General features: G+C 60.5%; 54 protein-coding genes and 1 riboswitch (2 of these 55 cut by a window edge). Of the genes, 14 read left to right on the top strand and 40 right to left on the bottom strand.

Going from position 1 to position 57344, the window contains the following annotated elements:
• The 21 genes from fliH to AACY36_RS09545 all read right to left on the bottom strand — a co-directional run.
• Positions 1-236, bottom strand: partial view of a flagellar assembly protein FliH gene (gene fliH, locus AACY36_RS09645; protein WP_339427404.1) — the 5' end (the start) only. The gene continues 529 nt to the left of window position 1, outside the view; only the first 236 of its 765 coding nucleotides appear in the window; the start codon lies at positions 234-236; its stop codon lies off the left edge, out of view.
• Between the two features lie 10 nt (positions 237-246).
• Positions 247-1263, bottom strand: coding sequence for a flagellar motor switch protein FliG (fliG, locus tag AACY36_RS09640; RefSeq protein WP_032887877.1), 1017 nt, complete (start codon positions 1261-1263; stop codon positions 247-249).
• Positions 1256-3037 (bottom strand): flagellar basal-body MS-ring/collar protein FliF, encoded by a 1782-nt coding sequence (gene fliF, locus AACY36_RS09635; RefSeq protein WP_339416621.1) that lies wholly within the window; start codon positions 3035-3037, stop codon positions 1256-1258. Before fliF ends, fliG begins: the two co-directional genes overlap by 8 nt.
• Before the next feature lie 16 nt (positions 3038-3053).
• Entirely contained in the window at positions 3054-3383 is a 330-nt protein-coding gene (fliE, locus tag AACY36_RS09630; RefSeq protein WP_049712148.1) for a flagellar hook-basal body complex protein FliE, read from the bottom strand.
• A 131-nt stretch (positions 3384-3514) separates the two neighbouring features.
• Positions 3515-4891 carry a sigma-54-dependent transcriptional regulator gene (locus AACY36_RS09625; RefSeq protein ID WP_339416623.1) on the bottom strand — a complete coding sequence of 459 codons (1377 nt, stop codon included), beginning with the start codon at positions 4889-4891 and terminating at the stop codon, positions 3515-3517.
• A gap of 7 nt (positions 4892-4898) precedes the next feature.
• Positions 4899-6110 (bottom strand): sensor histidine kinase, encoded by a 1212-nt coding sequence (locus tag AACY36_RS09620; RefSeq protein ID WP_339416763.1) that lies wholly within the window; start codon positions 6108-6110, stop codon positions 4899-4901.
• Between the two features lie 270 nt (positions 6111-6380).
• Positions 6381-7856, bottom strand: a complete 1476-nt coding sequence (locus AACY36_RS09615; protein WP_339427403.1) for a sigma-54 dependent transcriptional regulator — start codon at positions 7854-7856, stop codon at positions 6381-6383.
• A gap of 168 nt (positions 7857-8024) precedes the next feature.
• On the bottom strand, positions 8025-8321 hold the full coding sequence (locus AACY36_RS09610; protein ID WP_015885198.1) for a flagellar assembly protein FliT: 297 nt from the start codon (positions 8319-8321) through the stop codon (positions 8025-8027).
• A 25-nt stretch (positions 8322-8346) separates the two neighbouring features.
• Positions 8347-8751: a flagellar export chaperone FliS gene (gene fliS / locus AACY36_RS09605; protein ID WP_339416628.1), complete on the bottom strand. Its 405-nt coding sequence runs from the start codon at positions 8749-8751 to the stop codon at positions 8347-8349.
• Positions 8752-8887: 136 nt separating this feature from the next.
• The gene (gene fliD, locus AACY36_RS09600; RefSeq protein WP_339416629.1) at positions 8888-10291 is read right to left on the bottom strand and encodes a flagellar filament capping protein FliD; all 1404 of its coding nucleotides are present in this window, start codon (positions 10289-10291) and stop codon (positions 8888-8890) included.
• Between the two features lie 80 nt (positions 10292-10371).
• Entirely contained in the window at positions 10372-10722 is a 351-nt protein-coding gene (locus AACY36_RS09595; RefSeq protein WP_339416630.1) for a flagellar protein FlaG, read from the bottom strand.
• Positions 10723-10796: 74 nt separating this feature from the next.
• Positions 10797-12221: a flagellin N-terminal helical domain-containing protein gene (locus AACY36_RS09590; RefSeq protein WP_339416631.1), complete on the bottom strand. Its 1425-nt coding sequence runs from the start codon at positions 12219-12221 to the stop codon at positions 10797-10799.
• A 265-nt stretch (positions 12222-12486) separates the two neighbouring features.
• Positions 12487-13416: a ketoacyl-ACP synthase III gene (locus AACY36_RS09585; protein WP_339416633.1), complete on the bottom strand. Its 930-nt coding sequence runs from the start codon at positions 13414-13416 to the stop codon at positions 12487-12489.
• Positions 13417-13692: 276 nt separating this feature from the next.
• Positions 13693-15321, bottom strand: coding sequence for a flagellar hook-associated protein 3 (locus tag AACY36_RS09580; protein ID WP_339416634.1), 1629 nt, complete (start codon positions 15319-15321; stop codon positions 13693-13695).
• Positions 15322-15335: 14 nt separating this feature from the next.
• Positions 15336-17384, bottom strand: coding sequence for a flagellar hook-associated protein FlgK (flgK, locus tag AACY36_RS09575; protein ID WP_339416635.1), 2049 nt, complete (start codon positions 17382-17384; stop codon positions 15336-15338).
• A gap of 10 nt (positions 17385-17394) precedes the next feature.
• On the bottom strand, positions 17395-18666 hold the full coding sequence (flgJ, locus tag AACY36_RS09570; protein ID WP_339416636.1) for a flagellar assembly peptidoglycan hydrolase FlgJ: 1272 nt from the start codon (positions 18664-18666) through the stop codon (positions 17395-17397).
• A gap of 4 nt (positions 18667-18670) precedes the next feature.
• Positions 18671-19759: a flagellar basal body P-ring protein FlgI gene (locus AACY36_RS09565; RefSeq protein WP_339416765.1), complete on the bottom strand. Its 1089-nt coding sequence runs from the start codon at positions 19757-19759 to the stop codon at positions 18671-18673.
• Between the two features lie 27 nt (positions 19760-19786).
• The gene (flgH, locus tag AACY36_RS09560) at positions 19787-20482 is read right to left on the bottom strand and encodes a flagellar basal body L-ring protein FlgH (protein WP_339416637.1); all 696 of its coding nucleotides are present in this window, start codon (positions 20480-20482) and stop codon (positions 19787-19789) included.
• A gap of 53 nt (positions 20483-20535) precedes the next feature.
• Positions 20536-21321 (bottom strand): flagellar basal-body rod protein FlgG, encoded by a 786-nt coding sequence (gene flgG, locus AACY36_RS09555; protein WP_185703632.1) that lies wholly within the window; start codon positions 21319-21321, stop codon positions 20536-20538.
• Between the two features lie 58 nt (positions 21322-21379).
• Positions 21380-22120: a flagellar basal body rod protein FlgF gene (locus tag AACY36_RS09550; RefSeq protein ID WP_065873760.1), complete on the bottom strand. Its 741-nt coding sequence runs from the start codon at positions 22118-22120 to the stop codon at positions 21380-21382.
• Positions 22121-22390: 270 nt separating this feature from the next.
• On the bottom strand, positions 22391-23953 hold the full coding sequence (locus AACY36_RS09545) for a sigma-54-dependent transcriptional regulator (protein WP_339416644.1): 1563 nt from the start codon (positions 23951-23953) through the stop codon (positions 22391-22393).
• A 258-nt stretch (positions 23954-24211) separates the two neighbouring features.
• Here AACY36_RS09545 and phhA point away from each other — a divergent pair, with 258 nt between their 5' ends.
• The 3 genes from phhA (at position 24212) to AACY36_RS09530 (ending at position 26665) form a co-directional block, all read left to right on the top strand.
• The gene (phhA, locus tag AACY36_RS09540) at positions 24212-25018 is read left to right on the top strand and encodes a phenylalanine 4-monooxygenase (protein ID WP_339438380.1); all 807 of its coding nucleotides are present in this window, start codon (positions 24212-24214) and stop codon (positions 25016-25018) included.
• Between the two features lie 97 nt (positions 25019-25115).
• Positions 25116-25472 carry a 4a-hydroxytetrahydrobiopterin dehydratase gene (locus tag AACY36_RS09535; RefSeq protein ID WP_076952964.1) on the top strand — a complete coding sequence of 119 codons (357 nt, stop codon included), beginning with the start codon at positions 25116-25118 and terminating at the stop codon, positions 25470-25472.
• A complete protein-coding gene (locus AACY36_RS09530) occupies positions 25472-26665 on the top strand; it encodes an amino acid aminotransferase (RefSeq protein WP_339497009.1) in 1194 nt (397 codons plus the stop codon). The genes AACY36_RS09535 and AACY36_RS09530 overlap by 1 nt, the downstream gene beginning before the upstream one ends.
• Positions 26666-26790: 125 nt before the next feature.
• On the opposite strand, the gene AACY36_RS09525 is transcribed toward AACY36_RS09530, so the two are convergent.
• Complete coding sequence (locus AACY36_RS09525; protein ID WP_339416648.1) at positions 26791-27600, bottom strand: UDP-2,3-diacylglucosamine diphosphatase; 810 nt, start codon at positions 27598-27600, stop codon at positions 26791-26793.
• A gap of 137 nt (positions 27601-27737) precedes the next feature.
• Here AACY36_RS09525 and AACY36_RS09520 point away from each other — a divergent pair, with 137 nt between their 5' ends.
• Entirely contained in the window at positions 27738-28487 is a 750-nt protein-coding gene (locus AACY36_RS09520; RefSeq protein ID WP_339416650.1) for an AraC family transcriptional regulator, read from the top strand.
• A 99-nt stretch (positions 28488-28586) separates the two neighbouring features.
• On the top strand, positions 28587-29471 hold the full coding sequence (locus AACY36_RS09515) for a DMT family transporter (protein WP_339416652.1): 885 nt from the start codon (positions 28587-28589) through the stop codon (positions 29469-29471).
• A 10-nt stretch (positions 29472-29481) separates the two neighbouring features.
• Here the strand turns inward: AACY36_RS09515 and AACY36_RS09510 are convergent, their stop codons facing one another.
• Positions 29482-29769, bottom strand: coding sequence for a SelT/SelW/SelH family protein (locus tag AACY36_RS09510; protein WP_065873766.1), 288 nt, complete (start codon positions 29767-29769; stop codon positions 29482-29484).
• An 84-nt stretch (positions 29770-29853) separates the two neighbouring features.
• Here AACY36_RS09510 and AACY36_RS09505 point away from each other — a divergent pair, with 84 nt between their 5' ends.
• Entirely contained in the window at positions 29854-32043 is a 2190-nt protein-coding gene (locus AACY36_RS09505) for a patatin-like phospholipase family protein (protein WP_339416767.1), read from the top strand.
• Between the two features lie 63 nt (positions 32044-32106).
• Here AACY36_RS09505 and AACY36_RS09500 read toward each other — a convergent pair whose 3' ends face one another.
• A complete protein-coding gene (locus AACY36_RS09500; protein WP_304630168.1) occupies positions 32107-32541 on the bottom strand; it encodes a MarR family transcriptional regulator in 435 nt (144 codons plus the stop codon).
• 121 nt (positions 32542-32662) lie between these two features.
• Positions 32663-34789 carry a DNA helicase RecQ gene (recQ, locus tag AACY36_RS09495; RefSeq protein WP_339416657.1) on the bottom strand — a complete coding sequence of 709 codons (2127 nt, stop codon included), beginning with the start codon at positions 34787-34789 and terminating at the stop codon, positions 32663-32665.
• Positions 34790-35064: 275 nt separating this feature from the next.
• Between recQ and AACY36_RS09490 the strand changes: the two genes are divergently transcribed.
• The 3 genes from AACY36_RS09490 (at position 35065) to AACY36_RS09480 (ending at position 39707) form a co-directional block, all read left to right on the top strand.
• Complete coding sequence (locus tag AACY36_RS09490; RefSeq protein ID WP_339416658.1) at positions 35065-35652, top strand: YecA family protein; 588 nt, start codon at positions 35065-35067, stop codon at positions 35650-35652.
• A 20-nt stretch (positions 35653-35672) separates the two neighbouring features.
• The gene (locus AACY36_RS09485; RefSeq protein ID WP_065873769.1) at positions 35673-36056 is read left to right on the top strand and encodes a YbaN family protein; all 384 of its coding nucleotides are present in this window, start codon (positions 35673-35675) and stop codon (positions 36054-36056) included.
• A 180-nt stretch (positions 36057-36236) separates the two neighbouring features.
• Positions 36237-39707 (top strand): hybrid sensor histidine kinase/response regulator, encoded by a 3471-nt coding sequence (locus tag AACY36_RS09480; protein ID WP_339416659.1) that lies wholly within the window; start codon positions 36237-36239, stop codon positions 39705-39707.
• A gap of 36 nt (positions 39708-39743) precedes the next feature.
• On the opposite strand, the gene rmuC is transcribed toward AACY36_RS09480, so the two are convergent.
• Together rmuC and AACY36_RS09470 are read right to left on the bottom strand one after the other, a co-directional pair.
• The gene (gene rmuC / locus AACY36_RS09475) at positions 39744-41108 is read right to left on the bottom strand and encodes a DNA recombination protein RmuC (RefSeq protein WP_339416769.1); all 1365 of its coding nucleotides are present in this window, start codon (positions 41106-41108) and stop codon (positions 39744-39746) included.
• A gap of 175 nt (positions 41109-41283) precedes the next feature.
• Positions 41284-41607 (bottom strand): hypothetical protein, encoded by a 324-nt coding sequence (locus tag AACY36_RS09470; protein WP_025855837.1) that lies wholly within the window; start codon positions 41605-41607, stop codon positions 41284-41286.
• A 457-nt stretch (positions 41608-42064) separates the two neighbouring features.
• On the opposite strand from AACY36_RS09470, the gene AACY36_RS09465 reads away from it, so the two are divergent.
• The 4 genes from AACY36_RS09465 to AACY36_RS09450 all read left to right on the top strand — a co-directional run bounded on the left by AACY36_RS09465 (position 42065) and on the right by AACY36_RS09450 (position 45233).
• Entirely contained in the window at positions 42065-42370 is a 306-nt protein-coding gene (locus tag AACY36_RS09465; RefSeq protein ID WP_339416660.1) for a hypothetical protein, read from the top strand.
• A gap of 443 nt (positions 42371-42813) precedes the next feature.
• A complete protein-coding gene (locus AACY36_RS09460) occupies positions 42814-43038 on the top strand; it encodes a hypothetical protein (protein ID WP_003175353.1) in 225 nt (74 codons plus the stop codon).
• Between the two features lie 277 nt (positions 43039-43315).
• A complete protein-coding gene (locus AACY36_RS09455) occupies positions 43316-43798 on the top strand; it encodes a hypothetical protein (RefSeq protein WP_339427401.1) in 483 nt (160 codons plus the stop codon).
• 145 nt (positions 43799-43943) lie between these two features.
• The gene (locus AACY36_RS09450; RefSeq protein ID WP_339416662.1) at positions 43944-45233 is read left to right on the top strand and encodes an OmpP1/FadL family transporter; all 1290 of its coding nucleotides are present in this window, start codon (positions 43944-43946) and stop codon (positions 45231-45233) included.
• Positions 45234-45298: 65 nt separating this feature from the next.
• On the opposite strand, the gene AACY36_RS09445 is transcribed toward AACY36_RS09450, so the two are convergent.
• The 13 genes from AACY36_RS09445 to cobO form a co-directional block, all read right to left on the bottom strand.
• Complete coding sequence (locus AACY36_RS09445) at positions 45299-45850, bottom strand: glutathione peroxidase (protein ID WP_339416663.1); 552 nt, start codon at positions 45848-45850, stop codon at positions 45299-45301.
• A gap of 150 nt (positions 45851-46000) precedes the next feature.
• A complete protein-coding gene (locus tag AACY36_RS09440) occupies positions 46001-47200 on the bottom strand; it encodes an MFS transporter (RefSeq protein ID WP_339416771.1) in 1200 nt (399 codons plus the stop codon).
• 63 nt (positions 47201-47263) lie between these two features.
• Complete coding sequence (locus AACY36_RS09435; protein WP_049712119.1) at positions 47264-47668, bottom strand: MarR family winged helix-turn-helix transcriptional regulator; 405 nt, start codon at positions 47666-47668, stop codon at positions 47264-47266.
• Between the two features lie 42 nt (positions 47669-47710).
• Positions 47711-48439: an adenosylcobinamide-GDP ribazoletransferase gene (locus AACY36_RS09430; protein ID WP_339416664.1), complete on the bottom strand. Its 729-nt coding sequence runs from the start codon at positions 48437-48439 to the stop codon at positions 47711-47713.
• A 2-nt stretch (positions 48440-48441) separates the two neighbouring features.
• Positions 48442-49017, bottom strand: a complete 576-nt coding sequence (gene cobC, locus AACY36_RS09425; protein WP_339416665.1) for an alpha-ribazole phosphatase family protein — start codon at positions 49015-49017, stop codon at positions 48442-48444.
• The gene (gene cobT, locus AACY36_RS09420; RefSeq protein WP_339416666.1) at positions 49014-50069 is read right to left on the bottom strand and encodes a nicotinate-nucleotide--dimethylbenzimidazole phosphoribosyltransferase; all 1056 of its coding nucleotides are present in this window, start codon (positions 50067-50069) and stop codon (positions 49014-49016) included. Before cobT ends, cobC begins: the two co-directional genes overlap by 4 nt.
• Positions 50066-50587, bottom strand: a complete 522-nt coding sequence (gene cobU, locus AACY36_RS09415) for a bifunctional adenosylcobinamide kinase/adenosylcobinamide-phosphate guanylyltransferase (protein WP_339427399.1) — start codon at positions 50585-50587, stop codon at positions 50066-50068. Before cobU ends, cobT begins: the two co-directional genes overlap by 4 nt.
• Before the next feature lie 139 nt (positions 50588-50726).
• Entirely contained in the window at positions 50727-52178 is a 1452-nt protein-coding gene (locus tag AACY36_RS09410) for a cobyric acid synthase (protein ID WP_339416669.1), read from the bottom strand.
• Positions 52175-53164, bottom strand: a complete 990-nt coding sequence (gene cobD / locus AACY36_RS09405; protein WP_339416671.1) for a threonine-phosphate decarboxylase CobD — start codon at positions 53162-53164, stop codon at positions 52175-52177. The genes AACY36_RS09410 and cobD overlap by 4 nt, the downstream gene beginning before the upstream one ends.
• On the bottom strand, positions 53157-54065 hold the full coding sequence (gene cbiB / locus AACY36_RS09400) for an adenosylcobinamide-phosphate synthase CbiB (protein WP_339455441.1): 909 nt from the start codon (positions 54063-54065) through the stop codon (positions 53157-53159). The genes cobD and cbiB overlap by 8 nt, the downstream gene beginning before the upstream one ends.
• Positions 54062-54712: a 5,6-dimethylbenzimidazole synthase gene (gene bluB, locus AACY36_RS09395; RefSeq protein WP_339416674.1), complete on the bottom strand. Its 651-nt coding sequence runs from the start codon at positions 54710-54712 to the stop codon at positions 54062-54064. Before bluB ends, cbiB begins: the two co-directional genes overlap by 4 nt.
• Positions 54709-56109: a cobyrinate a,c-diamide synthase gene (locus tag AACY36_RS09390; protein ID WP_339416676.1), complete on the bottom strand. Its 1401-nt coding sequence runs from the start codon at positions 56107-56109 to the stop codon at positions 54709-54711. The genes bluB and AACY36_RS09390 overlap by 4 nt, the downstream gene beginning before the upstream one ends.
• On the bottom strand, positions 56106-56717 hold the full coding sequence (gene cobO, locus AACY36_RS09385) for a cob(I)yrinic acid a,c-diamide adenosyltransferase (protein ID WP_339416677.1): 612 nt from the start codon (positions 56715-56717) through the stop codon (positions 56106-56108). Before cobO ends, AACY36_RS09390 begins: the two co-directional genes overlap by 4 nt.
• Before the next feature lie 79 nt (positions 56718-56796).
• Positions 56797-57056, bottom strand: a riboswitch (cobalamin riboswitch).
• A 98-nt stretch (positions 57057-57154) separates the two neighbouring features.
• On the opposite strand from cobO, the gene AACY36_RS09380 reads away from it, so the two are divergent.
• A protein-coding gene (locus tag AACY36_RS09380) for a PQQ-dependent sugar dehydrogenase (RefSeq protein WP_339416678.1) crosses the window boundary here: on the top strand, positions 57155-57344 show its beginning. 1124 nt of this gene lie beyond the right edge of the window; 190 of the gene's 1314 nt are visible here — the first part of the coding sequence; it begins with the start codon at positions 57155-57157; the stop codon falls past the right edge of the window.

The following is a 57344-nucleotide window of genomic DNA, read 5'->3' as shown; positions in this document are numbered from 1 at the left end:
TCACCGACGGCGAAGCCTTCGTTGTAGGCCTCCTGGCGGATGCCTTCCAACTCTTCCAGGGTCAGTGGCTGGACTTCATCCAGCGGCACTTCTTCCATTTCCACCGGAGCTTCTACAACCGGCTCCGGCTCAGGCTCCGGCACGTGCGGATCGAAGCTGGGCAACGACCAGATGTCGAACCCGCCGACATCCCGTGCGCGAATCAGATCGCTGGGTGCCTCATCTTTGTTCGACATGGAAAGCGCCTTAAATCATTTCTTCGCCGCCCTTCCCGCCGAGAACGATTTCTCCGGCTTCGGCCATACGGCGGGCAATGGTGAGGATTTCTTTCTGCGCGGTTTCCACGTCGCTGACGCGCACCGGGCCTTTGGCTTCCAGGTCGTCGCGCAACAGTTCCGAGGCGCGCTTGGACATGTTCTTGAAAATCTTTTCCTTGACCCCCTCGTCCGAGCCCTTGAGTGCGAGTACCAGCACGTCGGAGGAGACTTCGCGCAGCAACGCCTGGATGCCACGATCGTCGACATCGGAGAGGTTGTTGAACACGAACATGAGGTCTTCGATCTGGCCGGACAGGGTGTCGTCGATCTCGCGGATCGAGTCCATCAACTGGCCTTCGACCGAGCTGTCGAGGAAGTTCATGATGTCGGCCGCGCGCTTGATACCACCCAGGGTGGTACGCGAGGCATTCGAGTTGCCCGAGAACTGCTTCTCGAGAATCGTGTTGAGTTCTTTCAGGGCCGCCGGCTGCACGGTGTTCAGCGACGACACGCGCAGGATGATGTCCAGGCGCACTTTATGGTCGAAGTGGCCGAGGACTTCACCGGCCTGGTCGGGGTCGAGGTACGCCACTACGATCGCCTGGATCTGCGGGTGCTCGAAGCGGATCACGTCGGCAACGGCGCGCGGCTCCATCCATTTCAGGCTGTCGAGGCCGCTGGTGTTGCCACCCAGCAGGATGCGGTCGATCAGGCCGTTGGCTTTGTCTTCGCCCAGGGCCGAAGTGAGCATCTTGCGGATGTAACTGTCGGAGCCGACGCCCAGGCTGGTCTGGTCGCCGACGATCTCGACGAACTCGCTCATCACCTGCTCGACTTGCTCGCGGTGCACATTGCGCATTTGCGCCATGGCCACGCCGACCCGTTGAACCTCTTTGGGGCCCATGTGGCGCAGCACTTGGGCGGCGTCGGTTTCACCGAGGGACAGCAGCAAGACTGCGGCTTTATCGACCTTGGTGAGCTTGGCAACAGCGGCTCGATCACTCATCTGCGTTAATCCACTCTTTCACGACTTGGGCCACACGGCCCGGGTCTTCTGCTACCAGACTCTTGATTGCGTTCAACTGAGCGTCATAGCCTTCGCTCGGGCTTGGCAACAGAATGCTTTGCGGGCCGCCCAGGCTGACGCGGTCGTTGGCCAGTTCGCCGTCCAGGCCGCCCATGCCACCCAACTCGACATCGCTGCCACCGAAGGGAGCCAGTTGTTTCTTGCCGTTGCCGGTGATGTTGTTGAGCACCGGGCGCAGCACGCCAAACACCAGTACCAGGATAAACAACACACCCAGCACTTGCTTGACGATGTCCCAGAACCACGGCTGTGTGTAGAACGCGGCCTCGGCGATGACTTCGCCACGTTCGGCGGAGAACGGCATATTGATGACGCTGACGCTGTCACCACGGCTGGCGTCGAAACCGACCGCGTCCTGAACCAGGCGAGTGAAGCGCGCCAATTCGTCGGCGCTCCATGGGGTGCGGGTTACCGCACCGTCAGCAGCGTTGACCTTGACTTGATCATCGACCACCACCGACACCGACAGGCGATTGACGCGACCCTGTTGTTGCTTGGTGTGGCTGATGGAACGGTCAAGCTCGAAGTTCTTGGTGGACTGGTTACGCTTGTCCGCCGGGTACGGTGCGAGCATCGGCTGGCCGGTGGCCGGGTCCATGATCTGCTGGCCGTTGGCATCCAGCAATGGCTGGCCAGGCTGAATCGCACCCGCAGTAGCGGCAGCGCCACCCGTGGTTTGCGGGGCCGAGGCCGGGGCCGGTGGCTGGTTGCTCAGGGCACCCGGCACGCCTTGCGGCGGGCCATTGGCGGCGGTGCGTTGTTCACTGGTCGACTGCTCGCTGCGCAACGCCGGTTGGTCCGGGTTGAACTGCTCGGAGGTCGACTCGACGGCGCTGAAGTCGATGTCGGCGGACACTTCAGCCTTGTAGCGATCATTGCCCAGCACCGGTTGCAGGATGTTGTGCACACGCTGGGTGAGCATGCTTTCCATGCGACGGCTGTAGTCGAACTGCTTGCCGGCCTGGGTCAGCGCGGAGTTTTCGGCCATGTCGGACAGCAGGTTGCCCTTCTGGTCAACGACGGTGATCTGCGACTTGTTCAGCTCAGGAACACTGGTGGCTACCAGGTTAATGATCGCCAGGACCTGGCCAGGCTCAAGGGAGCGGCCAGAAAACAGCTCAACCAATACCGAAGCACTGGGTTTGCGCTCATCGCGCACAAACACCGAGCTCTTCGGAATGGCCAGGTGCACGCGTGCACCCTTGACGTTATTCAGGCTGGAGATGGTGCGCGCCAGTTCGCCTTCCAGGCCACGACGGTAGCGAGTGGCTTCCATGAACTGGCTGGTCCCCAGGCCCTGGTCCTTGTCGAGGATTTCAAAACCGATATTGCTGTCGGACGGGGTCACGCCGGCCGCCGCGAGCTTCATGCGCGCACGGGCCACATCGTCGGCCTTGACCAGCAGCGCCCCGGAGTTGGGCTCAACGGTGTAGGCGATGTCGGCGGCGGCCAGGGTTTCCATGATCTGCTTGGAATCCATGCCCGCCAGGCTGCCATACAGCGGGCGGTAATCAGGTTGCTGCGACCACAGCACCACGGCAAAACCAATTGCCACGCTGGCAGCCAGGCCGACCATCAGGCCCACCTGACGCAGCATGGTCATTTCAGAGAGGTTTTCCAGGAACGACAGGCCAAACAGGGGCGGCTTGCCGTCTGCCTTGGCGGGTGCGTTGTCCACGACTGCTTCTGCCATGACTTAAATCTCGTCCTTAAACCGGCATCTGCATGATGTCTTGGTAAGCCTGAACCAGCTTGTTACGCACTTGGGTCAGCGCCTGGAACGAAACGCTGGCCTTTTGCGAAGCGACCATCACGTCGGTGAGGTCCACGCCGCTTTTGCCGATCTCGAACGCATTGGCCAACTGGCTGGAGGCTTGCTGGGTGCTACTGACTTTGTTAATCGCCGAACCCAGCATGTCGGCGAAACTGCTTTGGCCCAATTCCGGCGCTGGCGCGACGGATTTCGGTTGAGCCATGGCGTCCATTTGCATGGAGCGCATATCCAACATCAACCGATTGAACTCAATACCTTGGCTCATGAACTTCTCTCTCCGACAACCCGCAGTTTTTTGACGCTACGCCGCAATTACTAGGGGAAGTAGCAACAAGGGTGCCAGCTCTGTATCAAGTCGTAAGAAAAGGCGACAAAGCTTGTCGGCCTCGATACAGATCAGGTGGCGAATAGGTACGCGTCCACGTCCATGCCGGCGTCGCGCATCTGCGCCAGCTTGTAACGCAGGGTGCGCGGGCTGATGCCCAGGCGTTCGGCGGCCTCTTTGCGGCGGCCGCGTTCAGAACGCAGGGTGTCGATGATCATCTGGAATTCGCGGCGACGCAGGTCGTCGCCCAGGGCACCGGCAGTTTCGATTTCAGCCACCACGGGCGCGGGCGCCAAGGTCGGGAGCGGCGCCACACCGCTGCCCATGGCCAAACAGAAATCCTGGGGCTGGATCAGCCCGCCCTGCTGCAGAATCAGCGCGCGCTGGATGGCATTGTCCAATTCCCGCACGTTGCCCGGCCACGGATAGCTGATCAGGCAAGCCTGGGCCTCAGCGGACAGGCGTGCCTGAGCGTGCTTCATTTTTTTGACGTGGTTGTTCAGCAGGCGTTCGGCCAGCGGGATGATGTCCGCCGGGCGCTCGCGCAACGGGCGCCAGGCCAGGGGAAATACCGACAGACGGTAGAACAGGTCTTCACGGAAGCGCCCCGCCGCCACTTCGCCCGCCAGGTCGCGGTTGGTGGTGGCGACCACGCGGATATCCAGCTGGATCGGCTTGCGTGCGCCGACACGCTCTACTTCACGTTCCTGCAGGACCCGCAGCAACTTGGCTTGCAGGCCCAGAGGCATTTCCGAAATCTCATCGAGCAGGATGGTACCGCCGTCGGCCTGTTCGAACTTGCCAGCCTGGGCCGCGATGGCGCCGGTGAACGAGCCTTTTTCGTGACCGAACAACGTGGCTTCGAGCATGTTGTCGGGAATTGCCGCGCAGTTAATCGCGATAAACGGTTGCTTGGCGCGGGTCGATTGCTGATGGATGTAACGTGCCAGCACTTCTTTGCCGGTGCCGGACTCGCCGGAGATCAACACAGTGGAATCACTGCGCGCCACGCGGGCCGCCAGTTCCAGCAACTGAGCACTGGCCGGTTCGAAGGCAATCGGGCCCTCGCCTTCGCCGGCAGAGATCACGCCGAGGGCATGCCGAGCGACCAATTCGATCAGTGCTTTAGGCTCGAATGGCTTGACCAGGTAATCCGCCGCACCCTGGCGCATCGCGTCGACCGCGCGCTCCACGGCGCCATGGGCGGTCATCAGCAACACCGGCAACTGCGGTTGACGTGCACGCAGCAGGCCGAGCAACTGGTGGCCGTCCATACCGGGCATGTTCACATCACTGACCACCAGGCTGAAGGACTCCTGCTCCACCGCCTCCAAGGCGTCCTCGGCAGAACCGACCGCTCGGTAGTCGTGACCCGCCAGCAGCAGCGTGTCAGCCAATGCTTCACGCAGGGCGCGATCGTCTTCCACCAACAGAACCTTGATAGCCATATCCTCTCTACTCCGCGCTTGCCGCGCATGAAAACAGCGGCAAGGTCATCAATGCACAAGTGCCACGCCCCAGACGGGAATGCAGCTGCAATTCCCCCTGATGAGCACGCGCCACTGCCTTGACCACGGTCAGGCCCAGGCCCGTACCGTTGGTCTTGGTGGTGAAAAAGGGTTCGCCCAAACGCTGCAAAACGGCGGGCTCGATGCCGCTACCGCTGTCACTGATGCACAGGCGCAGGGTTTGCCCACGGCTGTACAGGTGCACCTTGAGCCGCGCACCTGGACCGCTGGCCTGGGTGGCGTTTTCGATCAGGTTAAGCAGCGAACCTACAAGCGTGTCGCGGTTGCACAGCAGCTCACCGAGGTGGCTGTCGCATTGCCAGCGCACCTGGACGTCTTGAATATGGGTGGCGGCCGCCGCTTGCAGAGCCTGCATCAACTCGGCCGGCGTAATGCGATCGGTCAGCGGCAATTCACCGCGGGCAAACACCAGCATGTCACGCACCTGATGCTCCAACTCATGCAGACGCTCTTTAAGGCGCCCTGCAAAGCGCTGATGGGTGGCAGCGGGCAATTGCTCATCAGTCAAATGACTGGCGTAGATCAACGCTGCCGACAGCGGCGTGCGGATCTGGTGCGCCAGAGACGCGACCATGCGCCCCAGCGAGGACAAACGCTCGTGGCGCGCCAGCTGATCTTGCAGGTGACGGGTTTCGGTCAGGTCGTTGAGCAGCACGAGTTGGCCCGGCTCCGCGTCAAGAGATCGGGTAGCAATGGACAGGCGACGGCCGTCTTTGAGGGAGATTTCGTGGCCATCGTCTTCACGCGGCGCAAAGCAGCGGGTGATGACGTGGCGCCACAATTCACCTTCCAGCGGCAGGCCAAGCATGTCGCAGGCGGCCGGGTTGGCTTCGCGCACGCGGCCGTCTTCATCGATGACGATCACGCCACCTGGCAACAGCGACAGCAAGTTTTGCAGGCGGTTGGCCAGGCGTTCTTTCTCGGCCAGCTCTTCCATGCGCTGGGCACTGACCACGGCCAGCTCGCCTTTTAGCTCGGACACCCGGGCTTCGAGCAGGCTGTAGGAATCGGTCAGCTGGCTCGACATCTGGTTGAACTGCGAGAACGCGTGCTCAAGCCCCTGACGGGACAGCGGTTCTACAGGCGGGATCAACCCCTGGGTAACAGGGGCCGAAGATAGTTGGGCGGCGTGGGGCATCATGCTCTCTCGCTTGGCTGACCGTCAGTTAAACGGAACGTTGCGAGGGCTTTTGCAATACTTGTGCCGAAAAAAAACCAAGGTGCCCGGCCTCGCCAATACAGTTTCGTTTTTGACGAGTGGCTGTTGCCGTCAGACAAGGCGCAGCGACGACTCATAGCTGGCTATGGGGAGGAGCTGCAACGCAGTATGACGGCAACAGACGCCGTCAAAAACGGAACAGTATTGGCGAGGCCGGACACCCAAAATCAGCGGCTTGAAAAACAGGCGTCAATCATCTGCCTGTTCATCACCTTCTTTGCGGCTCATACCGTACTTACGCATTTTCTCCACCAGGGTGGTTCGACGGATGCGCAGGCGCTCGGCGGCACGGGCGACGATGCCGTTGGCGTCGTCCAGGGCTTGTTGAATCAAGCCTTGTTCCAGGTTGCCGAGGTAGTCCTTCAGGTCCAGACCTTCAGGCGGCAACATGGCGGTGGAACCGAAGTCCGGGGTATGGCCGTTGATGGCTACGCGCTCTTCCAAGTCACTACGCAGGCTGTCGACCAGTTGCTCGTCTTCGTCGTCGACGTAGCGGAATTTCTTCGGCAACTCGACCACGCCGATCACGCCATAGGGGTGCATGATCGCCATGCGCTCCACCAGGTTGGCCAGCTCGCGCACGTTACCCGGCCAGCCGTGGCGGCACAGGGACATGATTGCAGCGGAGTTGAACCGTATGGAGCCGCGCTTTTCGTGCTCCATGCGCGAGATCAGTTCGTTCATCAGCAGCGGGATGTCTTCCACGCGCTCACGCAGCGGGGCCATCTCGATCGGGAAGACGTTGAGGCGGTAGTACAGGTCTTCGCGGAAGCTGCCGACCTCGATCATGCTTTCGAGATTCTTGTGGGTGGCCGCGATGATGCGCACGTCGACGCTCTGGGTCTTGTTGCTGCCCACACGCTCGAAGGTGCGCTCCTGCAACACGCGCAGCAGCTTGACCTGCATCGGCAGCGGCATATCGCCGATTTCATCAAGGAACAAGGTGCCGCCGTTGGCCAGCTCGAAACGCCCGGCACGGCTAGTGATCGCCCCGGTAAAGGCGCCCTTCTCGTGGCCGAACAGTTCGCTTTCGAGCAACTCTGCCGGGATCGCCCCGCAGTTGACCGGCACAAAAGGCCCGTCGCGGCGCTTGGAGTGATAGTGCAGGTTGCGCGCGACCACTTCCTTGCCGGTGCCCGACTCGCCGAGAATCAGTACGCTGGCGTCGGTGTCGGCCACTTGCTGCATCATCTGGCGCACATGCTGGATGGCACGGCTGGTGCCGACCAGGCTGCGGAACAGGTTGGGTTCGCGATGGCGACCGCGCTCGCGCGCCTGATCGTACATCTCGCGATAGACCTGGGCACGGTGTAGGGAATCCAGCAGTTTGCTGTAGCTGGGCGGCATTTCCAGGGTGGAAAGCACGCGGCGGCGTTGGTCTTCTGGCAGATCGACAGAATAAATATCGCCTATTAGCAACACAGGCAGGAACTCATCCCAGGTGGACAGTGTCTTTAACAAGCCCAAAACAGCGCCAGGAGCGTTTACCGTCCCGATCAGCACGCATATGACTTCACGGCTCGACGACAATGAGCTGACCACCTGCTGCCAGTCATGGCTGCCGCAGGGCAAATTTTCTTCACCGAGAAAATTTAAAATCACCGCCAGGTCGCGGCGGCGGACGCTATCGTCATCGATCAGCAGAATTTTGGTTTCACGCCACATGCAATAGCAACTTCCCTAGTAAAACTTCCTGCCCGGTGTGAGGGCAATCAAGACGGCTGTAGGACTTCTTACTCTATAGACGTCTGAAATCTGAAAACAGCACTAGTTAAGTCAAAAATGCTGGCACAGTCAAATATATGACGCGCCGCCCGGATTAACTAAGCGCATTCACCCGAACAGATGGTAGACCTTCGACGCATTTTTCGCTTGGTTGATCTGCGACATCTCTTCGAAAATCGCCTGGCGCTCGCCAGTCGTCACCTCAAGCAATTGCTGGTAAACCGCCAACAGGCTCTCAAGCTTCTCACGCAACGCATCCTCGTCCACTGGCGCTTCACTGAGCACCTCATCGATAACGTGACGGCAGCCCAGGTCCAGTTCGCCGATGGCGTCCCAGTTACGGTCCGCCAGCGCGCCCATCAGCGCCTCACGGGTTTCATCAATGCGTTGCAGTGCTTGGCTCATAACGTGTACCTCAAGGCCGGTGGCCTTATTCTGCTGCTGCCTGTGGCGCCGCAATAGCGTCCCAGCCTTCTTTTACGGTGATCAGCAAACGCGCCACTTCGTCGATCATGTCGGCGTCGTTATGCAGGTTCGCTTCCATCAGTCGGTTGGTCATATATGCATACAAACTTTCCAACTGCTGGACGTAAGCCGGGTTATCACTTTTTTGCGCATCCAGGCCGTCACGCAGGCCGATCACGATATCAATCGCCTTGCCGAGCATCAGACCCTTGGCCGCGATGTCACCACGCGCCAGCGCACCTTTGGCTTGGGCCATGCGGTCAAGGCCGCCTTCCATCAGCATCTGCACCAGGCGATGCGGGCTGGCTTCGGAGATCTGAGCATGGGAATTGACCTTCTGGTATTGGCGAAGGGCTCTCATGGGATTCATGTTTCTACCTCGTGACAGGCGACAGCGAAAAGGAATTCAGTAACCAATATGTCGACTGGGCCGCAAAAAGCTTTAGGCCAGTCGTCAATGATAAAAAAAGGCCAGACAAGTGTCTGGCCCGTATCCACTGAAGGGATCAATTATTGGTTTTTGGGTTGTTCAATGCATTGAGCGTGGTCATGACGCTGGTGCTTTGCTGGCGCAATTGGGCGACCAGGGTGTCCATGGCATTGTATTTGGCGGAGAGGCTGCTGGTGAGCAGGGTCATGCGCTCATCGAGCGTTGCCTGGTCCTTGGACAGATCTTTCAACGTGTCCGACAAAGAAGCCGTGCGCGTAGCCAGTACGCCGGTGCTTGCCCTGGCGTAATCATCCGTGGCACTTTTCATGCGCGCCAGCATGCCGGTTTTGCCGGAAAACATGCTGCTGATGTCGGCTGCGTTGGTCTTGACCGCCGCGTCCCATTTTTTATCGTCCAACGCCAGCATGCCGGTTGTCGAACTCGTACCTACGCCGAATTGAGCCAGGGACTTGAACGTACCGGTGCCAGACAGCTTGTTGAACTCGTTGCGGATAGCGTTCTGCAGCGCACGCATGCTGGAGTCGCCCGTCAGGGCCGCCGCCGTAGTGCTGCCATCGAGGTTGGTAGTGACCTTGGTCTCGGCGGTCATCGCAGTCATCAAGGCGTTGTAAGTATCGACAAAGCCCTTGACCCCGGATTTGAGGGCCGCGTTGTTAGTGCTGACCGTAATCAGCGTAGCGTTCCTCTTCGCATCTGGGGAAACGTCACCAGCCGTCACGGTAGCCGAGACCGAGACCAGCTTGATGTTCACCCCACTCAAGGCGCCTTCGATGTTGTTGGATTTGGAAACGGAATTGACCCCATCAATGCTGTAAAGCGCGTCTTGGGGGTCATCGACCACTGTGGCGCCGACATCCAATCCCGAAGTCCCCGACAGCGTCAGGTCTGAGCCCGTCCCCATGGTGGTCGAGGTCAGGATCAACCGCGAACCATTGGCGTCGGTCTGGATGTTCGCACTCAACCCCGAAGTACCGAATTGGGTATTGATCGAATCACGCACCTGCTGCAGTGTCGCACCAGCCGGGACGCTCAGGTCGTAGCCCTTGCCCGACTGCGTGATGGTCAACGTCGTCGGCTTATCAGTGGCGTTTACCACCGCATTGGCACCCGCGGAGAACGTTGTACTGGACAACTTGGACGCCTGGGCCAGCTGAGTCACGATCAAACGGAAACTACCGTTTGACGCCGTGTTGCTCGCCGTCATGGTGGCGACCTTTTCATCCGAGGATGAGCCCGTCAAGCCGGTGAAGCTGTTGCCGGTGGACATTGTGTCCAGGGCACCACGGAACGCATCCAGCGCCGCCTGAATCTTGCCGATCGAAGACAGCGTGGTGGTCGCCTTCTGGGACGCGGTATTGATCTGCGTCTGCTTGGGCACCTTTTCGGCGTCCACCAAGGACTTCACGATCGCTTGCGTATCGATGTTCGAACCGATACCACTTACCGTTGAACCCGCCATCATCTATCTCCTGTTCGGTGGCTGCCGTTATCTTGACTTATTACACCTCAAGACACGACAGCAACAAGTTTCATGCCAGCTCAGACCTTGTCGTCAAACAACAGGTGGCTTGCGCTGGAAAGGTTCTGTGCCAGCTTCAGCGCCGTTTCCGACGGAATCTGGCGAATCACTTCACCGCTGTCGGTGGCGATCACCTTGACCACCACACGATGGGTGGAGTCATCAATGGAAAAGTCCAGCTTGCGCTCGGACGCTTGTACGAATTCGCGAATATCGGTAACTGCTTTTTCCAGGTCCGCACGCTCAGGCTCTTTGCCTGTGGCCGGGGTTTCCTGGACTTTAGTGACGCTCTTGTCGGCGGCCACCTGCACAGGTGCGCCTTGAGGGGCAACCGGCGGATAAGACTGGTTCAGCTTTACACTCATGTCCATGTCCAATCTCCTCTAAACCGAAAAAACGGAAGGGCACGTAGACGCGCCCTTCCGTTAGTTACCAAGCGCTGGTGTTACTGAAGCAGCTTCAGTACAGCGGATGGCAGCTGGTTAGCCTGCGACAGGATCGCGGTGGAAGCCGATTGCAGGGTTTGTTGCTTGGTCAGCTCGGCGGTTTCGGAAGCGAAGTCGACGTCCTGAACGGTGGAGCGTGCAGCGGTGGAGTTCTTCTGAATGTTCTGCAGGTTGTCTGCAGTAGTAGTCAGACGGTTCTGGGTAGCACCCAGGCCCGAACGAACGCCGTCGATGGTACCGATGGCTTTGTCGATTACCGCCAGGGCGTTTTGGGCCTTGGTGGCGTCGGTCACGTCGGTTTGAGCGACGGTGGTTTTGGTTGAAACAGCGTCGGTAGCAGCACCGGCAGCGAACAGACCAGCAACACCAGCACCAGCCAGGGAGTAGCCCTTGGCGGAGTCCAGCGACACTTGACCGGTAACGATCAGGGCGTCAGCCAGTGCAACTGCAGTACCGTAAGCGCCTGCGCCGTCTTTGGCAGCAACAGTTACCGAGCCAGGATCAGTCGAACCGCTGACCACGATGTTTTCACCAGTGTCGGACTTAACTTCGAGCGTTTTCTTGGTTTCGTCGTAGCTGACGCTGATACCCAGCTTAGCGGCGTTGGATTTCAGTTGGTCGGCCAGGCCGGCTTGGCTGTTCACACCTTTGAAGTCAACGGACGCGCTGCCAACAGTCAGGGTGAACGAAGCAGGTGCCAGTTTAGCGGCAGCGTCATCTACAGCAAACTTGGCTTCAGTGCTGGCAGTCGCAGTCAGGCCACCGATGATGCCGTTCAGGTTGCTGGCGATGGTTTTAGCCGAATCACCGGCAGCAGCGGTGTAAGTACCGGTTTGACCGTTACCCGTTACGTTGATCGCGCCTGCAACAGTACCGGTACCTGGAGCGATGGCAACACTTTTCAGCTGCTGGGAGCCGATGTTATTGGCCGAAACGTTTTCCAGGCTCAGGTTGATGGTTTCGTTAGCGTTGGCGCCAACCTGGATAGCTTTGGTACCGTACGAACCGTCCAGCAACTTCTGGCCACCGAAGGTGGTAGTAGTGGAGATACGGGTCAGTTCCGAAGTCAGAGCCTGGTATTCATCGTTGTTCGACTTACGGTCGTCAGCGCTGAGGGAACCAGTTGCCGAGGACAGAGCCAGGGTACGCATTTTTTGCAGGATGTCGGTCGAAGCCTGCATCGCGCCTTCAGCGGTCTGAGCGATCGAGATACCGTCGTTCACGTTCTTGACTGCTTGGCCCAGGCCATTGATTTGGCTGGTCAGGCGGTTAGCGATCTGCAGGCCGGCAGCGTCGTCTTTAGCGCTGTTGATACGCAGGCCGGAAGACAGGCGCTGCATGGAAGTGGCCAGGGCGCCGCCAGCTTTGTTCAGGTTACCCTGAGTAGTGATCGAAGCAATGTTGGTGTTTACTGTTAAAGCCATGACGAAATCCTCGTTGGATGGATACTGCGGCTTCCGGCCCTGGCAACCGCCGGGTGTGGCCTGAGAACCTACGTAATAGTTATCGTCGTGGTAGCCGGATGCTTGAGGATTTTTTTGAAATTATTTACTGGCGTCGTGCCACCCCTTGTAATTCAAGGGTTTACGCAGGCTCGAAACCCCGATTTCATTAGGTTTTCTGGCGCCAAATAAAAAACGCCGATGATCTTTCGATCATCGGCGTTTTTTTATTGAGGCGATTAAAGCATCAAGGGCGATAGAGAATCGCCGAACCCCACGACAGGCCCACACCAAAACCACTGATTGCCACGCGCTTCCAGGTGGCGTCCATCACGTGTTTTTCCAGCAGCAATGGAATGCTCGATGAAACGGTGTTGCCGGTCTCGACCATGTCCTTGATGAACTTGTCCACCGGAGCGTCTTCAAAACGACGCGCCACGGCGTCGACAATGGCCGCACTGCCCTGGTGAATGCAGAAGGCATCAATCTCGTCAGCCTTGAGGTCCGACTCGTTGAGCAGCTCGTGCAAATGCGCCGGCACTTTAAGCAGCGCGAAGTTGAACACCTGGCGGCCATTCATAAAGAACACGCCGTCGCTGACCTTAAGGTGCGGTGCGCCGGAACCGTCGGTGCCGAACTTGGCCTTGCCCAGCAGCCACGGTGCGTCTTCACCCATCCAGGTGGCGGTGGCGGCGTCGCCGAACAGCATGGTGGTGTTGCGGTCTTCCGGGTCGACGATCTTCGAGTACGGGTCGGCGGTGACCAGCAGGCCGTTTTTCAGGCCGGCGGCTTCCATGAAGCCCTTCATCGCATAGATGCCGTAGACGTAGCCCGAGCAGCCCAGGGAAATATCGAACGCCGCAACGTGAGTCGGCAGGCCGAGTTTGTCCTGGACGATGGCGGCGGTGTGGGGCAAGCCCTCTTCATCACCGTTCTGGGTCACGACGATCAGTGCGTCGATGGACTCGCGCTTCAAATCCGGGTTGTTGGCAAACAAAGCGTTGACCGCTTCGACACACAGGTCAGACGTTTCCTGCGCGGCATCCTTGCGCGGCAAAAACGCCGAACCGATCTTGCCAATGATGAACTCTTCATCCTTGGCGAATTTGGCACCCTGGGCGTAGTTATCGATCCCGTCTGCCGGCACGTAACTGGCGATGCTTTTTATGCCAATCATTGTGGCTTCCCAATACTAAATAGCTGGAGAACACCCCTGGGACTGCGCCCGGAGTGCTGACAATAAAGGGGATAACCCCATAAAAATTTCGCTGAAAGCCGCCTCGCAAGGACCCTGTGACGACTTATCCTTTTCACACGATACAGTGAAGATGCGCTTTATGACTCACAGGTCACTCAATTTTGTGTGCTTTGTGCAAAACCTTCAAACAATTAAACCCCATAAACAACAACGGCCCGCCCTGTTTCCAGAGCGGGCCGCTTGACGTTACGCCACTTACATCTTGTTGAAGAGGCTCAACTGCGAGACTTTTACAAACGCCAGCTGCGAGGCTTCCAGCATGGTCTGCTGCAGGGTCAGGTTGATCGCGGCTTCGCCCATGTCGATATTGGCCAGTGCACTCATGGTGGTGGTATTGGCCAGGCCGATACTGGCGTTTGCGTCGGATTGCACATCGAGCGCGTTTTCGCGCGCACCAATGGAGCCGATCACATTGCCCAGCTGGGTGGTCGAGTTGTTCAGGTTACTGACTGCGGCGTTCAGCGCATCCTGAAGCTTGACGCGCGCGCCCGGGATGCCATCGGCCGGCTTTTCCAGGGCTTGGCGCAGCTGGCTTAGGGTGTCGAGGGCGTTCTGGGTTTTCTGGGTGCTCGCACCGGCGGCAAACTGGTCGCCGGTCTGCGGCGTACCGCTCAACCCAAAGGTCACACCGGCCGCAGTGATGGTATTCGGCGTCGTGGCTGTGTCGATAACGCCCGAATCGATCTCTTTGCTGTCGGCGGTATACGGCTGGGCAAATACCTTGAAGGCCGTCGGGTCGGGATCACTGAACTTGATCAGCACCCCGCTATTGCCGGGAAAGGTGCTGGAATAGTCCGCCGCGCTGCTGACGTTGCCGTTGGTCAGTTGTGCGGTCGACTGATTGCTCGCGGTACGCGAGACATTGAACGCATCCGGCTTGGCAGCCAGGTTGAACTCACGCCCCTGAACGAGCGCATCGGCATTCGGCCCGGTGGCGAGGTCAGTCATGTCGACGGTGATATCGAACTTGACCCCGCGCAGATTGACACTGGCGCTGCCCTCTTTGGTGGAATCGAACGTGCCATTACCCGCAATCTCTGAGGTAATGTCATTGTTGTCCTTGTCCGTCACCTTGTACTGGGTACTACTGGTGAAGGTCAGCTTGTAAGGTTGGCCGTCGGCAAATTGCTTGGTGTAGTCGATGCCCGAGGTCACCAGGCCGGCTGAAATCGCAACCTTGTTGTCATCGACCAGCGGCGGAGAAATCGCTGGCGGCAGCGGCGCGGTCGCAGGTGCAATGTAGGTGGACTGGGTGCGACTGCTGTTGGCCGCCCCTCCCAGAATGGTTTTGCCGGTATCGCCAGTGCGCACCGTGAGCGTCTCGGAAACCTGCAGGCTCAGTTCGTTTTCGTCACCCTGGTAGCTGTAGGTGCCATCGCTGTTGCGCGAATACGGGGGGGTTTGGGTCTTGGAGCCGGAGAACAAGTAGTTGCCTGCCGCATCCTTGCTATTGAGCAAACCCAGCACCTGCTCTTCCAGGGCCCCCACTTCGACCGAGATTGACTTGCGATCAGCATCGCTGGTCACACCGCCAGCCCGCAGGGCCAGCTGCTTGCCAGCCTGCATCGCCTTGTCGAGCGCATCCAGGATGCTCTGCTCGTTGGTCAGCGAACTTTTCAGGGAGCTGATATTGCCGCTGGACTGCGCCAGCATATCTTTCTGCTGCTGCAACATCAGCAAACGCTGCGCGGCCACCGGATCATCCCCAGCGGTCTGTACACGCACGCCGGAACTCGCCTGTTCCTGGGCCTTAACCACGCTGGAATAATTGTTCTGATACTTGCTCGCACTGGTGTCGAAATACTGCTGTGTAGAAATGCGCATCGTCCCAGACTCCCTTAAAGACTATTAATCAGCGTGCTGAAGGTTTCTTGCGCAGCCTTGATGATCTGCGACGACGCTGTGTAGTACTGCTGGAACTTGATCATGTCGCCCGCCTCTTCGTCCAGGTTGACCTGGGACACGGAGTTGCGCGCATTTTTGTTAGCCGCCAGCAACGCATTGGTGGCCGTGGTGTCAGTGGTGGCCGCAGCGGCCTTGGCGCCTACAGTAGACACCAACTTACTGTTGGCCCCGACCAGGCTCGTGCCGCCGGTGCCATCTGTCGCCACGCCCACGGTGGCCTTGGTTTGCAGATTCAGCAGTTGCTGGGCATTGCGGTTGTCGGATACGCCCGTGGCGTTAAACGAAAAGGTGGTGCTGTCCCCCTCGGTCGGCGAGCCCGCAACCGTGGTGTCAAAGCCAAAGCTCTTGGCCGGCACCACCAGGGCACCGCTGGCATCACGCATCGGCACGTTGACGGTGATTTTATTGGCCTGCCCCGGAATGATGGTCCCCGAGCCGATAGGATCGCCCTTGGCGTCGTTAAGGGTATAGCTCTGAGTGCCATCAGCCGCCGGCTTGCCGAACACCATCTTCACTGGCATCGAATTTTCAATGCCAACGCGCAGTTGCGCGGTAGTCGCGCCACCCTGGATATCCAGGGGCAGGGTCAGGGTCGGCGGTGTGAAGCTACCGGTACCCTGGTTGGTTTTGCTGGCCTCCCCTTTCAGCGGCGCGGCAAACGCAATCTTGCTCGGGTCGTTGAGGACAGTACCGATATTCTGGGCGCCACTGGCGGTCGGGCTGACTTTAAAGCTGTCACCCGCCTGCATCGGTCCGTTCTTGAGTTCCAGGGTGAAACCATCGATCACCGAGGGCGGTGTAGCCGTGATATCAAACGTGCCCATGGCTTTGCCATCAGAGCGCTCGACGGTGACTTTGTTGAGATCGACAGGGTCGCTGAAGGTGACCTTGTAATCGAAGTTGGTCAGCTTGCTGGTGTCCTTGATCGTAACACCCAGGCTACCAACGCCCTGATTACCTTGAGCGGAAAGGCTACGCAGCGCGACAGACGCAGCGCTGTTGATGTCTTTGAACATCGACGAGCCGAATTCGCCGTTCAGGTCGATACCCTGGCCCAGTTGACTGTTGATCGTATCGGCAGTGACGATAGCAATGCGACCCAGGTCATTGATGGCCGGCATCAACACATCGCTGCGATAGCGCAACAAGCCACCGATGCTGCCACCACTGATCACGTTGCCCAGGTCCATCGTCGTCCCGCCAGCCGCATTCATCTGAATCGTGTACTGGCTGGTGTCGCTCTTGCTCGGTACGGCAGAAAGGGTGTTGGACCGATCGCCCAGCACCAGGGACTGGCCGGTACCGGTACTGACGCTGAACACACCGTTCTTCTCGCTGGCGTTCACGCCGATCAACTCATTGAGCGAACGTACGGCTTCGGCGCGCGCGTCCAGCAGGTTGGCCGGGGTGGTGTTCGAAGACCCCTGCACCTGAGTAATCTGTTTGTTGAGCGAAGCAATCGACGAGGTCAGCTGGTTGACCTGATCGGTCAAGGAGGTCAACTGGCTGTTAATGGTTTCTTTCTGCTGGCTCAATTGGCTGGAGATCGAGTTGAAGCGGTTGCTCAATGTCTGGGCGCTGGTCAGCAGTATCTGGCGAGCCGAGGTATCACTCGGGTTAGCCGAGGCGGTCTGAACAGCGGCAAAGAACGAACTGAGCACGGACGACATGCCCGTAGTCTTGTCCGACAACGTCTTGTCCACGGCGCTCACTTGATCCAGGTAAGCCTTGGCATCGCTGTTGAGCGAGGTGCTGTTCTGGTACGCCGTGTCCAGGTATTCGTTGTACACCCGGCGCACGTCAGCCAGGGTGGTACCGCTGCCGATAAACACGCCGCCGTACTGGTTCGACGCATTCGCGCTCTGGGTAGTCTGCTGACGCGAATAGCCCGCCGTGTTGGCGTTGGCAATGTTGTTACTCAAGACCGACAACGATCCTTGAGCAGCGTTAAGCCCCGACATCCCGATATTGAGCAAACTCATGGTTCAGACCTTATAAATGTGTGGTTGCGCCAGCGGCAGCGTAGTTCTGGTAACTGTCCATCGTTTTGGCGATCTGCGAAATCTTGCTGGCGTAGGCCGGGTCGGTTGCGTAACCGGCTTTTTGCAACTCGCGTACAAACTGTTCCGGGTTGTCGGCCGACTTCACAACTTCTTTATAGCGATCATTGCTTTGCAGCAATGTCACCAGGTCATGGAAGCTGTCCTGGTAAGAGTTGTAGGAACGGAACTGCGCCGTTTCCTTGACCATTGCGCCGTCACGGAACTCGCTGGTGATCGCACGCGCTTTCTCGCCCTGCCAACTCTGGCCGGCCTTGATGCCAAACAGGTTGTGGCTGCTGGTGCCATCCTGGGCGCGCATCACCGATTTACCCCAACCAGTTTCCAGGGCGGCCTGGGCCACCAGGTACTTCGGGTCGACACCAATGCGCGCGGCGGCCGCCTTGGCCATTGGCAACATGGTCGCGACAAATTCATCCTGCGAACTGAAGGCCTTCTTCGCCGGCGCCAACGGTGGCTGAGCCACGGCACGGCCGTAGACCCGCATGCGGTCGCCGGGCACCGCGAAAGTGCGCGCCGTGCTGTTGACCACGTTGTCATCGGCCGCGCTGTTACGCAGTGGCGCAGACTTGGCGACGGTGGTTGCATCGGTACTCGGCACGATGCCGGACAGCAGGCGATCAGTCAGCCTGCTCGGCAAGGCAATCCGACGCTGGTTCATCAATTCCATGTCATTGCTGTGCGATGCAGCAGCCCCAGCCTGTGGCTCTGCCACGCGGTAAGCCCACAGCGGACGCTGGCCATTGGAACGGCCCAACGGACCTTCGGCCTGGGTGCCGGCGGCAATTTCCGTCGGCACGTCGACTTTCTTGGCAGCCCCAGCCGCCGCAGGGCCCTGCAGGGTGGCGGCCTGGGCCTCCACCGGCTTGTTCTTTTGCATCTGACGCATCAGCACATCGGCCAGGCCGATACCCCCGCCTTCGCGGGACATCGAGACCGCCAGTTGCTGGTCGTACATTTCCTGATATTGCTTGGCGGCCGGCGTGTTCAGCGGGTTGTCCTTACCCAACGCCTCGGTGGCCGAACGCATGGACTTGAGCATCTCGCTCAAAAACAGCGACTCGAACTCCTGCGCGACCTTGCGCATGTTGCCTTCGCTGTTCTTGTCGTCGCCGACCTTGAGCTGGTTAAGCCGGTTCAAGTCGGAGTAAGACCCCGAGTCCGCCGTGCTGCTGATACCGCTCTTGCGCATGTCCATGACCATGGCCTCAGATCACTATCAGGTCGGCTTGCAAGGCGCCGGCCTGTTTCAGTGCTTCGAGAATCGCCATCAAGTCGCCGGGCGCCGCGCCCACCTGGTTCACCGCACGGACAATCTCATCCAGGGTGGTGCCGGGGCCGAACTTGAACATCGGCTTGGCTTCTTGCTGGGCGTTGACGCGTGAGCGTGGCACCACCGCCGTCTGGCCGTTGGACAAAGGCCCAGGTTGGCTGACGATCGGGTCTTCGGTGATGGTCACGGTCAGGCTGCCGTGGGTCACCGCTGCCGGCGATACCTTGACGTTCTGGCCGATCACAATGGTACCGGTACGCGAGTTGATGATGACTTTGGCGACAGCCTGGCCCGGGTCGACTTCCAGGTTTTCCAGGATCGACAGGTAGTCGACGCGCTGGCTGGGGTCCAGCGGGGCGGTCACACGGATCGAGCCGCCGTCGATCGCCTGGGCCACGCCAGGGCCGAGCATGTCGTTGATCTTATCGACCACGCGCTTGGCGGTGGTGAAGTCGGAGCGGTTGAGGTTCAGGGTCAGGCTGTTGCCCTGGTTGAAGCCGCTCGGCACAGTGCGTTCAACACTGGCACCGCCTGGGATACGACCCGCCGACGGCACGTTGACAGTGATCTTCGAGCCGTCGCGACCTTCAGCATCAAACCCGCCCACCACTAGGTTGCCCTGGGCGATGGCGTAGACGTTGCCGTCGATCCCCTTGAGCGGCGTCATCAGCAAGGTGCCGCCACGCAGGCTTTTCGAGTTACCGATCGACGCGACAGTGATGTCCACCAGTTGGCCGGGCTTGGAGAACGCCGGCAAGTCAGCACTGATCGACACCGCCGCGACGTTTTTCAGTTGCACGTTGCCCGAACCGGCCGGCACCTTGATGCCGAACTGCGAGAGCATGTTGTTGAAGGTCTGCAGGGTGAACGGGGTCTGGGTGGTCTGGTCACCCGTACCATTGAGCCCCACCACCAGGCCGTAGCCGATCAACTGGTTGGAACGCACACCGGAAATGCTCGCGATGTCCTTCAGGCGTTCGGCCTGGGCGACAGCGCTTAAGCAAAGCAGGAGCGCGGCCGCCATCAGCTGTTTGAAGTTCAAAGTGGCCACCTAGAAAGGGAACAGCGGGCTAAGGAAGAAACGGTCGAACCAGCCCGGCTGGCTCGCATCGGCAAAGGCGCCCGTGCCGGAATAAGTGATGCGTGCATCGGCAATACGCGTGGACGGCACGGTGTTGTCGGTGGTGATGTCATCGGCGCGAACCATGCCCGCAATGCGCACCAGTTCGTCACCGGTATTGAGCGTCATCCACTTTTCACCGCGTACGGCGAGGATGCCGTTGGGCAATACATCGGCTACGGTCACGGTGATCGAACCGGTCAGGCTGTTGCCCTGCCCCGCTGCGCTTTTGCCGCTGGTGGCACGGTCGCCGCTGTAGCCGGCGCTGAGGCTCAGGTCGCCATCACCCAATGGGTTGTTGACGTTGGGCACGGCGCCGAACAACGACGTCAGGCCGATGCCAGCCTTACTGGTCTTGCCGACTTGAGAGTTGGCGTTCTTGCTGGCCTGGGTGCGCTCGTTCAGGGTGATGGTGATGATGTCACCGACCCGGAACGCCTTGCGGTCGCTGTACAGGTTCTGTTCGAAGCCCGCCTGATAGATCGAGCCATTGTTGGCAGCCGCCGGCAACGGCGTGCGTGGCAACACCGGCGCGTAGTACGGGTCATTGGGTTTTGGCGTCGGGGCGACACAGCCCGCGAGCACGGCAATCCCACTCAATGCCAGAACAGAAACATAGCGATTCATGACCCTTACCTCACGGTGTTGCAGGCGACCTCAGGGGCGCCCCATAGACTTGATTACAGATTCTGCGTTACGAACGAAAGCATCTGGTCGGCGGTGGAGATCACCTTGGAGTTCATCTCGTAGGCGCGCTGGGTGGTGATCATGTTGACCATCTCCTCAACGGTGCTCACGTTGGACGTTTCCAGGGTGCTTTGCAGCGTGGTGCCAAAACCGTTCAGGCCAGGGGTGCCGATTTGCGGTGCGCCGCTGGAGGCGGTTTCCAGGAACAGGTTGTTACCCATGGCCTGCAGGCCGGCCGGGTTGATGAAGTCGGCGGTTTGCAGGTTACCGATCACTTGCGAAGCCGGGTTACCGGCGACGGTGATAGACACGGTGCCGTCGTTGCCGACAGTGAACGTCTTGGCATCAGCCGGTACGACAACGGCTGGCTCCAGGGAGAAACCGTTGGCCGTCACGATCTGGCCGTTGGAATCCAAGTGGAAAGTACCGTCACGGGTGTAGGAAGTGGTGCCGTCCGGTTGAAGGATCTGGAAGAAACCACGGCCGTTGATGGCCATGTCCAGCGGCTGGCCGGTCTGCTGCAGGTTGCCGGCGCTGAAGTTCTTCTGGGTGCCGACGATCTGCACACCGGTACCCAGTTGCAGGCCCGACGGCAGTTCGCTGTCCTGGGTCGATTGGGCGCCTGGCTGTTTCTTGATCTGATAGAGCAAGTCCTGGAACTCGGCACGGTCACGTTTGAAACCCGTGGTCGACACGTTGGCCAAGTTGTTGGAAATGGTGGTCAGGTTGGTGTCCTGGGCGGACAGACCTGTTTTGGCAACCCATAGAGCCGGAAGCATGCTGTTCTCCTTCGTGCGCCTGTTTGTTGGCGCCGCGTTGCAAATTAGTTAGGGGCTATCAGCTCATCTGCATGACGCGAGTCATGGCCTGATCGTCTTCTTTAGCGCTGTTCATCATCTTGATGTGCAGCTCGAACTGCTTAGAAAGCGCCAGCACCGCTGTCATTTCTTCTACGGCATTGACGTTGCTCGCCTGCAGAAAGCCCGAGGTCAGCGTGACCCTAGCGTCGGCTTGAGCCGGCTGGCCATCCTTGGTGTGGATGGTGCCGTCCAGGCCTTTGCTCATGTTCTTCAGGTCCGGCTGGACCAGCTTGATGCGGTCCACTTCAGCCATCACACGCGGGCCTTCACCCATGGCGCGGATGCTGATGGTGCCGTCGGCACCCACTTCGATTTTCTGCTGGGGCGGCACGGCAATCGGGCCACCGTTGCCCATGATCGGCATGCCGTTGCCGGCCCGCAGCACGCCCAATGCATCGACGTTCATGCTGGCGCTGCGCACGTAGGCCTCGCCGCCATCCGGGGTTTGCACGGCCATCCAGCCATCGCCGCTGACGGCAACGTCCAGGTCACGGCCGGTCTCAATCATCGCGCCAGGGGAGAAGTCAGTGCCTGGGCGCTCGGTCAAGGCAAACGCCCGCGCCGGAAAGCTGTCACCGAACACTGGCATCGAACGCGCCTGCTCCAGGTCACGCTGGAAACCATTGGTGGAAATGTTCGCCAGGTTGTTGGCATGGGCCTTCTGCGCCAGAGCATTCTGGCTGGCGCCGGTCATTGCCACATAAAGGTACTTGTCCACGCTCTTTCCTCTTTCTGACGGACGCTTGCCGCCCACCGCTGTACTGATAAGGCTTAAGCAATTTGCGAACCAACTTTGGAAAAGAAGGAGAAGTGCAGGCGGGACGGGGGTTTGGCGGGAGATGGGTGGATTAGGCTGCCGGCTGAGAGTCGAAAAAACGGCGGACTACTGCCGCGTGCGGCAAACACCGGTATTACAGGCGACAAAAATTCAAATGATGTGGGAGCGAGCAAGCCCGCCCCCACAGCTTGCCCCTGTTTAGCCAGTGGGTTATTTGTCGGTCTTGACGACTTCGTAATCGCGCAATTTATTGGCGATGGTGGTGTGCGATACCCCTAACCGCTTGCCCAACTGCCGACTGCTCGGGTGCTCGGCGTACAAACTTTCCAGCACCGCCTTCTCGAAGCGCCCGACAATGTCCTCCAAGCCGCCCTCCAAGGAAAAATCGCCAAGGGGCTGACGCACGCCATAGTCCGGCAGCCGAATATGCTCGGCCTTGACCATCCCGCCATCGCACAACGACACCGCCTGGAATAGCACGTTTTCCAACTGCCGTACGTTGCCTGGCCAGTGGTAGTGGCTCAGACGATCCATCGCAGCCGTCGCGAGCTTCGGCAGCGGGCAGCCGATCTGCCGGCTCGCCTGATCAAGGAAGTGATCCACCAGCGGCGCCAGGCCGTCGAGGCATTCGCGCAGCGGCGGGATATGCAGGGACAGCACATTTAGACGGTGGTAAAGGTCCTGGCGGAATTCGCCACGGGCGCACAGTTCAGACAAGTCCACCTGGGTGGCGCAGATGACCCGCACATCCAGGTACACCTCTTCATCGCTGCCTACGCGGCGGAAGCAACCGTCCTGCAAAAAGCGCAGCAACTTCACCTGCAAGCGCGCGCTCATTTCCCCCACGCCGTCGAGAAACAGCGTGCCGCCCGCCGTCAACTCCAGCAGCCCCAGCTTGCCTTCGGCGCGCGCACCTTCGAACGCGCCGGGGCCGTAGCCGAACAGCTCGGTCTCGGCCATCGACTCCGGCAAACCGGCGCAGTTAAGCGCCATCAACGGCGATTGACCACGCGGGCTGGCCAGATGACAGGCACGCGCGAGCAGTTCTTTGCCGGTGCCGGTTTCGCCTTCTATTAATAGAGGCGCATCCAGCGGCGCCATGCGTCGCGCTTCGCGAACCACGGCGGCCATGACCTTGGAACTCTGGAAAATGCTGTCAAAGCCGCGCAGCTCCTGCTTGCGCACGTTGTAGATGCGTTCACCGACGCGGTCGGCGCGGTGCAACGTCAGCACGGCGCCGGCCATGGCCTCGCTGTCATCATGTTCGGACGATTGCAGTGGCGCGATGTCCGCCAGGAACACGTCACCCTTGACCTTGACCCGCAGGCCGTTGATCCGCGATTTGCTCGCGCGCACCAGCTCCGGCAAGTCGAAGTCCTCGGCATACCGTGACAACGGAATCCCCGGCACTTCATCCACCCGCACCCCGAGCAACTGGGCCGCCGCGCGGTTGGCGGCGACGATGGAACCGCCCATGTCGATCGACAGCACCGGAAACTCCAGGGCGCCGAGCAGCGCATTGAGTTCCATGTGCCGGCGCTCGCTGGGCATCAGCCCTACCCTTTTCACCCCAAACACTCCGGCAATCGCCTCGAACTGCGGGCGCAGCGCCTGGAACTGCATGTTCACCAGGTTCGGGCAGTACAGGTAAATGGCATTGCCATGCTCACCGCCGACCTCGCCCTTGGCGACGTTGACGCCGTACTCCACCAACAGGTTGAGGATGTCCCGCAGGATGCCGATACGGTTCTGGCAGTGCACTTTGATACGCATGAAAAGGCCCGAAAGTTGGGTAAGCGCCGCGTCTTTTTTGTCGCTGGGCGCAGATAGTCGTCAAGATTATGTGACAGCTTTGGGGGTTTTCCCAGCCCAACCCAGCAGCAAACCCGGTATCCGTAACGAATACTTTACGAAAACTGGTAATTTTTCCTACTCAGAGGCGTTTTAAACAGATGGAATCCCGGCGCGCACGGGTTATCAATAGGCTCAACGCAGGACATAACAAGAACGAATGCCTAGCAGGAGAGCCGTATGAAACAGACGCAGTACGTGGCCCGCGAGCCCGATGCGCAAGGTGTTATCCATTACCCGCCAGAAGAACACGCGGTGTGGAACACCCTGATCACTCGTCAATTGAAAGTGATTGAAGGGCGCGCCTGCCAGGAATACCTGGACGGCATCGACAAGCTCGGCCTGCCCCTGGACCGAATCCCGCAATTGGGCGAGATCAACAAGGTGCTGGCCGAAACCACCGGCTGGCAAGTCGCCCGCGTGCCGGCGCTGATTCCCTTCCAGACGTTCTTCGAATTGCTCGCCAACAAGCAGTTTCCGGTGGCGACTTTTATTCGCACCCGCGAAGAACTCGACTACCTGCAAGAGCCGGACATTTTCCACGAGATCTTTGGCCATTGCCCGCTGCTGACCAACCCCTGGTTTGCCGAATTTACCCATACCTACGGCAAGCTCGGCCTGGCGGCCACCAAGGAGCAACGGGTGTACCTGGCGCGCTTGTACTGGATGACCATCGAGTTTGGCCTGGTGGATACGCCCGAAGGTCGGCGCATCTACGGTGGCGGTATTCTGTCGTCGCCCAAGGAAACGGTGTACAGCCTGTCTTCCGAGCCTGAGCACCAAGCCTTCGATCCGCTGGAAGCCATGCGCACGCCGTATCGCATCGATATCCTGCAACCGCTGTACTTCGTGCTGCCAAACCTCAAGCGCCTGTTCGAAGTCGCGCAGGAAGACATCATGGGCATGGTTGAGCGCGGGATGCAGCTGGGGCTGCGCGCCCCGCTCTTCGCCCCAAAGGCAGCCCCCCCGAAGCCCAAGGTTGCTTGAACCTTACTTCTTGAGGCCAGGTGAGTCTGTTCCCTGGCGCCGCGTTGCTTTAGGGTGACGCTACTGACCTTCAAACATTCGAATTCAGGACACCTCCATGACCACCTTGAACCAAGCCCACTGCGAAGCCTGCCGCGCCGATGCCCCGCAAGTCAGCGATGAAGAACTGCCGGTGCTGCTCAAGCAGATCCCAGACTGGAACATCGAAGTCCGCGACGGCGTGATGCAGCTGGAAAAGGTTTTCCTGTTCAAGAACTTCAAATTTGCCCTGGCGTTCACCAACGCCGTGGGTGAAATCTCCGAAGCCGAAGGCCATCACCCAGGCCTGCTCACTGAGTGGGGCAAAGTCACCGTGACTTGGTGGAGCCACTCCATCAAGGGGCTGCACCGCAACGACTTCATCATGGCCGCACGCACCGACGAAGTGGCCAAGGACGCCGAGGGCCGCAAGTAATGCACTTCGATGCCATAGTCCGCGTGCCCGGCGACCCGATCCTCGGGCTGATGGACCTGTATGCCCAGGACACCAACCCGAACAAGTTCGACCTGGGCGTGGGCGTCTACAAGGATGACCAGGGGCTCACGCCCATTCCGCACGCAGTGAAACTGGCCGAGCAGCGCCTGGTAGACACGCAGACCACCAAGACCTACATCGGCGGCCACGGTAATGGTGCGTTCGGCTCGCTGATCAGCGAACTGGTGCTCGGTGCCGATTCGGCGCTGATCCGCGAACGCCGCGCCGGCGCCACCCAGACGCCAGGCGGCACCGGCGCCCTGCGCCTGAGCGCCGACTTCATCGCCCACAATCTGCCCGGCCGTGGCGTATGGCTGAGCAACCCGACCTGGCCGATCCACGAAACTATCTTCGCCAAGGCCGGGATTAAGGTCAGCCATTACCCCTACGTGGGCGCTGACAATCGCCTGGACGTGGCGGCGATGCTGGCTACCCTGTCCAGCGTGCCAGAGGGCGACGTGGTACTGCTGCATGCCTGCTGCCACAACCCGACCGGTTTCGACTTGACCCCGGATGATTGGCGCCAGGTGCTGCAGATCGTGCGCGAGCGCCAACTGCTGCCGCTGATCGACTTCGCCTATCAGGGCTTTGGCGATGGCCTGGAGCAGGACGCCTGGGCCGTGCGCCTATTTGCGGCCGAGCTGCCGGAAGTGCTGGTGACCAGTTCCTGCTCGAAGAATTTTGGCCTGTATAGCGACCGTGTTGGCGCGTTGATCGTGTGTGCGGCGGATGCCGAGACGCTGACGGATGTGCGCAGCCAGCTTGCTAATACGGCACGCAACCTGTGGTCGACGCCGCCGGATCACGGCGCAGCCGTGGTGGCTACGATTCTGGGCGATGCCGAGCTGAAAAAGCGATGGAGCAATGAAGTCGAAGCCATGCGCTCGCGGATCGCGCACTTGCGATCCGGGCTGGTGGAGGCGTTGGCGCCCCACGGTTTATCGGAGCGGTTTGCCCATATTGGAGCGCAGCGCGGGATGTTTTCCTATACCGGCTTGAGTGCCGAGCAGGTCAAGCAACTGCGGGAGAAGCACAGCGTGTACATGGTGAGTTCGGGGCGGGCTAACGTGGCGGGTATTGATGCGACGCGGCTGGCACTTTTGGCGGAAGCCATCGCCGACGTATCCAACTGACGAAACCGGAACCAAATGTGGGAGCGGGCTTGCTCGCGAATGCGGTGTATCAGTCGATGTATAGGGTGACTGACACTCTGCATTCGCGAGCAAGCCCGCTCCCACATTTAGACCGATCAGGGCCGTCAGCCTGTTACCAGTTCAGCCTTTAGCAGTGCCTCTTTCGCCTGCGCATCCGCCAACCGATACAACTCGATACTCCCGTCCCAGTGCTCGATCAACGCCGTGCACGACTCCACCCAATCCCCACAGTTGAGGTAATCCACCTCACCCACCTTGCGAATCTCCGCATGGTGGATATGCCCGCACACCACGCCATGCAACTCGCGCTTGGTCACTTCGTGGGCGATCGCTTCTTCGAAATCGCTGATGAAACTCACCGCCGTCTTGACCTTGTGCTTGAGGTACGCCGACAGCGACCAATAGCCATAGCCATACCGCGCACGCCAATGGTTCAGCCAGCGGTTCAGCGTAAGCGTGAACTCATAGGCCGAGTCACCGAGGAACGCCAACCAACGGTGATAGCGGGTGATCACGTCGAACTGATCGCCATGGATCACCAACAGATGACGGCCATCAGCAGTCACATGCACCGCTTCATCCACCAGTTGAATATTGCCCAGGATCAGCTTGGAGTAGCGGCGCAGGAATTCATCGTGGTTCCCGGTGACGTAGATGACCTCGGTGCCGCGCTTGGCCATGGTCAGCAAGCGGCGGATCACGTTGGTGTGGGCCTGGGGCCAATACATGCCGCCGCGCATTTTCCAACCGTCAATGATGTCGCCTACCAGGTAGACCTTGTCGGCGTGGTAGCCCTTGAGGAACTGCGACAAATGTTCGGCCTGGCAATCCCGGGTGCCCAGGTGCACGTCGGAAATCCACAGGGTACGAACCCGTTGCTTACGGCTGGGTTTGACGAACTCGGCACTGGTCATGGGCATCCCTCGACGCTGTTTTCGCGAGCTTGCGCCTCGGCGGTTAATAGCCCATGACAGCTGTGCGTCAGTCTGATGACAGCGCCGGCCGACCGAGAAGCGTTGTAGACTGCCGGCTTGCAGCCCAGGAGACCGCGATGAGCCCCACTCTCACGCTACGCCATTACCTCGAAGCGCCCATCGCCCACAGCCATGATCATGCGCAGTTGGTGTTCGGCCTGTCCGGACACCTGGATTTCGAAGTGGAAGGCCGTGGCAGCCAGGTGCGCGAAAGCAGCGTGATGGTGCTGCCCTTCTCAGCCCATCATGCCTGTGGCAGTCGCGATGGCAGCCGCTGCCTGGTGCTGGACGTGCCCACCGAGCACTGGGTGCTGCAATCGTTGGGCGAACATGCCGATGCCAGTCGCCGGCTGCTCGATCAACCCACGCGACTCGCCCTGGATTCGCGGCAAAGCCAACTGGTGCAGTGGCTGGCGCAGAGCCCGGTGGATGATCCGCTGATCGTCCAGCAAGGCGCGGTGCTGTTGTTGGCCAGCCTCAATCACCCGCTGGCTCAACCGCTGCCGGGCCGGCGCCTGCCGTACGAGGCATTCAATGCGCATATCGAGCGCCACGTTGCACACCCGCTGCAGGTAGCCGACCTGGCGCGCATCGCAGACCTGTCGGTGGCGCGCTTGCACGCACGGTTCATGGCGGAATGCGGGCAGACGCCGATGGACTATATCCGCCGCCGTCGCCTGCACATGGCCTTGGACCTGCTGCGCAAAACGCCATTACCCATTGGTGAAATCGCCGATCGCGTCGGCTATACCTCGCAAAGCGCATTTGCGGCCGCGATGCTGCGTGAGTTTGGCGCCTCGCCGGGCGCATTGCGGCGCAACGCGTAGGACGAGTCTCGCGATAAAAATCGCGAGCCGGACGACAGACGCCTACGCGGCAGCCCCACTAGACTGCGTTTCTGTCACCCGCTTGATTCAAGGATCGCAATGACTCCCCGCTCAGCCCTCGGCGCCCTGCACATCGGCGCATTGATGTTTGGCCTTACCGGTGTATTCGGCAAACTGGCGGCCGCCTCGCCCGCCATCATCGTCTTTGGGCGTGCCGTGTTTGCCGTGATTGCCCTGGCGCTATTTGCACGGTTCGCGAGCAACACTGCCTGGAAAAAGCTGGAACTGCGCGACTGGCGCCGGCTGCTGGTCAGCGGCGTATTGCTGGCCGCGCATTGGGTAACGTTCTTTATTGCCGTCAAGGTGGCCGGCGTGGCCGTCGCGACCCTGGGGTTTACCGCGTTCCCGGCCTTTACCGTGATCCTCGAAGGACTGATTTTCCGCGAGCGCATTCGCGCCAATGAAGTGCTGTTGGTGGTGCTGGTCAGCATCGGCCTGGTGCTGGTCACGCCGGACTTCAATCTTGCCAGCGAAGCCACCGGCGGGTTGCTCTGGGGGATCGCCTCGGGGCTGCTGTTTTCCCTGCTGTCACTGAACAATCGCGCCAGTTCCGGGCGCATCCCTGCGGTGCAGGCAGCGCTGTGCCAGAACGTGGTGGTTGCAGCGTGCCTTTTGCCGGTCGCGGCGCCTGGGGTGGCGGATGTGCAAGCGATTGACTGGCTGTGGATCGGTTTGCTCGGCGTGTTCTGCACGGGCCTGGCCCACAGCCTGTTTGTCGCCAGCCTCGCGGTGATCAAGGCACGCACGGCTTCGGTGGTGTTTGCCATGGAGCCGGTCTACGGTATCACTGCGGCCTGGCTACTGTTTGCCGAAACCCCGACGCTGCGCATGCTGCTCGGCGGCGTGCTGATCATCGTCGCGATCGTGCTGTCGGGGTTGATGGGCGGCGCCAGCCAGGCCAAACAGCCTGCGGCAACGGCCTGATCTCTGACGCTCACTGCGTGCGGTCGTTGTGCCCTAGATCCCGTTGCGGGTCGATCTGGTCGCGCACGCGCTGCTTGAGCACCTTGGCCTCAGGGAAACCGCCGTCGGCCTTGCGCTCCCAGATCTGCACGCCATCACAGGTGATGCGAAACGCGCCGCCGGTGGCGGGCGCCAGTGACACTTTGCCCAGGTCATCGGCAAACGTGCTCAACAATTCCTGCGCCAGCCAGGCGGCGCGAAGTAGCCACTGGCACTGAGTGCAATAGGTGATGACGATCTCGGGTTTGATCGACGACATAATTTGAGAAGCTCCAGGCGTAACGGGCTTGGCGGATCGAGTGGCTATAATACCGGCCTTTATCGCCCAGCCTTGAGATTCATGATGCGCCGCCTGCTGTCCTGCCTGTTTCTGTGCTTGCTTCCCCTTGTTGCCGACGCCATTGAGCCGCCACGCCCGAAAATCGGCTTGGTGCTGTCCGGTGGCGCCGCCCGTGGCCTTGCGCATATCGGCGTACTCAAGGCGCTTGAGGAGCAAGGCATCCAGATCGATGCGATTGCCGGCACCAGCATGGGCGCGGTGATCGGTGGGCTGTACGCGTCGGGCTATAAAATCGATGAGCTGGAAAAGCTGGCGCTGAGCATCGACTGGCAGCAGGCCCTGTCCGATGCGCCGCCGCGGGAAGACGTACCGTTTCGGCGCAAGCAGGATGACCGGGACTTCCTGGTCAAGCAAAAACTCAGCTTCCGCGACGACGGCAGCCTCGGCTTGCCACTGGGCGTGATCCAAGGCCAGAACCTGGCACTGCTGCTGGAAAGCATGTTCGCCCACAGCAGCAACACGCGTAACTTCGACAAGCTGCCAATCCCCTTCCGCGCAGTAGCGACCGATATCACCACCGGCGAAAAGGTAGTGTTCCGCAAGGGCCACCTGCCCCAGGTGATCCGCGCCAGCATGTCGATCCCGGCCGTGTTCGCTCCGGTGGAACTGGACGGAAGATTGCTGGTGGACGGCGGCATGACCGATAACATCCCACTGGATGTGGCACGGGAAATGGGCGTGGATATCGCCATTGTCGTGGACATCGGCACCCCGCTGCGCTCGCGCAAGCAACTGGCCACGGTGGTGGACGTGCTTAACCAATCCATCACCCTGATGACCCGGCGCAACTCTGAAGAGCAACTCAAGGACCTGCACCCCAAGGACGTGCTGATCCAGCCGCCGCTCGCTGCCTATGGCGTGACCGACTTCGGCCGCGCCAAGGACATGATCGACGCCGGCTACCGCGCTACCCGCGCCCTCGATGCCCGCCTCGCCCATCTGCGCCCCGCAGAGCCAATCGACCCGCAACTGGTGGCCGCCCGTACCCCAGGGGAACGCACGCCGATAATCACCGCCATCAGCGTGGAAAACGACTCGAAAGTCAGCGACGACGTGATCCGCTACTACATCCGCCAGAACCTGGGCGAGCCGCTGGAACTGGGCCGCCTGCAAACCGACATGGGCACCCTGTATGGTCTGGATTACTTCGAACAAGTGCAATACCGCGTAATCAAGAAAGGCAAGGAAAACACGTTGGTGATCAGCGCGCGCGGCAAGCGCAGCGGCACCGATTACCTGCGCCTGGGCCTGAACCTGTCGGATGACATGCGCGGCGATAGCGCCTTCAACCTTGGCGCGAGCTACCGCGTGAACGGTATCAACCGCCTTGGCGCAGAATGGCTGACACGGGTGCAGATCGGTGATCGACAAGAGCTGTACAGCGAGTTCTACCAGCCGATGGACACTGGCTCGCGTTACTTTGTCGCCCCTTATATCAGCGCCCAGGCGCAGAACGTCGAACTGATCCTGGACAACGACCCCATCTCCGAATACCGCCTGGAACGCTACGGTTTCGGCTTGAACGTAGGGCGCCAGATTGGCAACAGTGGCGAAATCCGCTTCGGCGTCGGTGAAGCCTGGGGCAAGGCAGACGTGCGCATCGGCGACCGCGACCTGCCCAGCGTGAGTTTCAGCGAGGGCTTCTATGAGCTGAAGTACTCCTTCGACACCCTGGACAATGTGTACTTCCCCCACACCGGCGAAGAAATCGGCCTGGCCTACCGCGAATTCGAACCGGGGCTGGGCTCGGACCAGCGCTACCGCCAATGGGAGTTCAAGTTGGACAAGGCCATGAGCCACGGCCCGGACACACTTGTGCTGGGGGGGCGCTATGGGCGCACGCTGGATGATTCGGATGTGGTGATTTCCAGCTTCCTGCTGGGGGGCGCGCGGCAGTTGTCGGGCTTCCGCCAGGATGCGATCTCGGGCCAGAACATCAGCTTGATGCGGGCGGTGTACTACCGCCGGCTCACGCCACGCTCGTACCTGCCACTGGATTTCCCGTTGTACCTGGGGGCGTCACTGGAACGCGGCCGCGCGTGGAACAACGACAATGAGTTCGACAGCGGCTATATCAACGCGGCGAGTATTTTCCTGGGCTTTGATACACCGTTGGGGCCGCTGAACTTCAGCTATGGGTTCAATGATGACAACCAGAAGGCGGTGTATTTGAACCTGGGGCAGACGTTCTAAATGATGCGCGAGGCTTTGTAGTGAGCGGGCTTGTCGAATCGTCGCACCGCCCGCTCATACCGTTCAGGACTTTTCCAGATTCGCCAGGATGCGCCCGTGCACGCGCATGCACACACTCAAATCGGCTTCATCCACCCCCACAAACAACTCGTGACGCAACGCCGTGGCGATCGTCTCGATCTGCTCGATCAGTGGCCGGGCGGTATCACACAGCAGGATGCGCTTGGCACGACGGTCTTCCACCACCGCCTGGCGTTGCACCAGGCCCTGGCCTTCAAGGCTGTCCAGCAGGCGGGCGAGTGTCGGCCCTTCGACGCCAACGCTTTGCGCCAACTCACGCTGGGTGGGCGCTTCTTCGAAACGGGCCAGGTGCAGCAGCACCAGCCACCGAGCCTGGGACAAGCCAAGCCCCGCCAAACGGCGGTCCAGCTCGGCGCGCCAACCACGAGACATCTGCGCCAGTTGCATGCCAAATCGGTGTTGATCGGTTAACGGCATAAAAAGCTCTTGTTTTAGACTGAAAATAAAGTGTGGCTAATTATTAGTCAGCTAAGCATGAGCGTTGCCAGTAGGCAAGAGTTGCTATGTACTGATCTGTTACATTGTCGTAATTGGCGCACTAAATCTCGAATTCAGACTGCAAAGCCGCCCGCACGCAGTACAAAACACCCTCAGGAACACGCCCGGTGAACAGCGGCGCGATCTCCGCCACAGGTGGCAATTCGCCCTCCCCGTCGAGGAACGCATCCTGGATTTCGCCGAGCAGATCCTCTGGCAAATCAAGCGCCTGCTCCAACGACAACTGCTGCTTGCCGATGGATTCCGCCAGCAAGGTGTAGACGTTCTTCTCCGAGCATTGCAGTTGGCCGGCGATCTGGATCGGGGTCATGCCGGCGCGTGCCAGGCTGATCAGTTCGTGGCGGATATCGGCAACTTCCTTTGGCGCTTCGGCCTGGCCGCCGAGGACTTCGAGGAAAGCCTGGCCGTAACGCTCCAGCTTACGCGCACCTACGCCGCTGACCCGCGCCATCTCGGCCATGCTGGTGGGTTGCTCGCGCAACATCTCCAGCAGGGTGGAGTCGGGGAAAATAACGTACGGCGGCACGCTGTGTTCCTGCGCCAGTTTGCGGCGCAGGGTGCGCAAGGCTTCCCACTGCTCGCGCTCTTCACCACGCACCAGTTGGCTGGCCTGGCTGGTGCTGCTCTTGGCGGTGGTCTGCGGTTTGAGGTCGCGGCGCAACTCCAGGCTCACTTCGCCCTTGAGCAACGGCCGGCAACTGTCGTTGAGGCGCAGGCCGCCATAACCTTCGATGTCGATGTCCACCAGCCCGCGTGCAACCATCTGCCGGAACAACGAACGCCACTCTCCGTCGGCGCGGGCCTTGCCGACGCCGTACACCGACAGTTTCTCGTGGCCGAAGCTGCGCACTTTCTCGTTGTCCTTGCCCAGCAACACGTCCACCAAATGACCGACGCCATAACGCTGGCCCGTGCGATAAATAGCGGACAGAGCCTGACGCGCCGGCTCAGTGGCGTCCCAGGTCTGCACGCCATCAATGCAGTTGTCGCAATGGCCGCAAGGCTCAGGCATGTCTTCGTCAAAATACGCCAGCAAGGTCTGGCGACGGCAACGAGTCTCTTCACACAGCGAGAGCATCGCGTCGAGCTTGTGCTGCTCCAGGCGTTTGTGACGCTCGTCGCCTTCGGAGTTCTGCAGCATCTGCTTGAGCATCACCACGTCTTGCAGGCCGTAGACCATCCAGGCATCCGCCGGCAGACCATCACGGCCGGCGCGACCGGTTTCCTGGTAGTACGCCTCGAGGGATTTGGGCAGGTCCATATGCGCGACAAAGCGCACGTTGGATTTGTCGATGCCCATGCCGAACGCGATGGTGGCTACCATGATCAGGCCTTCCTCATTGAGGAAGCGCTTCTGGTGCGCAGAGCGCGTTTCGTTGGGCAGCCCGGCGTGATAAGGCAGCGCCGGGTAGCCTTGCTCGCAGAGGAACGCGGCGACTTCATCAACTTTTTTGCGCGACAGGCAATAGACGATGCCCGCGTCGCTGCGCCGCTCGGACAGGAACGCGAGCAACTGCTTGCGCGGCTGCTCCTTGGGTACGATGCGGTAGAAAATATTCGGCCGATCGAAGCTCGACAGGAAGCGCTCGGCGTTCTGCAAGTGCAGCCGCTCGACGATTTCTTCGCGGGTGCGCTTGTCGGCGGTGGCCGTCAGGGCGATACGCGGAACGTCGGGGAACAACTCAGCCAATTGCCCCAGTTGCAGGTATTCGCGACGGAAATCGTGGCCCCATTGCGATACGCAGTGGGCTTCGTCGATGGCGAACAGGGCGATTTCCAGGCTCTGCAGAAAGGCCAGCATGCGCGGCTGCACCAGGCGCTCAGGGGCCAGGTAAAGCATTTTCACTTCACCGCGCTTGATGCGGGCCGCCAGGTCGCGCTGTTGCTCGGCACTGAGGGTAGAGTTCAAGGCCGCCGCAGCGACGCCGAGTTCTTCCAGGGTTGCCACTTGGTCGTCCATCAATGCGATCAGCGGCGACACCACCACCGCCAGGCCATTGCGCAACAGCGCCGGCACCTGGAAGCACAACGACTTGCCGCCCCCGGTAGGCATCAAGACCAGTGCGTCACCACCACTGGCCACGCGCTCAATGATCGCACCCTGGCGGCCACGAAAACTGTCGTAGCCGAAGATGTCCTTGAGGACGCGTTGAGCCTGCTCGAGCATGTAAAACTCCAAAAAAGTGCGCAAATCCCTCTGTACAGGCTGGTCGAAAAAACACGATCTCACGGGAAATAATCCGTAAGCGAAGTTTTCGCGCGCTGGGCTTGACCTGCGAGGGCATCACAAAACGCGGCAGTATACCCGAGCGATACCCGGCAAAGGGCGCCACTGACGAATTGCAGCCCGTCTCTTAAAGCGGGCAAATCTGCATGGCGGCTGGCCTGGGCGCTCAAGAAAGCCTAGAATTCAGCATCGTTTATTTCCAAGGTAGTCCTTCAATGTCCTTCGCTGAGCAACTAACCCGCCTGCAAGCCTTCCTCGACGCCGATGAGCTGCATGACGAGGCGCTGGACTACGTGGCCGCCCACGGCTACCTGACCGCCCTGTCGATCTGCGCCGAGATCGTACCCGACCGTGAATGGATCGACGCACTGTTCGCCGAAGAGCCGCACTACGCCGACGACGCCCAACGCGAAGAAATCGAATCCACCCTGTTGGCCCTCAAGGCCCACATCGGTCGCCAACTGGCGTCGGACGAAGAATTCGAGCTGCCATGCGAGCTGGACCTGGGCGAAGAGCCGGACGACTCCGACCTGCGCGGCTGGTGCATCGGTTTCATGGAAGGCGTGTTCCTGCGCGAAGCCGCCTGGTTCGAAACTGCCGAGGAAGAAGTCAGCGAAATGTTGTTGCCGATCATGGTGGGGTCGGGCCTGTTCGACGACCAGCCGGAGTTCGCCGATATCGCCGCCGACGCCAACCTGATGGACGACATGATCGTACAGATCCCGGAAGCCCTCACCGCGCTGTACCTGCTGTGCAACGCCCCTGACGAAAAACCGGCGATCCTCAAGCCACGTCACCACTGAGTCGCTTGCCCGTGACACCCATGGGCAATCGTTCGCTGCTCTTGCGCTACGTGCTGCTGGCCATCGGCTGGTTGAGCGTAGCGCTGGGAGTGATCGGCATTTTCCTACCGGTCTTGCCGACTACGCCCTTCCTGCTTCTCGCCGCCGCTTGCTTCGCCCGAAGCTCCCCACGCTTCTACCACTGGCTGGTGCAACACCCGCGCCTGGGTCCGTGGATCCGTGACTACCTGGACGGCAACGGTATCCCTCTTAAAGGCAAGGTCTACGCCATCGGCTTGATGTGGTTGAGCATCAGTGTGTCCTGCTACCTAGTGCCATTGCCGTGGGCACGTGGCTTCATGTTGACCAGTGCCGTGCTGGTGACGATCTACATCCTGCGCCAAAAGACCCTGCCGCCCCGGTAACGGCGGCGTCCGACTTGCCTGCGAGCGAGCCCTCTACGTGGCCGCTGTCGAGGCATCGAACCGCCGGCTCTCACACGCACCACTCACCCGACCTTGGTCGACACTGACTAACCCCGAGCATCATGCGAGACTGTCCAGCCGGGCCTGGAATGCTCGGGTGTTCCCATGCTCGGAGTTACCATGACGCTGTCCAGCGGGCTGATCGCCGCCGTTGCCCTGGCCTATATGGCCATTATGTTTGCCATCGCCTTTTATGGTGACCGTCGCCGTGCGCCACTGCCGCCGCGCATGCGTGCCTGGGTGTATAGCCTGTCACTGGCCGTGTATTGCACCAGCTGGACCTTCTTCGGTGCTGTAGGTCAGGCCGCCGAACAGTTGTGGGCATTTTTACCGATCTACCTGGGCCCGGTGCTGTTGCTGGTGTTGGCACCTTGGGTCCTGCAAAAGATGATCTTGATCAGCAAGCAGGAAAACATCACGTCCATCGCCGACTTTATCGCCGCGCGCTACGGTAAATCCCAATCGTTGGCGGTGGTGGTCGCGTTGATATGCCTGGTGGGGGTACTGCCCTACATCGCGCTGCAACTCAAAGGCATCGTGCTGGGAGTCAATCTGCTGATCGGCGCTGGCGCCGACACCACCGGCACTCGTGCTCAAGACACCGCGCTGATCGTGTCGCTGGTGTTGGCGCTGTTCACGATTGTCTTCGGCACACGCAACCTCGACGCCACGGAGCACCACCGCGGTATGGTGCTGGCGATTGCGTTTGAATCCCTCGTCAAGCTGTTCGCGTTTCTCGCGGTCGGCGCGTTTGTGACCTACGGTTTGTACGACGGATTCGGCGACCTGTTCAGCCAAGCGATGCTCGCCCCCCGCCTGGATGAATACTGGAAAGAGACCGTTAACTGGCCGTCCATGGTGGTGCAGACCGGCGTGGCCATGATGGCGATCATCTGCCTGCCTCGGCAGTTCCATGTCACGGTGGTGGAGAACATCGACCCTCAGGATTTGCGCCTGGCCAAATGGGTGTTTCCCGCGTATCTGATTCTTGCCGCGCTGTTTGTAGTACCGATCGCCTTGGGCGGCAAGATGCTGCTGCCCAGTTCGGTAATGCCGGACTCCTACGTGATCAGCCTGCCGATGGCCGAAGCCCATCCCGCACTCGCCGTACTGGCGTTTATCGGCGGCGCTTCAGCGGCCACCGGCATGGTGATCGTGGCGAGCATTGCCTTGTCGACCATGGTTTCCAACGACATGTTGCTGCCATGGCTGCTGCGCCGTTCCGGCGCCGAGCGACCGTTCGAAGTGTTCCGCCACTGGATGCTGTCGGTACGCCGGGTCAGCATCGTGATCATCCTGCTGTTGGCCTACGTGAGCTATCGCCTGTTGGGCTCAACCGCGAGCCTGGCGACCATCGGCCAGATCGCCTTTGCAGCCGTCACCCAACTGGCGCCGGCCATGCTCGGCGCCCTTTATTGGAAGCAAGCCAACCGACGCGGTGTATTCGCGGGGCTCGCTGCGGGCACTTTCCTGTGGTTCTACACTTTGGTCCTACCGGTTACGGCGAAAAGCCTGGGTTGGTCCCTTAGCCTTTTTCCAGGACTGACGTGGATGCACTCGCACCCACTGGGTCTGTCCGTCACCTCATTGACCTTGGGCACCGTGTTTTCCCTGGCAGGTAACTTCACGCTGTTTGTGTGGGTGTCGATGCTGTCCCGCACGCGGGTTTCCGAACATTGGCAAGCCGGGCGGTTTATCGGCCAGGAAATCAGCCAGCGCGCCACCGCGCGCTCGATGCTGTCGGTGCAGATCAGCGACTTGCTCAGCCTGGCCGCACGCTTTGTGGGTGAGGAACGGGCACAGCAAAGCTTTATCCGCTTTGCCTATCGCCAAGGTAAAGGCTTCAACCCCAATCAGAATGCCGACAACGAGTGGATCGCCCACACCGAGCGGTTGCTGGCGGGTGTGCTCGGTGCATCGTCGACCCGGGCGGTGGTGAAAGCCGCCATCGAAGGGCGCGAAATGCAGCTGGAGGACGTAGTACGCATCGCCGATGAAGCGTCGGAAGTGCTGCAGTTCAACCGCGCATTGCTTCAAGGCGCTATTGAGAACATCACCCAGGGCATCAGCGTGGTCGATCAGTCCCTCAAACTGGTGGCCTGGAACCGGCGTTATCTGGAGCTGTTCAATTACCCGGACGGTCTGATAAGCGTCGGTCGGCCGATTGCCGACATCATCCGCTACAACGCCGAACGCGGCCTGTGCGGGCCGGGCGAGGCCGAGGTTCACGTGGCGCGGCGCCTGCACTGGATGCGTCAGGGCCGCGCACATACCTCTGAACGTTTATTCCCCAATGGGCGGGTGATTGAGCTGATCGGCAACCCGATGCCCGGCGGCGGTTTCGTCATGAGCTTCACTGACATTACCGCCTTCCGCGAAGCCGAGCAGGCACTCACGGAGGCCAACGAAGGCCTGGAACAACGGGTGACCGAGCGCACCCATGAGCTGTCGCAGCTCAACGTGGCGCTCACCGATGCCAAGGGCGTGGCCGAGTCCGCCAGCCAGTCGAAGACGCGCTTCCTGGCGGCGGTCAGCCATGACTTGATGCAGCCCTTGAACGCTGCACGCCTGTTCTCCGCCGCCCTCTCCCATCAGAACGAAGGTCTGTCCGGCGAAGCCCGGCAATTGGTGCAACACCTGGACAGCTCGCTGCGCTCCGCCGAAGACCTGATCAGCGACCTGCTGGACATCTCACGCCTGGAAAACGGCAAAATCAATCCGCAGCGCCAGCCTTTTGTTCTCAACGAACTGTTCGACACCTTGGGCGCAGAGTTCAAGGCGCTGGCCCAGGAGCAGGGTCTGCGCTTCCGCCTGCGCGGCAGTCGAGTGCGTGTCGACAGCGACATCAAGTTACTGCGGCGAATCCTGCAGAATTTCCTCACCAACGCCTTCCGTTATGCCGACGGCCCGGTGCTGCTGGGCGTACGTCGACGCAAGGGCGAACTGTGCCTGGAGGTGTGGGACCGTGGCCCCGGGATACCGCTGGATAAACAGCAGGTGATCTTCGAAGAATTCAAACGTTTGGACAGCCACCAGACCCGCGCGGAGAAAGGCCTGGGGCTTGGCCTGGCCATCGCGGACGGCCTGTGCCGTGTGCTGGGGCACCGCCTGAGCGTGCGCTCATGGCCTGGAAAAGGCAGCGTATTCAGTGTGCGCGTGCCATTGGCGCGCAACCAGGCCAGCCCGCAGGTCAAGACACCACAGGAAACCGGCCTGCCGCTGACCGGTGCTCAGGTGCTGTGCGTGGATAACGAAGAGAGCATTCTGATCGGCATGCGCAGCCTGTTGACGCGCTGGGGCTGTGACGTGTGGACCGCGACGGACAAGGCGCAATGCGCGGCGTTGCTGGCGGATGGCGTGCGCCCGCAACTGGCACTGGTGGACTACCACCTGGACCATGGCGAAACCGGTACTGAGTTGATGGGTTGGCTGCGCGCGCAATTGGCGGAGCCGATTCCCGGCGTGGTGATCAGTGCCGACGGCCGCCCGGAGATGGTGGCCGAGGTGCATGCGGCGGGGCTGGATTATTTGGCTAAACCGGTCAAGCCGGCGGCGTTGCGGGCGTTGCTGAGTCGGCATTTGCCGCTGTAAATTGTTTGTACCCGCTCGCACATTTTTGGGCTGTGTTTATTCAGGTAGATGGGCCACACCATCTGAATCAGTCATCGCGCGCTCCAACAAATCCGCCGGCAAGTTCTTGCTGGCCCGAGCACCGAGCAACCGCAATTGCTCGGTCCGGCTGACCAGATTTCCGCGTCCATCTGTCAACTTGTTTCGCGCCGAGCTGTAAGCCTTATCCAGCTGTTGTAAGCGGTTACCGACTTCATCCAGGTCTTGGATAAACAGCACGAACTTGTCATACAGCCACCCCGCACGCTCGGCGATTTCCCGCGCGTTCTGGCTCTGGCGCTCCTGCTTCCACAGGCTATCGATCACCCGCAGGGTAGCGAGCAACGTGGTGGGGCTGACGATCACGATATGGCGGTCGAACGCTTCCTGGAACAGATTCGGTTCGGCCTGCAAGGCAGCGGAAAACGCTGCTTCGATCGGCACGAAAAGCAACACGAAATCCAGGCTGTGCAGGCCTTCCAGGCGCTTGTAATCCTTACCGGCCAAACCTTTGACGTGGTTGCGCAACGACAGCACGTGCTGCTTCAACGCCGCCTGGCCGATCACATCATCATCCGCTGCCACGTACTGTTGATACGCGGTGAGGCTGACCTTGGAGTCCACCACCACCTGCTTGTCGCCGGGCAACATGATCAGCACGTCTGGCTGGAAACGCTCGCCGTCCGGGCCTTTCAGGCTGACTTGGGTCTGGTACTCGCGGCCTTTCTCCAGGCCAGCATGCTCCAGCACCCGTTCAAGAATCAGCTCGCCCCAGTTGCCCTGGGTTTTCTGGCCTTTGAGGGCACGGGTCAGGTTGGTGGCTTCGTCTGACAGACGCAGGTTCAGTTGCTGTAGGCGCTCAAGCTCCTTGGCCAGGGAAAAGCGCTCGCGCGCCTCGCTCTGATAGCTTTCTTCCACGCGCTTTTCGAAGGACTGAATACGCTCTTTCAATGGGTCGAGCAGTTGGCCCAGGCGCTCCTGGCTGGTTTCGGCGAAGCGCTGTTCGCGCTCGTCGAAGATCTTGCCGGCCAGCTCGGCGAACTGTGCACGCAGTTCATCCCGCGAGCCTTGCAGGTCGGCGAGGCGTTGTTGATGGCTGTCCTGTTGTTCACGCAGTTCAGCGCGCAAAGCGGCCGACAACGCATCGAGGCGGCGCAGCTCAGTCTCCCTGGCGCTGCGGTCGAGGTTCCAGGCGTGGGCGGCGTCGCGAGCGTTGTCGCGGTCGATCTGCAGCAGTTCGACTTCGCGGCGCACGGCGGCCAAGTCAGCCTGCTTGGCTGCGTTGGCCTGGCTCAGATCGCTGATCTCATCGCGGCTGGCATCCAGCTGTGCGGCGAGGCCTTCCTGAGCCAGTTGCGCGGTCGCCAGGCGCTCTTCGAGCAGTTCCCAGCCGGTCATGCGCGCGGTCAGCCGACGCTGAAGCTGCCAGCACACGGCCAATAAAGGCACAGCTGCGCCAGCAAGTCCCAGGGCGATACTGGTCCAGTCAAAAACCATAGACATGTCTGCCATCACCGAAAAAAAGCAAGGTTAGCGGAGCACAGGGCCTGAGGACAGCTCAGTCTTCGACCTGGCCCAGTTCACGCTGGGCGCGGCGGTCACCGGCGCGGGCCGCCAGGCGCAGCAGGTCGTGGCCGATGCGGCGGTCGCGGGCATTTCCGCACTCACGGCACATCAGCTGGCCCAGGCGGCTTTGTGCGGCAACCACGCCTTCACGGGCCGGCTGCTTGAGCAAACGCCCGGCGAAGTGTTTGACGTTGGTGTTGTGACCCAGGCGGGGGCTGTCGAGCAACCACAAGGCAACTTTCAAGGAGAAGCGTTTGGGAGCGGTAACAGTTTGAGGAGTGTCGGTAACAGAAGGTGATACTGAGCGAAACTTCATAAAGCACTGCGGGACAGAACGGAAGGCGCGCCACTCTACTCTTTTTTTCGTACAGGTAAAGCTGAAAAAACTCTGTACGCCCGTTCTAGAGCAAGCGCTCGGGACAATCCACAGAAGCTGTGGATAACTCAGTGGACAACCCTGCTTTAACTCGCGCAAAGCCCCATGGTATGGGGGCCGCAGTCAAACTGACGATTTTTTCACCAATAAAAAAAAGCGAGATTTTTCATTGACTTAAATTTCCAATACAGGCTAAAGGCGGCGCTCAAGCGCCGTTGACAGCGGGGTTACACACCGCGCAACTAATGTGCACAAGTACCCATCCGCCGGTTATATCGCCGGCTTTTCTTGACGCAATTCGCCGCAAAAATGTTACCGCCAGGGCAAAACGGGGACTTTTCAAATCTTTGCTGGCTCGCCACACTCCCCGCCCTACAACGCAACGGTGGGTGAGTCGATGAAAGGAATGCTGTTGTTTGCCGTGTTGCTACTGGCCATCTGTTCCGCCTCCCTGGGAATCAATGCGGCACTGCCCTCACCGGATGGTGCGCTGTTTGCCATCGCTATCCTGCTGTCGGCGGCTTTCACTGCGGTGAGCCTGTGCATTGAGTTGGGCGAAGGCCGCATCAATGACATGGCCGATGTGATGAAGGCGGTCGAGACCGGCCAGTCACTGCGCTTGACCCTTGCCGCCTACGGATTGGGCTGCTCACTGGCAGCGGCGATCACTGTGCTGGTCTATCGAGGCATGCTGGGCGGCTGATTGAAGTTTTTTGACTTGCGCACTTCCCTAACCTGATTCAATCCGTTACTATCCGCGGCGTTAGTACCAAGCTGAAAGTCAATTCTGGTCGAACAAGTCCCCTGAACAACACGGGATCGATCACCTCGATGGTTTCCAGGTATCACTTGCGACGACACAGCCTTTGAACAAACAAAGGGTGTCGCGAAGTTTCAATACTCTGACCGAACCAACCTGCAAATTGATCAGGATCTTCACCCCGGGCCCAGAACCTTTGCCCCTGTTGTGTTGCCTGCCCTCCTAAGTACCTACCTGCCAGCCCAAGCGCGCCTAAATTATCAGCGCTTCAAACTGGCTGCTTTGTTCCAGTCGGGTTCTTCGTTTGATCAATAGTGATCAACGTCACTGGAACGTTTTAATACGGCACGGTTCTTATCCGTGTCATTTGTAGGAACACCCATAACATGAACGCTCAAATCCATACTCAGGATGCCATTCGCACCCTCACCAACGCTTTTGCCCCAATGAACTGCCTGATTATGGCCGCTCGCAAAGGCTGCTTCAGCTTCACCCTGGTTAACGAACACGGCATCGCGCGTCACAGCGAACGCCTGTACCCCGATCAATACTCCAGCGCAGAACCGCTGCAGGCCGTGATCGAGCGTACCCGTCAGGCACTGGTTGCCTGATCGACCCGAGTCGCTGAAACACAAAAGACCCTGCTCAAAAGCAGGGTTTTTTATTGCCTGCGATTTGAGTATCGAACTTTTGCCCTAAGTTCAAATAGATATAACCGTTATAACTGGATGGCGAAGATGTTTTAAAAACAGTCCTTTACATCACGAATATGACACTACACTTCAACTCAAGCGGCTTGATCCGCTTCCGGCGAGCCTGAGAGCCGATCCACCGCTGCCAAGCCCCCTTCTCAGGACTCGCCGACCACTTTCACGGATTGAGGCTTGTATGGGTATCGCTGCCAGCGAATTGTGTCGTTATGTGATTCGGCCGACCTTGCTGTACCTCGGCCGCCATAACCCAGCAGCTGAGTCCCTGTTGCTGGGCATTGCCGCCAGCCAGTCGGAACTCGGTTCCGCCCTGCATGACCGGCGTGGACACGGCCTGTACAGCATCACCGAACCTCGCCATCGCGCCTTGTGGGACGATTACCTCGCGCTGGACCCCGATCGCGCGAGCCTGGTACGCGGCCTGGCAAGCCAGCATGCATTCCTCAGCGCGCCGCAACTCGAACTGACGGTCAACCTGCGCTACGCCACGGCCATTGCCTGGCTTTTAGTCGAACAACACACTCCCGCACTGCCTCCGCCGGGTGATCTGCTGGGTATGGCGCGTATCTGGAAAGAAATTTTTCACCCTCAGGGACGCCTGCGTGATTTCACTCAAGCCTGGCAAACCTGCGTTTCACCCATGAATCACGTGGTTTGCTGACCGGGCAATTTGCAAGATTCGTCAAAAAACCTGAATCCTGGTCGGATTGTCCTACAAAACCGCTCTATCTCCTACGTTTCAGCCTATAGCGCGATGTTAAATTTATTGATACTTTCCGCAGCGGTGATCACTCGGAGTTCTAATAATGAAAAAAGTAATGCTCAAGACCACACTTAGCCTCGCCGTAGCTATGGCCTCTTCTCACGTTTTCGCAAGTGGCTTTGCCCTTAACGAACAAGACGTTGCCGGGATGGGTACGGGTTTCGCAGGCCGCTCTTCTTCTGCCGAAAATGCAAGTACCGTTTATGGTAACCCTGCCGGCATGGCTCGCCTTGAAGGCCAGCAAGTCACTGGCGGTGTTGCGGCGATTGACGCTTCGACCAACATCAAGGATGTCAGCGGCCGTTCCAGCGGCTCGAACAAAGGCGACATGGTGCCTTTCACTGCCGTTCCTTTCGGCTTCTACACCAACAAGCTCAACGAGCAATGGGCTGTCGGTTTCGGCGTCTATGCTCCGTTTGGCCTGGTGACTGACTACGAAAGTGGCTTCCAGGGCAAAGCCTTTGGCAGCAAAAGCGAAGTCACCGTCATGACGCTCCAGCCGACGGTCAGCTACGCCTTCAACGACCGTGTTTCCATCGGTTTTGGTCCGACCATCAACCGCATCGCCGGTACGCTTGAGTCCGATATCAACCTGCCAATCGCGGGCACCGGCTCCAACAACATCAAGATCAAGGGTGATGACACCGCCATCGGTTTCAACGCCGGCCTGCTGGTTCAAGCCACTGACACAACCCGCGTGGGCCTGACCTACCACTCGAAAGTGAAGTACAAGCTCGAAGGCCATACCGAAGTGACCAAAGGCACCAACGTGCCGTCCGCAGTGCTGAACAACGGCCGCTACGACGCTTCGTTGAAGATCGACACGCCTGAATCCTGGGACCTGTCGGTGACTCAAGACATGAGCGACGCGTGGAAACTCTACGCAGGCGCCACCTGGACACGCTGGAGCCGCCTAAAAGACATCACCGTTAACAACGAGGGTGTATCGGCCGCAGCCGGTAGCGGTGGTTTGGCTCCGCAAATTGTCGGCACCATCAAGGAAGACCAGAACTGGCACGATACCTGGGCCTATGCCCTGGGTACCTCGTACCGCGTCACCAAACAAGTGGTGCTGCGTACCGGCCTGACCTTCGACCAATCGCCGACCAACAACACTGATCGTTCGCCACGTATTCCTACCGGTGACCGGACGATCTTCAGTCTGGGCCTTGGCTACGACGTCATGCCCAACATGACCGTCGACCTGGCGTACTCGTACCTCAAGGAAGAACCGGTCAAGGTCGCTCGCGCCAACGCACTGGGCCAGTCCTACAACGCTAAGTACGAAAACAGCGCCAACGGCTTTGGCCTGGGCGTAACGTACAAGTTCTGATCTGACGCCGCATAAAAAAGCCCCGCTCTCCTGCAAAGGAGACGGGGCTTTTTAATGGCTGACAATCAGGGCTTGGAAGCGATCGCCTCTTCCACCGCCTTGATCAGGTCCGGGCTGTCCGGCTTGGTCAGGCTGGAGAAATTGGCGATCACCTTGCCCTGTCGATCCACCACGTACTTGTAAAAATTCCATTTCGGCGGCGCGTCGGTCTGCTGCGCTAACACCTTGAAAAGGTGTACCGCATCCGGCCCCTTGACCTTCTGTGGCTCGGTCATGGTGAAGGTCACGCCATAATTCACGTAGCAGACCTTAGCCGTCTCTTCGCCGGTCTTGGCTTCCTGCTTGAAGTCATCGGAGGGCACGCCGATCACTTCCAGCCCTTCGCCCTTGTAGCGCTGGTACAAGGCTTCGAGGCCTTTGAACTGGGGGGCGAACCCACAAAAGCTCGCCGTGTTGACGATGACCAACGGTTTGCCGGCAAACCGCTCGCACAGGTCGATGGATTCCTTGGCGCGCAGCTTGGGCAACTGGCCTTCCAGCAGCGGCGGGCAACTGGCAGCAGAAGCGGCACTGCCAATTGCCATCAGGATGGGTACAGCGAGCCAACGCATCTGCATGTCGTGTGTCCTTGAAAATAATCAGGCCATGAACTTAACAGATCGTCATACCCAACTGCATCAACGCGAGACCACCTTTCTGCCAGCCCCACCAGGCCAGCAGTACCAAAGTGCCCCCCGCGATGACGACTAAACCACGTATCGCTATGCTCATGCCGCCTCCATCTGCGCCTGCAATCGCGCCACTGGCCGCTCACGCACCGGCCAGTTCAACGCCGCGGCGAGCAGGCTTAACAGAACTGCCACCTGCCAGATCAAATCGTAGTTACCCGTTCGATCATAGACCACCCCACCCAACCAGCCCCCCAGGAACGAACCGAGTTGGTGGAACAGGAACACTATCCCACCAAGCATGGAGAGGTTTCGCACACCAAACAACGTCGCGACGGTGCCGTTGGTCAGCGGCACGGTGGACAGCCACAGGAAGCCCATCGCCATACCAAACGCATAGGCCGTAACTTCGGTAACCGGCGCCCACAGAAACACCACGATCACCACCGCACGCAGCAGGTACAACCCTGTCAACAAACGCGGCTTGGACATGCGCCCGCCGAGCCAGCCAGCGGTGTAGGTACCGAAGATATTGAACAGCCCGATCAGTGCCAGCACCGTGGTGCCTGTGGTGGCTGGCAAGTGCTGATCCACCAGGTACGCCGGCAGGTGCACGCCAATAAACACCACCTGGAAACCGCAAACAAAAAAGCCAAAGGCCAACAGCCAGAACCCGGAGTGAGAGCACGCTTCCTTCAAGGCTTCACGCAAGGTTTGCTGACCGGCCATCACCGGCAGTGGCCGGTCCTTGAGCATGGCGACCAGTGGCAGAATCAGTGCCACCATCAAGCCCAGCGCAAGCAATGCGGCGGACCAGCCCAGCCAACTGATCAAACCCAGTGTGCCCGGCACCATGGCGAACTGACCGAACGAACCGGCAGCACTCGCGATGCCCATCGCCATGCTGCGTTTTTCCGGCGCCACGGCCCGGCCGACCACGCCAAGGATCACGGAAAACGACGTGCCGGACAGCCCGATACCAATCAACAAGCCAGCGCTGAGCGACAACGACCAGGCCGAATCAGACATGCCCATCAACACCAGGCCAACGGCGTACAGGATGCCACCAACAAACACTGCTTTAGTGGCACCAAACCGATCGGCCAGGGCGCCGGTAAACGGCTGCGCCAAACCCCAGATCAGGTTCTGCAAAGCGATCGCAAAGGCGAAGGTCTCACGGCCCCAGCCGAACTCGCTGCTCATCGGCGCCAGGAACAGGCCGAAACCGTGCCGCACACCCAACGACAGTGCCAGGATCAGCGCACTCCCCACAAGAATCCAGCCACTGGTGCGCCACATGGAAGTCATTTCTTATTCTCCGCTCGCGGGTATATACCCGCTTATAGTCGAACAACCCCGCGTTCAGGCGAGTTCGTCCAGCAAGGCCAACAAGGTTTCGCGTTTTTGCGCGCCGAGTTGATCGATCAATTTTTGCTGCGCCGCCTCCCAGGCGGGTAAAGCTGCAGCGAGTCGTGCCTCACCGTCCGCTGTCAGCATCACCAGGCGATTGCGCAGGTCATCGCCTTCCACCAGTTGCACCAGGCCTTCGCCTTCCAACACCCGAAGGTTGCGCCCCAAGGTGCTGCGGTCAAGTCCCATGGCTTCCGCCAGGCTGGAGATGCTCGGCTGATCGAGCCGCTGCAAGTTACACAGCAACGAATACTGGGCGACGTTAATCCCGAAGCCATCAAGGGCGCCGTCGTAATGCCTGCTGACGCCACGGGCGGCACGTCGCAGGTTGGTACATAAACATTGGGAGGCCAGCATGGAACGTGTATATACCCGCGATTAAGGAAATGCAAGAAAGTGTTACAGCGCCAGAGCGACCAGAACCGCGACTTCCAGCAGTTCCAGCAAGGCGCCAGCGGTGTCACCCGTGGTGCCGCCCAGGCGATTGACCATCAGTCGGCGCAGGCCCATGAAGCAGATTGCAGCGAGCAATACCGCAAGCCCACCCCTGAAGCCGCCGATCAGGATGCAGGCCAGGCCGCTGAGGATCAGTACCTGTTGGCCGACGATCCTCGGTAAATGATCCGACAACGCCTGGCCCAATCCTCCGGCACGCACATAGCGCGTGGTCAGAAACAGCGCCAGCATCGATGCGCGTCCGATCAGCGGCGCCAGGATCAGCGCTACGCCGTCATGTTGCTCGATCAAGGCCACCAAGGCGGTGAACTTGAGCAGCAGCGCCAACCCCAGGGTGACCACGGCAATCGGCCCGCTGCGCGGGTCCTTCATGATCGTAAGCGTACGCTCGCGGTCGCCGAAGCCCCCCAGCCAGGCATCGGCGCTGTCCGCAAGACCGTCCAGGTGCAGGCCGCCGCTGAGCAACACCCAGGCCGTCAGCACCAGCGCCGCATGCAATAACAACGGTGCGCCCATCAACGCGGTGTTCAAAGCCCACAACAGCAAACCAAACAATACGCCGACCACCGGATAAAACAGCAGTGAGCGTCCCAGTTCCTGAGGCTGCGGCATGCCCGGCAGACGAATCGGCAGGCTGCTGAGAAATTGCAGGGCGATCCAGAATGGCAGCATGATCACGCCAGCGCCTTTAGCACGCCGTCAGCACAAACTTGCAGGCTGAATAACCCACCGTGACCGACTTCGACATTCAAGAGTTGCTCCCGGGGCAAACCGCGTGCCTGTGCCAATAACAGGCGCATCACGCCGCCATGAGTGACCAACAGCACGCGCTCACCCGCATAAGTCTGGTGCAGGCGTGCGACAGCACCCAACACGCGCTCGGAAAAGTCACTGACAGGCTCCCCTTCCGGCGGCGTGAAACTGTAGGGGTCGGCCCAGAACAGGCCCAGCCCTTCGGCGTCGGTCTCCATCAAGGCCGCCGCGCTCTGCCCTTCCCAGGCGCCGAAGTGCAGTTCTTGCAGTGCCTTTTCCAGCGTGACCGGCACATTGAGCTGAGCGCCCAATTCATCGGCAAACCGCGCGCACCGTTGCAGCGGCGAACTGACCACGCGGTCCCACGGCCCCTGCTCCACTACCGCCGCGCGCATCTGCGCCCAACCCTTGGCGGTGAGTGCGTCGTCCAGGCTGCCACGCAAGCCGCCGCCCAGCTCGGTTTCGCCGTGTCGCAGCAGGTCCAGGCGCAAGGTCATGCCGGGCGGCCTGCCACGGCGGCTTCGGCGAAGGTCGCCATCTGCCCGTGCAGCGCACAGGCCAGGCGCAACAACGGCACGGCCAGCGCTGCGCCACTGCCTTCGCCCAGGCGCAGGCCCAGGTCCAGCAGCGGTTGCGCGTCGAGGCTTTGCAGCACATGACGATGACCTGGCTCGGCACCACAATGGCCGAACATCAGCCACTCCCGGCACGCCGGGTTCAAGCGCGTCGCGACCAGCGCGGCGACAGTGCAGATAAACCCATCCACCAGCACCACGATGCCTTCTTGAGCACAAGCCAGATACGCGCCCACCAGGGCGGCAATCTCAAAGCCGCCGAGATTGAACAGGGTAGGCAATGCATCACCGCGCCGTCCGGCGTGTAACGCCAGTGCACGTTCGATCACGGCCACCTTGTGGCTAACGCCCTGGGCATTCAATCCGGTGCCCGGCCCCGTGAGATCACTGACCTGGCAGTCGAGCAAGGCACACGCTAGCGCACTGGCAGCGGTGGTGTTGCCGATGCCCATCTCGCCGCCGATAAACAACTGCGCACCGCTTGCCAATGCACGATGCACGCTGTCGCGTCCGGCTTGCAGGGCCAATTGCCCCTGGACCTCGGTCATCGCCGGACCGTTGACGAAGTTTGCGGTGCCCGCGCCAATATTCAGGTGACGTACACCGGGCAGGTCCAGGGACGGATTCACCGTGCCAAGGTCGACCACTTCCAACTGCGCACCCAGCTGCCGCGCCAACACGCTGATAGCCGCGCCACCCGTGACAAAGTTATGCAGCATCTGCCCAGTGACTTCCTGGGGGAATGCCGACACGCCTTCCGCGACCACGCCATGGTCACCGGCGAAGATGACGACCCACAGCTGATCCACCGACGGTTTGACCTGACCCTGCAAGCCGGCCAGTTGCACCGCCAGCGCTTCCAACTGGCCGAGGGAACCGGCCGGCTTGGTCAATTGCTGCTGGCGCGCCAGGGCTTGTTCATACACTTGAGCATCACTCGCCTTACACGGGTTGAGCCACCAGGTGTCAGTCATAACGCAGTACCTTTCAAAGTCAGGGGCAGGCCGGCAACGGTCAGGACCACACGCTGACACTGCTCGGCCAAGGCTTGATGCAGCCAACCGGCTTCATCCACATAGCGGCGAGTCAATTCGCCCAGCGGCACGACACCCAGACCGGTCTCGTTGCTGACAAAAATGATTTCACCCGGCAGCGAGGCCAGGGTTTGCAGCAGTTGATCGCGCTCCAGAGCCAGGCGCTTCGGGTCTTCGAGCATCAGCAGATTGGTCAGCCACAGGGTCAGGCAATCCACCAGCAGGCAGCCCTCGGCAGCCGCGTTTTCGCGCAGCACACGCGCCAGTTCGATGGGCTCTTCGACCAGGCCCCAATGGTCGGGGCGACGTTGACGATGCAAGGCGACACGCTCATTCATCTCGCCATCCAAAGGTTGGCTGGTGGCGATGTAAGTGACCGGCAAAGCGCTGTCGCTGGCGAGTTTTTCGGCAAGACGGCTTTTGCCGGAACGGGCGCCGCCGAGGATCAGTTGGAGCATAGCGTCACACCTTTATTTACAACGCGATCAAATGTGGGAGCTGGCTTGCCTGCGATGCAGTCACCTCGGTGTATCAGGGAGACCCGGTTGATGCCATCGCAGGCAAGCCAGCTCCCACAGGGGGACAGTATGTGCACCATTAAATCCCGCACAGTTTGCGTAACAGCTCGGTGTCCAGGTGGTTCTCCACCAAGTCGGCCAGGCGCTCGATATCGCGCTCGCGCAAGGCGTGGTAGTCGACCTCCTGCACATCCTGCAACCCCGCCCAACGCAGCAGCGCACTGCACGCGGCCGGGGTTTCGAACACGCCATGCAGGTAAGTGCCGATGATCTGCCCGTCCGCACTTTGCGCGCCATCGCTGCGGCCGTCATCGAGAAGCACAGCGGCATTCGATAAAGCCTCGCCGGAAGTCACGCCCGCATGGATCTCATAACCGCTGACGTCGGCATCTTCCAGCAATAGACGCCCGCGTACGTTGCGCAGCTGTTTCTCTTCTTCCAAGGTGGTGCTGAACGCCAATAACCCAAGGCCCTCGCTGGAGCCGGCAAGCCCTTCCAGGCCCAGCGGGTCATGCACCTGCTCGCCGAGCATCTGCAAGCCGCCGCAGATGCCAAGCACTTTGCCGCCGTAGCGCAAGTGCCGCGCCACGGCGCTGTCCCAACCGTTGGCACGCAGATAGGCCAGGTCGCTGCGCACGCTTTTCGAGCCAGGGAGGATAATCAGGTCGCCAGCAGGGATCGGCTGGCCTGGCCCGATGAATTGCAAGTCCACTTGGGGATGCAAACGCAGCGGGTCGAAATCCGTGTGGTTGCTGATGCGCGGCAACACCGGTACCACCACCTTGAGTACCTGCGCAGCCTTATCGATCTGGCGCTGATCGATGCCGTCTTCAGCTTCCAGATGCAGGTCCATCACGTAGGGCAATACGCCCACCACCGGTTTTCCGGTGCGCGCTTCCAGCCAGTCCAGGCCCGGTTGCAACAGCGCAATGTCGCCGCGAAATCGGTTGATGATGAAGCCTTTGACCCGTGCCTGCTCGCTGGGCGAAAGCAGTTCAAGGGTGCCGACCAGATGGGCAAACACCCCGCCGCGATTGATATCGGCGATCAGCAGCACCGGGCAATCCACTGCTTCGGCAAAGCCCATGTTGGCGATGTCATTGGCGCGCAGGTTGATCTCCGCCGGGGAGCCCGCGCCTTCCACCATCACGACGGGGTAGGCTTGGCTCAACCGTGCGTGGGAGGCCAGCACCGCCTGCATCGCGATGGCTTTGTAGTCGTGATAGGCCACCGCGTTCATGCTGGTAACAGCGCGGCCGTGGATGATCACTTGGGAACCGGTGTCGCTGTTGGGCTTGAGCAGCACCGGGTTCATATCGGTGTGCGGCGCCAAGTTGGCCGCCTGGGCCTGCACCGCTTGCGCACGACCGATCTCGCCGCCCTCGGCCGTCACGGCGCTGTTGAGCGCCATGTTCTGTGGCTTGAACGGCACCACTGGCACACCCTGGCGCACCAACCAGCGACACAGCGCCGTCACCAAGGTGCTTTTGCCGGCGTCGGACGTCGTGCCTTGCACCATCAACGTACTCATGTCGCGTCCTTATAGGCGGCCAGAGCTTCGTCCAGGCGTTGCCAGTCGGCATCGGTATCCGGCAGGCCAAAACGCAAGCTGCTGTTATGGACAAACAGGCGCAGCAGGATGCCGCGCTGGGCCATGAATTCATGCATGCGTTCGGCGTGCGGCGTGATCAGCCACTGGAACAAGGCGCAACCGCCCTGAGGTTGAAAGCCGTGGCGCTCCAGCGTGGTAAACAAGCGCTGGCTCGCCTCGATGCAGCGCGCGCGTTGCCGCGCATGCCCGGCACTGTCGCGCAGGCAGATTTGGCCCAGCACCCGCGTCGGCCCGCTGACCGCCCAAGGGCCAACCTGCTCGGCCAGCAACTTGAGCAGCTTGCGCTCGGCCAGTACGAAGCCCAGTCGCACACCGGCCAGGCCGAAGAATTTACCGAACGAGCGCAGCACAATCAGGCCGACCTGATGCGCCTGGCCCGCCAGGCTCAATTCCGGGGTCACGTCCATGAACGCCTCGTCCACCACCAACCAGCCGCCGCGCTGGGCCAGCCGCGAGTGCCAGTCCAGCAAGCGTTGCGGGTTCAGGCTCAGGCCGGTGGGGTTGTTGGGATTGACCACCACCAATACGTCAAGGCCATCAAGAAAGAAGTCGACTTCCTGCTCCAGCACTTCGCGCACTACGTAACCGGCGCGGCGCCAGGCTTCGGCGTGTTCGGCATAGCACGGCGACAATACCCCGACTTTGCCGGCGCGACGCAGACGTGGCAGCAACTGAATCGCCGCCTGGGAGCCAGCTACTGGCAACAGATGCGCCGCGCCGTAATACTCGCTGGCGGCCTGCTCCAGGCCGTCATCGGCTTCCGGCAGACGCGCCCAGGCGCGCAGCGGGATCTCGGGGATCGGCCAGGGCCAGGGCGCCAGGCCGCTGGACAGGTCGAGCCAGTCAGCTTCGGCAATTCCGTACTGAATCGCTGCCTTGCGCAGCCGGCCACCGTGCTCAAGCATAAAACTGCCCCCCGACGCATAGGATCAACAGCCACAACCATACGCCGCGCTGCACCAGTTGCCAGCCACAGTCGATGGCGTCCGCATCCGCCCCAGGGCCTTCGCCCAGTGGCGGACGTTGATGCACTTCACCGTGATAGATCGCCGCACCGCCCAGCTCAACGCCGAGCGCGCCTGCACCGGCAGCCATCACCGGGCCGGCGTTGGGGCTGTCCCAGGTCGGGCCTTGGGTGCGCCAGCATTTGAGCGCCAGACGGGTCTTGCCGAGCACGGCATAGGTCAAGGCGACCAGGCGTGCCGGAATGTAGTTCAGCACATCGTCGATTTTTGCCGCAGCCCAACCAAAGCGCTCAAAGCGAGCGTTGCGATAACCCCACATGGCGTCGAGGGTATTGCTCAGGCGATAAAGCACCACGCCCGGCACGCCCGCCACCACGAACCAGAACAACGCGGCGAAGACTGCGTCACTGCCGTTTTCCAGCACCGATTCGGTGGCGGCTCGGGCAACTTCAGTACGGTCCAGTTCGCTGGTCTGGCGGCTGACCAGGTAGCTCACGCGCTTGCGCGCTGCCTCCAGGTCATCGCTGCGCAGGGCCTGTGCCACCGGGATCACATGCTCGCCGAGGCTGCGCATGCCGAGGGCGCAATACAGCGCCAGAATCTCCACTACCCAGCCGATATACGGCGCCCACGACAACGCCGTGGCCAGCAGGGTCAGCGGCACTACGGCGATAAACCACGCGGTCACGCCATGGCTGCGCCAGCCACGGCCACCGGTGTTGAAACGTTGCTCGATGCGCCCGGCGAAATTGCCGAATGCCACCAGCGGATGCCAGCGCCTGGGTTCGCCCAGCAGCGCATCCAGCGCCACTGCAGCGACGCACAGCAAGGCCACACTCATTGACTCACTCCCCACACATTCTCATACAACATATCACTCAGCGGCCGAGGCTCGGTCCAGCCTTCGAGTTGCAACATCGGTGCCGGGTAGAACTCCGTTACCGGCCCCAGGCACAACACGGCCAGGGGTTTCGCGCCGGGCGGCAAACCGAGCAGATCGGCCAGGGCCTGGGGTTCGAACAACGAGACCCAGCCCATGCCCAGGCCCTCGACACGCGCGGCCAGCCACAGATTCTGAATGGCACAGGACAGCGAGGCCATGTCCATTTCCGGCAAGGTACGACGGCCGAAGATGTGCCGCTCGCGATCATCCATCAGCGCCGCCACCAGCACTTCGGCGCAGTCGTGGATGCCTTCGACCTTGAGCTTCATGAACGCGTCGGAGCGCTCGCCCAGGGCTTCGGCGGTGCGTATGCGCTCTTCTTCTACTAACTGCTGAATCTGCCCACGCAGTTGGCGATCGCTGATGCGGATGAAACGCCAAGGTTGCATCAGACCGACGCTGGGGGCCTGGTGCGCGGCCTGGAGCAGACGGTGCAGCAATTGGGGGGCGACAGTGCCGCCACTGAAGTGGCGCATGTCACGGCGTTCGGCGATGGCGCGGTAGACGGCTTGGCGGTCGGCTTCGGGAAAGGCGTTGTCAGTCATGGCCTCATCGCGGGCAAGTCGAATCGTCGCACCGCCCCTCCCACATTTTGATCTGTTAACACTGTCGATGTGTGTGGCTTGCCTGCGATAGCGACATCCCGGCCTGGCGCAAACAGTGCGGCTACAGCGGCTGGATTCGACGGAAAATAAAAATGCACGTAAGAAGCCGTCATCCGTCCCTGACGGTAAACCGCCTCGGCACCGCGCCCACCATTGGGGCTCAAACCCCTGGCAATCGGCTGCCAGTCGGTGCTGGTCAGGGAATGGTGATAGGTGTGACCGCGCAGCGTGCCTTCCGGCAACTCGACACTTTGCAGCGCCAGGGCCGCCAGTTTCTTTTGCATCACCGCATCGCCCTGCAACAGGCCCACCAGTTCGGCGCGGGTGCCGTCGACATCGGTGAGCGAGTCCAGCAGGTAGAGCATGCCACCGCATTCGGCGAGCAAGGGTTTGCCGGCCGCATGGTGAGCGCGGATCGCGTCGAGCATCGGGGTGTTTTCCGACAGCGCCTGGTGATGCAGCTCCGGGTAACCGCCGGGCAAGTAGAGGCTGTCGGCATCAGGCAATACGCGATCGTGAATGGGCGAGAAAAACTTCAGCTCCGCGCCCATGGCCCGCAACAGGTCAAGGCTTGCGCCGTAGGTAAAGGCGAAGGCTTCGTCGCGGGCCACCGCAATACGCACGCCATTTAGCAGTGGCTCGGCCTCGATCACTTCCGGTGCTGCAAAGGCGACCGGCGGCGGCAAAGCCACTTCGCAACTGCTGCCCAAGGCTTGGGCAGCGGTGTCCAGGCGCACATCAAGGTCATTCAGTTCGCTGGCTTGCACCAGTCCCAGGTGACGGCTAGGCAGCTCTATACCGGTCTCACGGGACAACGCGCCGTACCAGCGCAGGCCTTCGGTGAGGCTGCCTTCCAGCAATTGCGCATGGCGCAGCGTACCAACGCGGTTGGCCAGCACCCCAGCGAACGGCAAGTCCGGCTGATAACGCGCCAGGCCCAATGCCAGGGCGCCAAAGGTCTGGGCCATGGCCGTGCCGTCGATCACGCCCAGTACCGGCACGCCGAAGTGTCGTGCCAGGTCGGCACTGGACGGTGTGCCGTCAAACAAGCCCATCACGCCTTCGATCAGGATCAGGTCCGCCTCGCCCGCCGCTTCCCACAGCAGGCGGCGACTTTCCTGCTCGCCCACCATCCACATGTCCAATTGATACACCGGCGCACCGCTGGCGCGCTCGTGGATCATCGGGTCGAGGAAATCCGGGCCGCATTTGAAAACGCGCACCTTGCGACCCAGGTTGCGGTGCAATCGGGCCAGCGCGGCGGTGACGGTGGTTTTGCCCTGGCCGGACGCCGGTGCGGCGATCAATACGGCCGGGCAATGACGGGGCTGATTCAAAGTTCGACGCCCTTCTGTGCCTTGATACCGGCCTGGAACGCGTGCTTGAGCATGCCCATTTCGGTGACGGTGTCACCCATTTCGATCAACTCGGGCTTGGCGCCACGGCCGGTGACCACCACGTGCTGCATCGGCGGGCGGGCCTGCAAGTCACTGAGCACCTGGTCCAGTTCGAGGTAGCCGTGCTTGAGGGCGATGTTCAGCTCATCCAGCACGACCATACCGATGCTCGGGTCTTGCAGCAGTTCGCGGGACACCGCCCAGGCGGCTTCGGCCGCGGCGATGTCACGTTGGCGATCCTGGGTTTCCCAGGTGAAGCCTTCGCCCATGATGTGGAAACGTACTTGCTCGGGGAATCGGCGGAAGAACAACTCTTCACCGGTGCTGTAGCGCCCCTTGATGAACTGCACCACACCGCACTGCATACCATGGCCCATGGCCCGGGCCAGCATGCCGAATGCGGAGCTGCTCTTGCCTTTGCCGTTGCCGGTCAATACCAGCAGCAGCCCGCACTCGTTGGGGGAGTTGGCGATGCGTTCGTCGATCACGGCTTTTTTGCGCAGCATGCGCGCCAGGTGGCGTTCGTCGCGGTCGGGGGAATCGGTCATGGCAGCTCTCCGTTGGGGCTGGACAAAAACGGCGGGCAGGAAAAAAGAAAAACAGACAGCCAAGCATCGCCCACCGTGATGCTGTTGGATGTACCAGGCCGGTCTCCGGGCTCATGAGTGGCGCTCCTCTCTTGATTGAAAGAGCGAGCAAGCCGACGTTGCGCCTTCCCATATCGCGAGGCGATACAGTGGCAAAAGGCAGCGTCTTGACTCATCTACCGTTGCGGGGGCAGCGCCGGAATCGCGGCAGCACTGTGTACAAGTGCGCTCACTCACCGGCTTCCCTGTTTCACTCGGTCGACCCATAGGTCACAGAGCACCTGGAACAAGCCGCGAAGGTTAGTGGGTTGGGGGTGGAGCGTCAATGAAAGCTGACCTTGCACTTGAACCATCGCACCGCCGTTCGCCTCTACCCTTACAGGTATAAGGAGAACACCATGCATAAAACAAGACTTGCCCTACTCATCCTGGTCGCCGGCAGCCTCGCCGCCTGCGGTGAAAGCTCCACCCTCCAGGTCTCTGACGGTACCGGGCCTTCGCCCAAGTTGCCGGAACCGAACAAAACCCTGATCCCCACCGTCAATATCGCCCCCGCCATCGGCTGGCCCGAGGGCGTGAAGCCAACGG

The sequence above is a fragment of the Pseudomonas sp. EA_15y_Pfl1_P101 genome (assembly GCF_963970835.1).
Taxonomy (GTDB): Bacteria; Pseudomonadota; Gammaproteobacteria; order Pseudomonadales; family Pseudomonadaceae; genus Aquipseudomonas; species Aquipseudomonas tritici.
The sequence above is the reverse complement of the archived record's forward strand: the minus strand, read 5'-3'. Positions and strand labels throughout refer to the sequence as shown.

Coding starts and splice junctions, on each gene's coding strand:
- AACY36_RS09525 (WP_339416648.1), bottom strand. CDS start 27,600: ATGACCAGTGCCGAGTTCGTCAAACCCAGCCGTAAGCAACGGGTTCGT.
- AACY36_RS09435 (WP_049712119.1), bottom strand. CDS start 47,668: ATGCTGGCCTCCCAATGTTTATGTACCAACCTGCGACGTGCCGCCCGT.
- AACY36_RS09520 (WP_339416650.1), top strand. CDS start 27,738: ATGAGCCCCACTCTCACGCTACGCCATTACCTCGAAGCGCCCATCGCC.
- cobD (WP_339416671.1), bottom strand. CDS start 53,164: ATGCTTGAGCACGGTGGCCGGCTGCGCAAGGCAGCGATTCAGTACGGA.
- AACY36_RS09460 (WP_003175353.1), top strand. CDS start 42,814: ATGAACGCTCAAATCCATACTCAGGATGCCATTCGCACCCTCACCAAC.
- fliS (WP_339416628.1), bottom strand. CDS start 8,751: ATGAATCCCATGAGAGCCCTTCGCCAATACCAGAAGGTCAATTCCCAT.
- fliG (WP_032887877.1), bottom strand. CDS start 1,263: ATGAGTGATCGAGCCGCTGTTGCCAAGCTCACCAAGGTCGATAAAGCC.
- AACY36_RS09465 (WP_339416660.1), top strand. CDS start 42,065: ATGAAAGGAATGCTGTTGTTTGCCGTGTTGCTACTGGCCATCTGTTCC.
- AACY36_RS09450 (WP_339416662.1), top strand. CDS start 43,944: ATGAAAAAAGTAATGCTCAAGACCACACTTAGCCTCGCCGTAGCTATG.
- AACY36_RS09625 (WP_339416623.1), bottom strand. CDS start 4,891: ATGGCTATCAAGGTTCTGTTGGTGGAAGACGATCGCGCCCTGCGTGAA.
- AACY36_RS09580 (WP_339416634.1), bottom strand. CDS start 15,321: ATGCGCATTTCTACACAGCAGTATTTCGACACCAGTGCGAGCAAGTAT.
- flgH (WP_339416637.1), bottom strand. CDS start 20,482: ATGAATCGCTATGTTTCTGTTCTGGCATTGAGTGGGATTGCCGTGCTC.
- AACY36_RS09440 (WP_339416771.1), bottom strand. CDS start 47,200: ATGTGGCGCACCAGTGGCTGGATTCTTGTGGGGAGTGCGCTGATCCTG.
- AACY36_RS09470 (WP_025855837.1), bottom strand. CDS start 41,607: ATGAAGTTTCGCTCAGTATCACCTTCTGTTACCGACACTCCTCAAACT.
- bluB (WP_339416674.1), bottom strand. CDS start 54,712: ATGACTGACAACGCCTTTCCCGAAGCCGACCGCCAAGCCGTCTACCGC.
- AACY36_RS09480 (WP_339416659.1), top strand. CDS start 36,237: ATGACGCTGTCCAGCGGGCTGATCGCCGCCGTTGCCCTGGCCTATATG.
- fliF (WP_339416621.1), bottom strand. CDS start 3,037: ATGGCAGAAGCAGTCGTGGACAACGCACCCGCCAAGGCAGACGGCAAG.
- AACY36_RS09500 (WP_304630168.1), bottom strand. CDS start 32,541: ATGCCGTTAACCGATCAACACCGATTTGGCATGCAACTGGCGCAGATG.
- AACY36_RS09505 (WP_339416767.1), top strand. CDS start 29,854: ATGCGCCGCCTGCTGTCCTGCCTGTTTCTGTGCTTGCTTCCCCTTGTT.
- flgJ (WP_339416636.1), bottom strand. CDS start 18,666: ATGGTCATGGACATGCGCAAGAGCGGTATCAGCAGCACGGCGGACTCG.
- AACY36_RS09620 (WP_339416763.1), bottom strand. CDS start 6,110: ATGCCCCACGCCGCCCAACTATCTTCGGCCCCTGTTACCCAGGGGTTG.
- AACY36_RS09455 (WP_339427401.1), top strand. CDS start 43,316: ATGGGTATCGCTGCCAGCGAATTGTGTCGTTATGTGATTCGGCCGACC.
- recQ (WP_339416657.1), bottom strand. CDS start 34,789: ATGCTCGAGCAGGCTCAACGCGTCCTCAAGGACATCTTCGGCTACGAC.
- flgG (WP_185703632.1), bottom strand. CDS start 21,321: ATGCTTCCGGCTCTATGGGTTGCCAAAACAGGTCTGTCCGCCCAGGAC.
- AACY36_RS09590 (WP_339416631.1), bottom strand. CDS start 12,221: ATGGCTTTAACAGTAAACACCAACATTGCTTCGATCACTACTCAGGGT.
- AACY36_RS09615 (WP_339427403.1), bottom strand. CDS start 7,856: ATGTGGCGTGAAACCAAAATTCTGCTGATCGATGACGATAGCGTCCGC.
- cobT (WP_339416666.1), bottom strand. CDS start 50,069: ATGACTGACACCTGGTGGCTCAACCCGTGTAAGGCGAGTGATGCTCAA.
- AACY36_RS09610 (WP_015885198.1), bottom strand. CDS start 8,321: ATGAGCCAAGCACTGCAACGCATTGATGAAACCCGTGAGGCGCTGATG.
- AACY36_RS09545 (WP_339416644.1), bottom strand. CDS start 23,953: ATGCGTATCAAAGTGCACTGCCAGAACCGTATCGGCATCCTGCGGGAC.
- AACY36_RS09510 (WP_065873766.1), bottom strand. CDS start 29,769: ATGTCGTCGATCAAACCCGAGATCGTCATCACCTATTGCACTCAGTGC.
- AACY36_RS09515 (WP_339416652.1), top strand. CDS start 28,587: ATGACTCCCCGCTCAGCCCTCGGCGCCCTGCACATCGGCGCATTGATG.
- AACY36_RS09490 (WP_339416658.1), top strand. CDS start 35,065: ATGTCCTTCGCTGAGCAACTAACCCGCCTGCAAGCCTTCCTCGACGCC.
- flgK (WP_339416635.1), bottom strand. CDS start 17,384: ATGAGTTTGCTCAATATCGGGATGTCGGGGCTTAACGCTGCTCAAGGA.
- phhA (WP_339438380.1), top strand. CDS start 24,212: ATGAAACAGACGCAGTACGTGGCCCGCGAGCCCGATGCGCAAGGTGTT.
- AACY36_RS09485 (WP_065873769.1), top strand. CDS start 35,673: ATGGGCAATCGTTCGCTGCTCTTGCGCTACGTGCTGCTGGCCATCGGC.
- AACY36_RS09410 (WP_339416669.1), bottom strand. CDS start 52,178: ATGAGTACGTTGATGGTGCAAGGCACGACGTCCGACGCCGGCAAAAGC.
- AACY36_RS09430 (WP_339416664.1), bottom strand. CDS start 48,439: ATGCTGCCATTCTGGATCGCCCTGCAATTTCTCAGCAGCCTGCCGATT.
- cobU (WP_339427399.1), bottom strand. CDS start 50,587: ATGCTCCAACTGATCCTCGGCGGCGCCCGTTCCGGCAAAAGCCGTCTT.
- AACY36_RS09535 (WP_076952964.1), top strand. CDS start 25,116: ATGACCACCTTGAACCAAGCCCACTGCGAAGCCTGCCGCGCCGATGCC.
- AACY36_RS09565 (WP_339416765.1), bottom strand. CDS start 19,759: ATGGCGGCCGCGCTCCTGCTTTGCTTAAGCGCTGTCGCCCAGGCCGAA.
- cobC (WP_339416665.1), bottom strand. CDS start 49,017: ATGACCTTGCGCCTGGACCTGCTGCGACACGGCGAAACCGAGCTGGGC.
- AACY36_RS09530 (WP_339497009.1), top strand. CDS start 25,472: ATGCACTTCGATGCCATAGTCCGCGTGCCCGGCGACCCGATCCTCGGG.
- AACY36_RS09585 (WP_339416633.1), bottom strand. CDS start 13,416: ATGATTGGCATAAAAAGCATCGCCAGTTACGTGCCGGCAGACGGGATC.
- AACY36_RS09445 (WP_339416663.1), bottom strand. CDS start 45,850: ATGCAGATGCGTTGGCTCGCTGTACCCATCCTGATGGCAATTGGCAGT.
- fliE (WP_049712148.1), bottom strand. CDS start 3,383: ATGAGCCAAGGTATTGAGTTCAATCGGTTGATGTTGGATATGCGCTCC.
- cobO (WP_339416677.1), bottom strand. CDS start 56,717: ATGACCGATTCCCCCGACCGCGACGAACGCCACCTGGCGCGCATGCTG.
- cbiB (WP_339455441.1), bottom strand. CDS start 54,065: ATGAGTGTGGCCTTGCTGTGCGTCGCTGCAGTGGCGCTGGATGCGCTG.
- fliD (WP_339416629.1), bottom strand. CDS start 10,291: ATGGCGGGTTCAACGGTAAGTGGTATCGGTTCGAACATCGATACGCAA.
- AACY36_RS09595 (WP_339416630.1), bottom strand. CDS start 10,722: ATGGACATGAGTGTAAAGCTGAACCAGTCTTATCCGCCGGTTGCCCCT.